The organism is Streptomyces sp. NPDC127177 (assembly GCF_042672475.1).
GTDB lineage: Bacteria > Actinomycetota > Actinomycetes > Streptomycetales > Streptomycetaceae > Streptomyces.
Window position 1 is genome coordinate 1 of record NZ_JBHXUW010000007.1, and the last position, 47,428, is coordinate 47,428.

A 47,428-nucleotide genomic window follows, 5' to 3' on the forward strand; every position below is an offset into this window, starting at 1 on the left:
ATGCGGGGGGGGCCACCGGATTCACCTCCGGTGCCCGCCCCCTCTTCCGTGTTCGTGCGTATCGGGGGAGCGGACCGGCCTGCTTACTGCCCGTCCAGCTCCTTCGCGGCCTCCGTCAGGTCCTTGGCGGTGTCGATGGCGCGCCAGTACGCCCCGTGCGGCAACGGATAACCCGCCAGGCTGCGTTCGCGCGCCAGCCTCGGGAACGTGGTCCGCTCGTGGTCGCCCCGGTCCGGCAGCATCGCCGTGAAAGCGGGCGAGAACACGTACACCCCGGCGTTGATCAGATACGGCGAGGGCGGCGACTCGATGAAGTCGGTGATGTGCCCGAACGCGTCGGTCTCCACCGCACCCCACGGAATCCGCGGACGGGCCAGGGCCAGCGTCGCGGTCGCATCGCGCTCCGCGTGGAACGCGGCCATCTCACGCAGGGAGAAGCGCGTCCAGATATCGCCGTTGGTGGCGTACCAGGGCTGCTCCGGATCGGGCAGCCGGGCCGCGGCGTACTTCAGCCCGCCACCGCGTCCCAGCGGCTCGGACTCCACCACGGTCGTGACGCGCAGCGGCAGCACGGCGGCGTCCAGCCACTCCTGCAGTACCTCGGCCAGATGCCCGCACGAGACCACGGCGTCGGTCACGCCCTCGGCGGCGAGCCAGGAAAGCTGATGGCCGATGATCGGAGTCCCGGTGCCCGGGATCTCGACCATCGGCTTGGGGCGGTCATCGGTGTACGGGCGCAGCCGTGACCCCTGGCCACCCGCCAGGATCACGGCCTGCGTCGGAAACGTATGCATGCCAGGCACGATATGCCGTGCCCGCACGGTACGGGGTCCGTCAGCTGAACTGCGCGACGCCCGAGGCGAACGACGTGTCACAGACCGGACGGGAGAAGCGGTGAGCCCGCGTCGGGCCGTACTGCTCGACCGCGGCCTTGCCGAGCGCCTTGGCGATCGAGATGCAGTGCCTCGCGAGCGAGGGGCGCCCCTCGACGGCACGCTGAAGGTCCGTCAACGCGACACCCGGGTCCTTCTCCTGGAGCTCCAGGAGGAGCTTGTCGCGCAGAACGTCCTGCGGGGTGCGCGCCTTGGCGCGCTTGGAGACGGTCTGGGCCGACGCGGTGAGCATCGTGGAGTCGGAGCTGCGGGACGCCCACGGCACGGCGGTGACCGCGAGGGTCCCGGACAGAACCATGACGACAGGCAGTACGAGAGCGAGAGTTCGGCCGATACGGCGCGCGGTGTGGGTCACGCAGTGAGCGTAGCGGGCAGTGATGATTTGGCGACATTACGTCACTCTCGCGGGGGATGGTTCGAGAGTGTTTTTCGAATCCCGTGTTGACGGCGGGGAGTGAAATGACCGTTGTGCCGGGGAATTTGGCATCCGTGTCCCAAACCCGACCCCGCCTCCGCCCGCCTCCGTCCGCCCTCTCCCGGACGCGCGTCGGCCCCGCACGGAGTACGTGCGGGGCCGACGTCGTACGGCTGGTGGTGCGGGATCAGTCGGTGAGACGCTCACCCGTCGAGGTCGCGAAGACGTGCAGCTCGTCCGGGCGGGGCACGACGTGCAGCTTGGTGCCCTTCTCCGGAACCGCGCGGCCGCCGACGCGGACGACGAGGTCCTTGTCCTGGGTGCCGACCTCGGCGGAGCCGTAGACGAAGCCGTCGGCGCCGAGCTCCTCGACGACGTTGACCGAGACGGCGAGGCCGGCCGGGGCGTCGGCGGAGTCCTTGGTGAGGGACTTCGCGGCGGCGCCGCCGTGCTCGACGATGTCGAAGTGCTCGGGGCGGATGCCGACCGTGACGGTCGTGTCGCCGCGGTCCGCGGCGGCGGTGAGCGCCTCACGGGAGACCGGGACGACGCTGTTGCCGAACTTCACGCCACCGTCGGTGATCGGGACCTCGACCAGGTTCATGGCGGGGGAGCCGATGAAGCCGGCCACGAAGAGGTTCGCCGGCTTGTCGTACATGTTGCGCGGCGAGTCGACCTGCTGGAGGAGGCCGTCCTTGAGGACCGCGACGCGGTCACCCATGGTCAGGGCCTCGACCTGGTCGTGCGTGACGTACACGGTCGTGATGCCCAGGCGGCGCTGGAGCGAGGCGATCTGCGTACGGGTGGAGACGCGGAGCTTGGCGTCGAGGTTCGACAGCGGCTCGTCCATGAGGAAGACCTGCGGCTCACGGACGATGGCGCGGCCCATCGCGACACGCTGGCGCTGACCACCGGAGAGCGCCTTCGGCTTGCGGTCGAGGTAGTCGGTGAGGTCCAGCATCTTGGCGGCCTCTTCGACCTTCGCCCGGATCTCGGTCTTGTTGATACCGGCGATCTTCAGCGCGAAGCCCATGTTGTCCGCGACGGACATGTGCGGGTAGAGCGCGTAGTTCTGGAACACCATGGCGATGTCCCGGTCCTTCGGCGGCAGGTGCGTGACGTCGCGGTCACCGATGCGGATGGCGCCGCCGTTGACGTCCTCGAGACCCGCGAGCATGCGCAGGGAGGTCGACTTGCCACAACCGGAGGGACCGACGAGGACGAGGAACTCGCCGTCCTCGATGTCGATCTCGAGCTGGTCAACCGCGGGCTTCGTGGAGCCGGGGTATACGCGGGACGCCTTGTCGAACGTGACACTGGCCATGCTGAATCTTCTCCTCCACCGGCAGGAACGTGCCGGACGATCCGAGTAGGGAGTGGTCTGGTCCACTTGAGTGAACCTTCCGTGACGCTACCTGGCCATTTCGAATCTGTCAGTAGTTCTCGGGCCACGAATTCCCCGGCGCGATCCTGGCGGCAGCCGGCGTGATCCTGGCGGCAGCCGGGGCGGTCCTGCCGGCAGCCGCGGCGGTCCTCAGTCCTGCGCTGTGGGGCGGACGACGATGTCGCCCACGTCGACGCCGTCCGGCTGCTCGACCGCGAAGGCGATCGCACGGGCCACCGCCTCCGGCGGGATCGCGATCTTCTCCATCCGGTCGGCGACCTGGGCCCTGACCGCGGGGTCGGACACGGAGTCCGAGAACTCCGTGCGGACGAAGCCGGGTGAGACGACGGTGACGCGGAGGCTGTCACCGGCCTCCTGACGCAGCCCCTCGGAGATGGTGCGGACGGCGTTCTTCGTGCCGGCGTACACCGCCTGGAGGGGGACGATGCGCAGTCCGGCGGTGGACACGGTGTTGACGAAGTGGCCGAAGCCCTGCTCCCGGAAGACCGGCAGCGCGGCGGCGATCCCGTACAGCACGCCCTTGAGGTTGACGTCGATCATCTCCTCCCACTCCTCGACGCGGAGATCGTCGAGAGGGGCGATCGGGCCGACCCCGGCATTGCTGATGAGCACGTCGAGCTTGCCGAACCGCTCGCGTGCGAGAGCGACGAGACCGGTCAGGTCCTCGCGCCTCTTCACGTCGGTGCTGATCCAGGCGGCTTCTCCGCCGGCCTCCTCGATGCGGGCGGCCAGGGCCTCCAGGCGCTCCGGTCGGCGCGCTCCCAGGACGAGCTTCGCGCCACGCGCGGCGAGCAGGAGTGCGGTCGCTTCGCCGATGCCGCTGCTGGCGCCGGTGATGGCCACGACCTTGCCTTCGATTCCTGAGGTGATCGATGTGGTCGACATGATCGACAGTCCTTCCGAAGTGGGGGAAGGGGCGGGCCGGGACCATTGGCCCGGTCATGCCCTACAGTGAAAGTGGAGGCGCCGCCACTTTCTCCACACTAAGTGGAGACGCCTCCACTTAGCAAGTGGAGAGCAGGGAGAGCCGTTGATGTCCCCAGCAGAACGCCCGCTGAGAGCCGACGCACAACGCAACCGCGACAAGATCCTTGCCGCGGCGGTACGCGTGTTCACGGAGGAGGGGCTGGACGCGCACTTCGAACGCATCGCCAGGGAGGCGGGCGTGGGAACCGGCACGCTCTACCGCAACTTCCCCACCCGGGAGACCCTGATCGAGGCGGCGTACCGCAACGAGGTGGCCCGCCTGTGCGACTCCGTGCCCACGCTCCTGGAGACGATGGAGCCCCGTGAGGCACTGCGCGCCTGGACGCGCGGCTTCATCGACTACGCCACCGCCAAACTCGGCATGGCCGAGGCGCTCCGGGCCGTGGTCGCCTCGGGCACCAACCCCTACGCCGACAGCCACCGGATGATCCAGGAGGCCCTCTCCTCCCTCATGGACGCCGGTACCGCGGCCGGTGCGATCCGGTCCGACATCAGCCCGACGGACATGTTCGCCGCCCTGGCCGGAATCGCCCTCACCTCGGCCACTCCCGACCAGCGCGACCAGGCCGAACGCCTTCTCGACCTCACCCTGGACGGGCTGCGGCCCGTACCCCGTGAGCAGGGGTGAAACGTCCTGGATCGGCGGGTGGGGCGCTGTGTAGAGTGAGGGCTCGCGCGCGTGGTCTCGGCGTGCGCGGCGCCTCCTTAGCTCAGCTGGCCAGAGCAACGCACTTGTAATGCGTAGGTCATCGGTTCGAATCCGATAGGGGGCTCGGTGAAACCCCAGGTCGCGTAATCCGTGACCTGGGGTTTTCTGTCGCTCGGGGCATGCGGGGTCGCGCGGCGGGGACGCCGTGGACGTCCGCGCGTGAGCGGATGGGTGTGTTCTGGTGGTCAGACTGACCCGGTGCGCACCGCTCTCCGGAGCCGCGCCGAGCCTGGAGCAGGCCGCGCCGGATCTCTGGCAGCCTGCGGAGGCAGACGTGTGGAGATCGGCGAAGAGGGGCTGGCGGTCTACGGCCAGCTCGTCACCAACGCAGCCGTGGCGGCTTCCCGAGGCGGCTCCTCCGCCGAGACCGCCCGTGCTCAGCCCCGCCCCGCCACCCGGTCCGCGAACTTCGCGACGGGGTCGGTGCCCGGTCGGGGCGAGGTGCGTTCGCGGCGGTCGGCCGTGCGGTAGGCGGCGTACATGCCGTGGACGCCGAGCCAGCGGAGGGGTTCCGGTTCCCAGCGGCGGACGCGGTGGTTCACCCAGGGCAGCGTGGTCAGTTCGGTCGGGCCGGACTGACCGGAGTCCTGTTGGATCAGGTCGCGCAGGGTGCGTGCGGCGAGGTTGGTGGTCGCGACGCCGGAGCCGACGTAGCCGCCCGCCCAGCCGAGGCCGGTGGAGCGGTCGAGGGTGACCGTCGCGCACCAGTCGCGGGGGACGCCGAGGACGCCGGACCAGGCGTGCGCGATGGGGGTGCCCGCGGTGGTGGGGAAGAGGCGGACGAGGAGGTCGCGCAGGGCCTCGACGGTGGCGGGCTGGGTGCGGCCGTCGTTGTCGGTGGCCGAGCCGTAGCGGTACGGGACGCCGCGGCCACCGAGTGCGATGCGGTCGTCGGCGGTCCGCTGGGCGTACATGTAGGCGTGGGCCATGTCGCCGAGGGTCTCGCGGCCGTTCCAGCCGATGGTGTCCCAGAGGGAGTCGGGGAGCGGTTCGGTGACGATCATGGAGGAGTTCATCGGGAGCCAGGTGCGCTTCTGGCCCTTGAGGCCCGCGGTGAAGCCCTCGGTGCAGCGCAGGATGTACGGGGCCCGGACGGTGCCGTAGGGGGTGACGGCGTGTTTGGGCTTGATCTCCGTGACGGGGGTCGACTCGTGGATGGTGACGCCGAGCGCTTCCACGGCGTCGGCGAGGCCCTTGACGAGTTTGGCGGGGTGCAGCCGGGCGCCGTGCGGGGTCCAGGTGGAGCCGACGGCCCCGGTGACGCGGACGCGTTCGGCGGTCTCGCGGGCTCCGTGCAGGGTGCGGTCGCTCTCGCCGAACGCGACCTCGACGGCGTGGAAGGCCTTGAGGCGGGCCAGTTGGGCCGGGGTGCAGGCGACTTCGAGGACGCCGCCGCGGTGGATGTCGGCGTCGATCTTCTCCTCGTCGGCGACGCGGATGACTTCGGAGACGGTGTCGTTCATGGCCTGTTGGAGGCGGACGGCGGCGTCGTGGCCGTGGAGTTTCGCGTAGCGGTCGCGGCCTGCGATGCCGTTGTAGAGCCAGCCGCCGTTGCGTCCGGAGGCGCCGTAGCCGCAGAACTTGGCTTCCAGCACGGTGATGTTGAGGAAGGGGACGGCCTTCTTGAGGTAGTACGCCGTCCACAGTCCGGTGTACCCGCCGCCGACGATGCAGACGTCGGCGCCGGTGTCGCCCGGCAGGGGTTCGCGGGGGGCGGGAGTGCCCTGGTCCGCGTACCAGAAGGATATGCCGCCGTTCGCGGTGCTGACGGTGCTCATGTTGTCCCTGCTTGTCCGTGTGGCCGGCTGCCGGTGTGTGGCTGTCTGCCGTGCGCCTGTGTGGCGGGACGTTACTGGGCGGGGGCGGGTTTCGTCTTGTGCCGGTCACGGGTCAGCGGGTAGCAGGCGAGGCCGATGAGTACGGAGGTGAAGTGGCCGACGTCGGTGAAGGTGGCGCTGGTGACGAGGGGGACGCCGTAGATGACGAGGACGGCGAAGAGGTAGACGTACCGCCAGGGGCGCGGAACGTAGTAGGTCAGGACGGCGACGACGCCCGCGAGCGCGTAACTGACACCGACGTCAAGGGTGTTGGCGGCGGCCTCGGGAGCGTGGCCGTGCCGGATCGCCCAGGCCAGGACGCCTTCGCTGACGAGGGTGGCGAGGACGTGGGCGGCGGCCACCACGGTGAGCCAGCGCAGGGTGCCCAGACGGCGTTCGGCGGGGGCGTGGAAGACGGTGTAGAGGACGGCGTACGGGAGCCATTCGCCGCTGTCGATCCAGAAGGCGCTGCTGATCAGCACGCGTACCGGGTTCTGGGAGAGCTCGTGGATGTTGGTGGAGCGCTGGCGGAGGAAGGACTCCTCGAAGCCCGGTGACATCTGGTGGACGATCACGGTGGTGACGAAGAGGGCCGTCAGCCAGAGGTAGGTGCCGGGTGCGCTGCGGATCCATGAGCCGGCGCCGCGGATCCACGTGACGGGCGAGGAGCGGGGCCGCGTGGGCGGGACGGGATGGCTCGGGGTCATAGCCGATTGACGCACGCTCCTACGATCGGGAGCGTGATTGACATTCCGGATGCGCTGATCGCTACTCAGTCCAAGTACAACGGTGCGGCCGGGCGGGCGTTTCTCGCCGCGTTGCCCGGGATGGCCGCGGAGCTGCTGGAGCGGTGGGGGCTGCGCCGGGACGGTGGGGCGCTGTACGGGGTGTGTGCGCTGGTTCTTCCGGTGGTGCGGGTGGCGGACGGCCGCCGGGCGGCGTTGAAGTTGCAGTCGGTGGACGAGGAGACGGAGGGGGAGCCGGTCGCGCTGCGGGTGTGGGGCGAGGCGTCGGCGGGTGCGGTGGAGTTGCTCGGCCATGACGCGGCGACGGGGGCGATGCTGCTGGAGCGCCTGGACGGGCGCCGTTCCCTGGCGGGGACGGCCGATGTGCGGGAAGCGGTGCGGATCATCGCGGAGTTGCTGGCAGGGCTGACGGCGGTGCGGGCTCCGCGGGCGTGCGGTTTCCGGGAGCTGGGCGAGGCGGTGCGGCGGATGCTGGCCGCCGCGCCGGGTGCGGCGGAGCTCCTGGTGGACGAGTCGGAGCGGCGGCTGCTGGCGGACTGTGCGGCGGCGGTGCGGGAGGTGGCGGGGGAGCCGGGGGACCGGCTGCTGCACTGGGATCTGCATTTCGGCAATGTGCTGGCCGGGCGGGGCGGTCCGGCGGACCGGGAGGAGCGGTGGGTGGCGATCGATCCGAAGCCGCTGGCCGGTGATCCGGGGTTCGAGCTGTTTCCGTCGTTGGTCAACCGGTTCGATGCGGCGGCGGTGGGGTGGCGGTTCGATCTGCTGACGGAGACGCTGGGCCTCGACCGGGCGCGGGCCCGTGCGTGGACGCTGGGGCGGGTGCTGCAGAACGCGTGCTGGGGCGCCGGGAGCGGTGAGCGGCGGCTGGTGCCCGAGCAGGCGGAGATCGCGCGGCGGTTGCTGGGCCGGGGGTAGTCGCCGGGCCGGGGGAGGAGGCGGCGGGTGGTGCGGTGTTGCTTACGCTGCCCTCATGATTCGTAACGCTACCGCCGCCGATGTTCCCGCCATTCACGCGATGATCCGTGAACTGGCCGATTACGAGAAGGCGCTGCACGAGGCGAACGCCACCGAGGAGCAGCTGCGCGAGGCGCTGTTCGGTGAGCGTCCTGCCGCGTTCGCGCACATCGCCGAGTCCGACGAGGACGGTGAGGTGGTGGGCTTCGCGTTGTGGTTCCTCAACTTCTCGACGTGGCGCGGGGTGCACGGCATCTATCTGGAGGACCTGTACGTGCGCCCGGAGCGGCGGGGCGGCGGGCACGGGAAGGCGCTGCTGAGCGAGCTGGCGCGGATCTGCGTGGAGCGTGGCTACGAGCGGCTGGAGTGGTCGGTGCTGAACTGGAACGCCCCGTCGATCGCGTTCTACGAGTCGCTGGGTGCGCGTCCGCAGGACGAGTGGACGGTGTACCGGCTGACGGACGGGGCGCTGGCGGGGCTGGGCGGGCGGCGTTAGCGGGATTGCCGTCATGGCCCGGCCGGGGCCGTCGCGCCGGGTCAGGGGATGAGGACCACCTTGCCGGTGGTGCCACGGGTTTCGAGGGCGCGGTGGGCGGTGGCCGCCTCGGCGAGCGGGTAGCGCTGGACGGCGGGGCGCAGCCTGCCCGCGGCGGCTTCGGCGAGTGCGCGCCTCTCCAGGGCGCGCAGGCCGCCGCCGCGCTGGATCATGGCGGGGCCGAGCACGTTCTGTGAGGTGATGGCGCGGGCGGCGAGTTCGTCCTCGGTGAAGGTGAGCGGGTGCCCGTCGTGGAGGCCCTGGCCGGACCAGCCGTAGACGATGTGCTGTCCGCCCTTGCCGAGGAGGTCGACGGCGGCGCGTGCGGTGGTGGAGCCGACGGAGTCGTAGGCGACGGTGGCGCGGCGGCCGAGGGCGTCGAGGTGGGTGCGGACGTGCCGGGGCCAGTCGGGGAGGGTGTAGTCGACGGAGAGGTCGGCTCCGTTGGCGCGGACGAGGGCGGTCTTGGCGGGGCCGCCGGCGAGGCCGATGACGGTGGCCCCGGCGTTCTTGGCGTACTGGACGAGCAGGGTGCCGATGCCGCCGGCGGCGGCGGTGACCAGCACGACGGATTCGGGGCCGAGCGGGGTGAATCCGAGGATGCCGAGTGCGGTGCGGCCGGTGCCGATCATGGCGACGGCCTCGGCGTCGTCGAGTCCGTCGGGCACGGCGTGCAGCTTGTCGGCCTCGGTGACGGTGAGTTCGGCGTAGCCGCCGGGGGCGTTGCCGATGTGGGCCACGACGTGCCGGCCGAGCCAGCCGGGGTCGGTGCCCTCGCCGAGTGATTCCACGGTGCCGGCGATCTCGCGGCCGGGGACGGTGGGCAGCGGGGTGGGGGCGGGGTAGGGCCCGGTCATGCCCTCGCGCAGGGCGGTGTCGAGGAGGTGTACGCCGGCGGCGCGGACGGCGATACGGACCTGGCCGGGCGCGGGTACGGGGTCGTCGGTGCGCTCGTAGGCGAGGTTCTCGGCGGGGCCGAAGGCGTGGAGGCGGATGGCGTGCATGGTGGGCTCCCCGGGGTGTGGTTCTCGGTGGCACCCACCCTCGGACCTCAGGTGCGCTTGAGGTCAAGCGGCGTTCCGGCGGGGGTGCGGTTTCGGGCGGAGGTGTGGTTTCGGGCGGCGGGCGGGCGGTGTCCGGTCCGGTTGCCGTCCCCGGTGGCCCCGAGCGCGAGGAGGGCCGCTTCGATGCCGCTGTTGAACGAGACCTCGCTGAGCAGGCCGGGGGCGGCGACCTGGTCGCCCGCGAGGTAGATGCCGTTGCCTCGGTCGATGGCGGGCCGGTCGCGCCAGGTGGAGCCGGGATGGTCGACGGCACCGGTGCGGCCGGTGGCGAGGGCTTCGCGGCGCCATACGGTGCGCTCGCGCCAGCCGGGGAAACCGAGGTCGAGGAGTTCCTCGGCGCGGGCGGTACCGGTGTCGCGGGGCTCGTCGGGGGCGATGGGGATCTGTCCCTGGAGGAGCTGCTCGCCTGCGGGGGCGAGGGTGCGGTCCTGGGCGGTGAACCGTTCGATCCAGCCGGGGGCGTCCAGGTCGGAGACGGCGAACGCGTCGCCCCGGCGGGTGCGCAGGGCGAGGTCGATGAGCGCGGTGCGGCCGGATGGCCAGGTCAGGCCCGGGTCGCCGAGGAGAGCGCGGGCGGAGTCGAGGGAGGTCGCGACGACGACCGGGCCGGTGCGGGCGAGGGCGTCGAGGGCCGCGGTGTCGACGCGGGCCGCCGTCTCGATGCGGACGCTGAGGTTCCAGGCGCGGGACGCCATCCGGTCGATGATCCCGTCCCAGCCGCCGACGGGGTAGCGCGCTTCGGGCGGCAGGGCGCCTGCCCGGTGCAGCCGTTCCTGGACGAAGGCGGCGGAGAGGCTGCCGGGGTCGTGGTGGAAGAGCGCGACGGCGGCGTAGTTGGCGGCGGCGCGGGCGCCCGCCTCGCCGATCTGCGCGGTGGCCCAGGTGCGGAAGTCGGTGTCGGCGGGGACCCGCGTGGCATCGCGGCGGCTGAGCCGGAGGAGGGCGAGGGGCGGGACGCGGTGCAGGGTGCCGCGGTGGCGGAAGCGGAGCCGGGTGGCTTCGGGCGGGGCGACGGTGGTGGTGGGTCCGAGGAGGTTGCGCCGGTCGAGCCAGGTCCAGTGCGGGCCGCGGCGGTAGAGGGCGTGGGGTCCCTCGTTTGTGCGGTACGGGCCTTCGGCGGTCCTGGCGCGTCCGCCGAGGGTGTGGTGGGCCTCGTGGACGGTCACCAGTGCGCCGGACTCCGCCGCCGTGATGGCCGCGGTGAACCCGGCGAGGCCGCCGCCGATGATGTGGATGCGCTGCATGGTCCCGGTCTCCTTCGCTGGAGGTGCCTAGCAGGTGCCTATGGGTACGTGACGTGCGGAGGGGGCCCGGATGTGACATCGGCGGCGGGGCGTTGTCAGTGGTGTGCGTCACGATGGGGGGATGGTGCGCAGCAGCGGTAGTGGTGGCGGCAGGGGCGGCAAGGACGGGATCGCGGCGGCGCGACGCCCGGAGGTGCGGCTGCCGCCCCTCGAGCCTTACGGGGGCGCCGGCCTGGAGCCGGACGGGGATTACGACGGGGTGCGGTTCGACGCCGTGGATCTGGCCGACGAGTCGGGTCCGGGAGCGCGGTTCATGGACTGCGCGCTGGACGGCTGCGCGCTGGACCGCACGGAGCTGGTCAGGGCCCGTTTCATCGATTCCGTGCTGACGGGGGTACGGGGTGTCGGCACGGATCTCGCGGGGGCGTCACTGCGGGACGTGGAGATCGTGGACGCGCGCCTCGGCGGGGTGCAGATGCACGGCGCTGTGCTGGAGCGGGTGCTCGTGCGGGGCGGGAAGATCGACTACCTGAATCTGCGGAAGGCCCGTCTGAAGGACGTGGTGTTCGAGGGCTGTGTGCTGTCCGAGCCGGATTTCGGGGGCGCGCAGCTGGACCGGGTGGAGTTCCGGGACTGCGTGCTGAAGCGGGCCGATTTCAGCGCGGTGCGGATGGAGTCGGTGGATCTGCGGACGGTCGCGGAGCTGGACATCGCCCGTGGGGTGGAGCGGCTGGCGGGCGCGGTGATCAGCCCGTCGCAGCTGATGGAGCTGGCTCCGGCGTTCGCGGCGCAGATCGGGGTGCGGGTGGAGGCGTGAGGAGCGTTCCGGCCGCTCAGAGGCGGGGGAAGCGGGCCTGGAGGTCCCAGACGGCGGGGTTGTCGGCGAGGCCTTCGTGCATGTCGGCGAGGTCGGCGATCAGATCGTGCAGGAAGTCGCGGGCCTCGCGGCGCAGCACGGAGTGGTTGAAGGTGAGCGGCGCCTCCTCCGCGGGCATCCAGTCGGCCTCGACGTCGACCCAGCCGAAGCGGCGCTCGAAGAGCATGCGGTCGGACGATTCGGTGAAGTCGAGTTCGGCGAACTGGCGGCGGTGCGAGCGGTTGCCGCGGGGGTCGCGGTCGATCTGCTCGACGATGTCGCACAGGGCCCAGGCGAAGTCGAGCACCGGCACCCATCCCCAGGCCGTGGATACTTCGCGGTCCTCCTTGGTGTCCGCGAGGTAGACGTCCCCGGAGAACAGATCGTGGCGCAGGGCGTGGACGTCCGCTCGGCGGTAGTCGGTCTGCGGGGGATCGGGGAAGCGTCGGGAGAGGGAGTAGCCGATGTCGAGCACGGTTCGATGGTGTCATGCCCGGCGTGTCGCTCCCGCACCACCGGATCTGTCGCTCCCGCACGACCGGATCATTGACGGACCGGCTCCGGCGGGCCGCAGCGGCCGGCAGACGCCCGGGGAGCGGTGCGGGAGGGTTCCTCAGGGCAGGAGCCGCTGCTCCTTGGCCACGGAGACGGCTCCTGCGCGGGTGTCGACGCCGAGCTTGTCGTAGATGCGGCCCAGGTGCGTCTTGACGGTGGCCTCGCTGATGAACAGGGCACGGGCGATGTCCCGGTTGCCCAGGCCCCGGGAGAGCTGGCCGAGGATGTCGCGTTCGCGGTCGGTGAGGGTGGGCAGCGGCTTGCGCATACGGGCCATGACGCGGCTGGCGACGGGCGGGGAGAGGGCGGTGCGGCCCTGGGCGGCCGAGCGGATCGCGGCGAAGAGCTCCTCCGGGCGTTCGGCCTTCAGCAGATAGCCGGTGGCGCCCGCCTCGATGGCGCGGGTGATGTCGGCGTCCGTGTCGTACGTGGTGAGGACCAGGACGTGGGCTCCGGCGCAGGCGCTCGCGATCCGGCGGGTGGCCTCCACCCCGTCGATGCCCTCGCCCAGCTGGAGGTCCATCAGGACGACGTCGGGGCTGAGCCTCGCGGTCAGGGCGACCGCCTCCTCACCGCTGCCTGCCTCGCCGACGACCTCGATGTCGGGTTCGCTGCCGAGGAGGGCGAGCAGCCCGGCGCGTACGACGGCGTGGTCGTCGCAGAGCAGGATGCGGACGGGGACGGGCGGGGGCGCGGCGGTCATACGGGGTCCCGGTGGGTGAGGGCGGCGGTGGGCCGGTCCCCGAGGGGGACGGCGGCGGTCACCACGGTCCCCTCGCCGGGGGCGGATTCGATGGTCAGGGTGCCGCCGAGCTGACGCAGTCGGGCGCGCATCGCGGGCAGCCCGTGACCGCGTACGCCGCCCGGTGTTCCGGTGCGGGCGGTGGGGGTGAAGCCGTGGCCGTTGTCGGCGATGTCGAGGACGGTCCGGTCGTCGAGGTGGGTGAGCGTCAGGGCGGCCTCGGTGGCGCCCGCGTGCTCGGTCACATTGGCCAGGGCGCCCTGGGCGATCCGCAGCAGCGCGGACTGCACCCGGTCGGGCAGCGCGGTGTGCGGTTCGCCCTCGATGTGGCAGCGGACGGTGATCCGGCCCTGGGTCTGCGCCGTCTCGCGGGCGGCGAGCGCGTGCAGCGCCGCGTCCAGGCCGCCGCCCTCGGCGAGGTCGGCGGGGGCCAGGTCGTGCACGAAGCGGCGGGCCTCGGCGAGGTTGCGTTCCGCGATGCCGGTGGCGGTACGGACGTGGCGTCGGGCGGTCGCCGGGTCGGTGTCCCAGGTGCGGTCGGCGGCCTGGAGCAGCATCTGCTGGCTGGACAGGCCCTGGGCGAGGGTGTCGTGGATCTCCATGGAGAGCCGTTGGCGTTCGGCGAGGGTGCCTTCGCGCCGTTCGGTGGCGGCGAGTTCGCGGCGGGTGCGGATCAGGTCGTCGATGAGTTCGTCCCGGGTGACGGCCTGGCGCTGCATCTGGACGAAGACGGCGGTCGCGACGGCCGCGACGGCGGGCGGGGCGAGCACCAGGTTCGGGTCGAAGCCGTCGGCCAGCCGCAGCTGTGCGGCGACGACGAACAGGGTGAGCAGCACGACCAGGGCGAGCGCGGCGCGCGGCGGCAGGATGCGCAGCCCGGTGTAGAAGAGCGGCACCGCGCACCACGCGAAGCTCGGCGCGAGGACGACCAGCACCATCCACACGGCGACCAGCACTCCCAGCCAGAGCAGGCTGCTCGGCGTCGGGCGGGAGCCGAGGACCGGGCCGAGTACGTACAGCGCGGCCAGCGCGAGGGACAGCCCGATGATCCACGGGGTGCGGGCCTCGCCGGGGTGGCGCAGCAGGAACCGGGTCAGCGAGGCACCGAGCAGCAGGAAGAAGGCGGCGTGCATGAGCACGGCGAGCGCCCGTGCGCCGGGGTCGCCCGCCTGACCGGCAACACCTGCCGACCGGCTTCGCCGCTCCACCGCCTGCCCCCTTCTGTGAACCGTGCCCCGCTCCACGGGACCACTGCTGACCTGCGCGGACATTCCATCGTCACCCCGAACGGGCGCCTCCGCATCAACCGATCGGCCGATGGGGCCGTCAGCCGTCCCGCACACGGCGTCCAGCCGGTACGACGACGGGAGGGCCCAGGGTCCGGCCGGAGGATTGATCTCAGAACGCAGGAACCACCCGATGCCACCGTTGAGGAGCCCACCATGAAGAAGATGTCGCTGCGCACCCGTGTCCTGACCGGTACCGTCGCCGCCGCCGCGCTCGGGGCCGGTACCTTCGGCGCCGTCTCCGCGAACGCCTCCGCCCCGGCCGCCGCGCCCGCGCCCGCCGCCGTCAAGGCCGACGCCGCGAACCGGAACCTCCAGCAGTCCACGCACCTCACCGTGGACGCCGCGTCGAAGGCCGCACGGGCGGCGCTGGACGCGGCGGAGAAGGAGCACCAGAAGGTCGCCGTCTCCGTCGTCGACCGCGACGGCAACACCGTCGTCACCCTGCGCGGCGACGGTGCGGGCCCGCAGGCGTACGAGTCGGCGGTGAAGAAGGCGTACACGGCCGTGTCCTGGAACGCCCCCACGTCCGAGCTGGCAGAGCGGCTCGAAGGGACCCCGAACCTGAAGGACATCCCCGGCACCCTCTTCCTCGCGGGCGGCGCCCCGGTGCAGGCCAAGGGCGCGCCGGTGGCGGGCATCGGAGTGGCCGGCGCCCCCAGCGGCGACCTCGACGAGAAGTTCGCCCGTGCGGGCGCCGCCGCCCTCGCGAAGTAACCGGCAGCGGTCGGCACGGCAACGGCCCCGAGTTCCCCCGCACTCCGACATTCCGCACATAGGATCATCGGCGTGGAGCAACGACCCGCGGTACTCGGCCCGGCGCCCGGCACGGTTCGCACGCCCCGGAGGGTGGCGAGGAGCACCGTCCTGCTCCTCGCCCTGGCGGTCCTCGCACCCGCCTGCAGCGCGTCGGCCGGTGGTGTGAGCGGCTCTCCGGGCGCCTCCGGTCTGCGAGATCCGTACTTCCCCAGGATCGGCAACGGCGGCTACGACGTCACGCACTACGATCTCGCGCTCGACGTCGACCCGGACGCCCACCGGCTGCGCGGCACCGCCACGATCACCGCGCGGGCCACCCAGGACCTCAGCTCGTTCAACCTCGATCTGGCCGGGCTGACGGTCACGTCGGCCGCGGTGGAGGGGCGTCCCGCCGCCGTGAACCGGGCGGGCGACGAACTGACGCTGCGTCCGGACATCAAGGTCCAGGACCGGCTGCGCCGGGGCCGGTCGTTCCGCACGGTCGTCCACTACTCGGGCTCCCCGAAGACCATCACCGATCCGGACGACTCCGAGGAGGGCTGGCTGCCGACCGCCGACGGTGTGGTGGCGCTGGGCGAACCGACCGGCTCCATGGCCTGGTTCCCGGGCAACAACCACCCGAGCGACAAGGCCTCCTACGATCTGTCGGTCACCGTCCCCCGGGGGCTCACGGCCGTCTCCAACGGCGAACCGGCCGGCTCGCCCACGACGGCCGGGGGGCGCACCACGTACCGCTGGCACACGCCCGAACCGATGGCGAGTTACCTCGCGACACTGGCCGTGGGCCGCTTCGAGACGAAGACGTCGAAGATGGCGGGCGGCATCACGGTGTTCACCGCCGTGGACCCGGATTCGGCGAAGGCGAGTGCGCGGACCGTGGCCCGGGTCCCCGAGGTGGTGGAGTGGGAGGCCGCGCACTTCGGTCCGTATCCGTTCTCCGCGACCGGCGCCATCGTCGAGCGCAAGGGGGACGCGGGGTACGCGCTGGAGACGCAGAACCGGCCGTTCTTCCCCGGGCCGCCGAGCATCGGACTGCTCGTCCACGAGATGGCGCACCAGTGGTTCGGTGACTCGGTCACGCCCGCGAGCTGGCGGGACATGTGGCTCAACGAGGGGCTGGCGACGTATGCGGAGTGGCTGTGGGAGGAGGAGAAGGAGGGCACACCGGCCCAGGACTCCTTCGACGACGCGTACGAGAACGAGGACAACTGGGCTTTCCCGCCGGCCGATCCGCCGGCGGCGGCGAACATCTCGGATCCGCCGGTGTACGGGCGCGGGGCGATGGTGATCCACAAGATCCGCGAGGCGGTGGACGACGACAAGCGGTTCTTCGCGCTGCTCGCGGGCTGGACGAAGGCCCACCGGCACTCCAACGCCACCACGGCGGACTTCACCGCCTATGTGGAGAAGGCGACCGGTCGGGATCTGACCGGGCTGTGGAAGAAGTGGTTGTACGGCAGGAGCCGGCCTGCCGCGGACGGCTGACCGGCTCCCGGGAGCAACGGATGGGGCGTTACTTCACGTTGACGCCGGTCCAGGCGGCGTCGACGGCCTTCAGCTCGGCGCTGTCCGCACCGTAGAGGTCGGTGGCGGCCTTCTCGGTCGCCGTGCGGGCGTCCGCGTAGTCGGTGGAGGAGGTCATGTACTCGGAGAGGGCCTTGTACCAGATCTGGACGGCCTTGTCCCGGCCGATGCCGGTGACGGTGGAGCCGTCGGAGGTCGGGGAGTCGTAGTCGACGCCGTTGATGGTCTTGGCGCCGCTGCCCTCGGCCAGCAGGTAGAAGAAGTGGTTGGCGACACCGGACGAGTAGTGCACGTCCTCGTTGCCGACGCTGCTGTCCCAGTAGTCGGCCGAGCCGCCGTCCTTGCTCGGCTCGTCCATGTAACGCAGCGGGGTGCCGTCGCCGTTGATGTCGATCTTCTCGCCGATGAGGTAGTCGCCGACGTCGGTGCTGTTGTCGGCGAAGAACTCGACCGCGGTGCCGAAGATGTCGCTGGTCGCCTCGTTGAGGCCGCCGGACTCGCCGACGTAGTCGAGGTTGGCGGTCGACGCGGTCAGCCCGTGGCTCATCTCGTGGCCGGCGACGTCGAGGCCGGTGAGGGCGCTCTTGTTGTCGGCGCCGTCGCCGTACGTCATGCAGAAGCAGCTGTCGTCCCAGAACGCGTTGACGTACGCGTCGCCGTAGTGGACGCGGGAGTAGGCGGCCTTGCCGTCGCCCGCGATGCCGTCGCGGCCGAGCACGTCCTTGTAGAAGTCCCAGGTCTTCGCGGCGCCGTAGTGGGCGTCGACCGCGGCGGTCTGGCGGTCGTTGCCGGTGCCGTCGCCCCACGTGTCGTCGTCGTCGGTGACCAGGTCACCGGTGCCGCTCTCGCCCTGGTTCAGGTCGTACGTCTTGTGGCCGCCGCGGTCGCCGTCGGTCAGGTCGAAGCCGGAGCCGGACTTGGTGGTGGACAGGTCGACCTTGCCGCTGTACTGGCTGTTGCCGACGCCGGCGGTCTCGATCTCCTCGTAGCTGTGCAGCACCTTGCCGGTGGTGGCGTCGGTGATGATCCGCTTGCGGCTCGGGGTGCCGTCCTTCTGCACCCCGGTCTTCACCGACTCCAGCGCGAGGACGGGCTCGTTGCCGCCCGCGTAGATCACCTTGCGGGCACCGGCCACGGTCTTGATCTTCGCCGTCGTGGAGGGCACGGATATCTTGGCGTCGGTCGCCTTGGTGACGCTCTTCAGCGTGCCGTTGCTCGCGGTGTGGGTGACCAGGTCGCCGCCGATGACGGGCAGCCCGTCGTAGGTGCGCTCGTAGCGGGTGTGGACCGTGCCCTTGGCGTCCTTGATCACGTCACGGGCGATCAGCTTCTCCTTGCCGCCGAGCTTGAGCGTGGCGGCGGCCGAGGAGGCGTCGGCCTGAGCCGACTTGATGGCGGTGGCGTGCTTCGAGGCGCTGCTGAAGGCCGGCGCGGCGGTGCTGGGAGAGGCGGAGGAACCGTCGTTCGGGGTACCCGGGCTGGCGTTCGCCGCACCGGTCTGCACTCCGACGACGACCATCGCGGCCACGGCGGCCAGTGCTGCGGCGCGACGGGTGTTCATGTGGGGGGTCATGGGTTCTCCGTTGCTCGTTCCGTGGGGGGTTACGAGCGGAGAGCGTGCCACCTAATGACCGACATTGACCGTGCACTAACAATTACCTCACATTTCCTTGACCAGTTCTTGTCCGACTGAGACGCGTTCATGTCCGTTATCCGGCGGACTTCCTTCGGAGTTCCATCGATTGGGCAACACCGCGTGGCGTGCGTCCCATTGGGCGGAATCAGTGGTATGCGGACACGCGGAAGCCCCCGGCCGCAGGACGATCGGCCGGGGGCTCCCGTGGGGCGGACGGAGCGTCAGAGAGTGACGCCGAAGTCCTGCGCGATGCCGCGCAGGCCGGAGGCGTAGCCCTGGCCCACGGCGCGGAACTTCCACTCGGCGCCGTTGCGGTACAGCTCGCCGAAGACCATGGCGGTCTCGGTGGCGGCGTCCTCGCTCAGGTCGTAGCGGGCGATCTCGGAGCCGCCGGCCTGGTTGAGGATGCGGATGTAGGCGTTCCGCACCTGGCCGAAGTTCTGGCTGCGGGTCTCGGCGTCGTAGATCGACACCGGGAAGACGATCTTGTCGATGTCCGCCGGCAGGCCCGCCAGGTTGACGTTGATCTGCTCGTCGTCGCCCTCGCCCTCACCCGTGACGTTGTCACCGGTGTGCACGATGGTCTGGTCCGGGGTCGCCTTGTTGTTGAAGAAGACGAAGTGACCGTCGGAGAAGACCTTCCCGGCGGCGTTGACCGCGATCGCCGAGGCGTCGAGGTCGAAGTCGGTGCCGGTGGTGGTCCGGACGTCCCAGCCGAGGCCGACCGTGACGGCGGTGAGGCCGGGGGCCTCCTTGGTGAGGGAGACGTTGCCGCCCTTGGACAGGCTTACTGCCATGGGAAGTCCCTTTCATCTGTCGTGTGCGGGCTTCGTGTCGTCACGAAGCTACCGTCACAGTCCATAACGCAGGCAGGGGACCGGGAGGTTCCATCCGGCTTTACTTTCTTTGCCGAACCGACGCCTTGCCGGGCGGGGCCGAGACCGCCGGCTGGGGATCGCGGCTAAGGGCCGCAGTCGAGGGCCGCGGCTGAGGGCCGCGGCTAAAGGAGATGACGAACAGGCGGTACTGCGGGGAACATGGGTGTCATGTCCGGGCCCTATTTCATCCGCGGTGCGGTCTCCCTGCCGGAGGCCGAGCTCATGTGGCGTTTCTCGCGGTCCTCGGGGCCCGGCGGGCAGCACGTCAACACCAGCGACTCCCAGGTGGAGCTGCGCTTCGACCTCGCGGCGACCGACTCGCTGCCCGAGGTGTGGAAGGAGCGCGCGCTGGAGCGGCTGGCCGGCCGGCTGGTCAACGGCGTGGTGTCGGTCCGGTCCTCCGAGCACCGCTCGCAGTGGCGCAACCGTGAGACGGCCGCGGTGCGGCTCACCGCGCTGCTCGCCGAAGCGACAGCGCCGCCCCCCAAGCCGCGCGTGAAGCGCAAGATCCCGCGCGGTATCAACGAGCGCAGGCTGCGCGAGAAGAAGCAGCGCGGCGACACCAAGCGGGGCCGCTCCGGCCGCGACTGGTGAGGACGCGGCGGCTTCCTGCGCCCGCCCGCCCCGCCGTCAGCCCAACTGCCGGTAACGCCCGCGGAAGTACGTCAGCGGGCCGCCGTCCTCGCCCGGCAGCTGCGCGCCCAGCACCCGTCCGATCACCAGCGTGTGGTCGCCCGCGGTGATCCGCTGCTCCGTCCGGCACTCCAGGGTGGCGAGCGCGCCCCCGACCAGCGGGGCCCGGGTGATCTCCCCGCGTACGCAGGGGATGTCCTCGAACAGCAGCCGGTCGCTGATCCGGCCCTTCATGGCGAACCTTCCGGCGATGTGCCGCTGGCTCTCCGCCAGTACCGAGACGGCCCACAGCGGCTGCTCCGCCAGCAGGTCGTCCATCCGTGAGTCGTTGCGCACGCTCACCATCACCAGGGGCGGGTCCAGCGACACCGACATGAAGGCGGTCGCGGTCATTCCCACGTCCTCGCCGCGCCCGTGCTCGTCGAGCGGCGGCTCCTGCGCGGTGATCAGCACCACACCGGCGGCCAGTCGGGCCAGGGCGCCACGGAACTCGTCGTTGCTCACCCCCTCAGCATGGGGGACGGGCTCGGAACGCGGGGCGGGGGGCTTCGTCTGCAACACACCGGGAACGCTAGCCGGGGCCGGCGCGCCGCCGCATCGGGCCAGGGGACCAGTCAGGTCCTAGGACCGGCGCCGCGGGACATCTGGGGCCTTTGCCATCTGTTGTGACTTGAGTCACAGAGCGCAGTATTTGTTGACCCTGTGTACCGGGTGCACAGCTCACTGTGATTCAGTGGCCGTGACACTGCAGTAAGTACGTCAAGTACGCCGATATGAAACCTGGAGTGCTGTCGACGTCTCGGGGAGTGCGAGCGATGGAGGCCGAGTCGGAGCCGTACGTCCGTCTTGCGACGATGCGGCAGCTGCACCAGGCCGTGGCCGATCTCAACACGGCACGGAGCCTGGCCGACACGCTGCAGACCGTGGCCGACGGGATCGTCGCCGGTCTCGGTTACGAGCTGGCCTGCGTCAACCTCGTCCGTCCCGACGGTGATCTCGTGGTCGCCGCCTTCGCCGGGAACAGCGCCGCCGAGGCCCTGATCACCGGCCGCGTCGGCTCGCGCGACTCCTGGGAGCGCCGGCTCGCCATGGGCGAGATATGGGACGAGCTCCGCTTCATACCGCACACGGACGGCTGGATCCTCCTCGACGACGACGTCCCGCAGTGGCACACCGAGGGGCCCGAGCCCCGCTTCGAGGACGAGTGGCACCCGCAGGACCGGCTCTACGCCCCCATGTACGCCTCCGGCAGCGGTCAGGACCTCCTCGGCGTCATATCCGTCGACCGCCCCCGCAACGGCCGCCGCCCCGGCGCCTGGGGCCGCGAGGCGCTCCAGATGTACGCGTCCCAGGCGGCCATCGCGATCAGTAACGCCCGCCTCCGGGCGAACATGCAGCGCGCCCTGGTCCGTCTGGAACGGGAGCAGCAGGCGCTGCGGGCCAGCGAGGAATCCTTCCGCCAGGCCTTCGAGTACGCCCCCAGCGGCATGGCCATCGCGGAGATGGGCGGCGACCAGCACGGCCGGCTCCTGCGCACCAACGACGCCCTGTGCCGGCTGCTCGGCCGCCCCGCCTCGGTGCTGCGCCGTTACTCCTTCGCCGATCTGGTCCACCCCGAGGACATCGGCACCCTGCTCCGCACGTCGGCCGAGGGCGGCCGCGCCGAGCTGCGGCTGGGCCGCCGGGACGGCACCTACCTCTGGGTCTCGCTGCGCAACTCCGTCGTCGCGGACACGGCGGACGGGCCGCGCTTCCTGCTCACGCACGTCGAGGACATAGAGGAGCGCAAGCGCCACGAGCTGAACCTCGCGCACCGGGCCTCGCACGACGCCCTCACCGGCCTGCCCAACAGCGCCGAGCTGCGCTCAAGGCTCAGCGCCCGGCTCTGCGAGCGCCCGCACGCGACCGCGTCCACGGACGTGCAGGCGCTGGACGCTGCGTACGGCGACGTGGACGAGGCCCGCGCGCACGGCTTCCCCGCCGACGGCTTCGACGCGGGGGCGGGCGTCGGCCCGTACGACCACCATGTGCATTCCGTCGCACCCGACACCGGGAAGGACGACGGGTCGAAGGGCCTCGCGGTCCTCTTCTGCGACCTGGACGGCTTCAAGTCGATCAACGACCGCTTCGGTCACCACACCGGGGACGCCGTCCTCATCGAGGTCGCCCGCCGGCTCACCACGTGTGTCCGTGACGGGGACACCGTCGCCCGGCTCGGGGGTGACGAATTCGTCGTCCTCGCGGACGGGCTGGGGTCCGCAGACGCCGCGGACCTGGCCGTACGTCTGCGTAACGCCATCATTCCGCCCATTCGGGTCGATGGCCGGGCGGTGCGGGTCGGGGCGAGTTTCGGCATCGGGTGGGCCGCCTGCGGCATGACCGCCGAAGAGGTTCTGCGCTCCGCCGACCAGCGGATGTACGTCGAGAAGCGGTCCCGGTCGAAGGTTCACCGCAGGGCCGGCTGACGTTCACCGGGGTGTCCGGCGCCTACCCCGTCCCGGCCCCCGCCGCCACCTGCGGCAATTCTTGGAGTGGTCCGTTCGGGGTAGGCTCGGCCGGTCGGCGACGGCTGACGGTATACGGCTGACGGCCGGCGACATGGTGAGGAGTGACCAAGGGATGGCCGGGAACAACGGCGCGAGCACGCCCGAGGACGACGATCCGTTCGGCTACCTCTACGAGGACGGACAGGCGGCCGGCGCACAGCCGCCGCGCGGACAGGGTGGCTACGGCTACCCGGGCCCAGCCGCGCAGCCCGGTGTGCCCCGTACCTCCTACAACCAGGTGCGGACCGTCGGCGAGCGCCAGTACGGACAGCAGGTCCCGCCGCAGCAGGGCTACGGATACCCCCAGGGGCAGTACGGACAGCCTCAGGGCCAGTACGGGCAGCCGAACGCGCAGTATGCGGCCCCGGAGACGTACCCCGGCGCCCAGACCGCGCAGGTCCCGCACCAGGGCGGCCGCGGCAACGGCGGCGGCCCCGGCAAGGGCGGCCCCAACACCAAGGGCCTGCTGATCGGCGCGGTCGCGGTCGTCGCGGTCGTACTCATCGGCATCGGCGCCGCGCTGATGACGGGCGACGACGACAAGGGCGACAAGAAGGACGAGGCGTCATCCTCCTCCGGTACGGACGGCCAGGCCGACGAGTCGCCGAAGCCGGACGACTCCCCGAGCGCATCGGCCGACGTCGAGCTCCCGAAGCAGGACGCGGCGTCGCTGAAGCTCGGCGGCGGGGCGGTCACCGACAAGTCCGTCGACGGCGCACAGGGCCCCGGTGGCGTGTACATCAACGGCTTCAACGCCGTGGGCTCCTCGGTGACCTGGGAAGCGAACGTGGAGGAGGCCGGCAGCTACAAGCTCAACGTGCGCTACGCCATCCCGGCCAAGGACGCGGACGCCACCCTGACGGTGAACGACAAGGCGAACAACTCCCCCCTCGGTCTGAAGAACTTCATCCACAGCGATGACCCCGACTGGGCGAAGAACTGGCAGACCACGTGGGCGCCGGTGACGCTCCAGCAGGGCAAGAACACCATCAAGCTGTCCTGCGAGACCGGCAACAAGTGCGATGCCATCCTTGACTGGCTGGAAATCACGAAGCCGTAGCAGTCCCTCGGCAGGCCCCCGGCAGCCCCTCGGGGCCGCCGGCGGGCGCCCGCCGGCGGGCGCCCGCCTCAGCCCATCAGCGCCAGGAACCCCGCCACCGTCGCCGCCATGGCCTCGCGGCCCGGGGCGATGTACTTGCGCGGGTCGACGCCCGTGGTGTTCTCGGCCAGGTGGGCCCGGACGGCTCCGGTGAACGCGGTGTTCAGGGCCGTACCCACGTTGATCTTGACCATCCCCGAGGAGGCGACGGCCTGGCGGATCTCGTCGTCCGGGACGCCGCTGGAGCCGTGCAGCACCAGCGGGACGGGGACGGCTTCGCGCAGCCGGCCGATCAGGGCGTGGTCCAGGGCGGCGGTGCGCTCGGTCATGGCGTGCGATGAGCCCACCGCGACGGCCAGCGCGTCGACGCCGGTCGCGGCGACGTACGCGGCGGCCTCGGCCGGGTCGGTGCGGACGCCGGGGGCGTGGGCGTCGAGCGGGGCCTCGCCCTCCTTGCCGCCGACCTTGCCGAGTTCGGCCTCGATCCAGATGGCGCGCTCGTGGCCCCAGGCGACGGCCTCGGCGGTGGCCCGGACGTTGTCCTCGTAGCTCAGCTTGGACGCGTCGAACATCACCGAGCCGAAGCCCTCGTCGGACGCCCGGTGCAGCAGGTCGACGGACTCGACGTGGTCGAGGTGGAGGGCGAGCGGCGCGGAGGAGGCGCGGGCCACTGCCGCGGCCGCGGCCGCGATGGCGGAGAGCCGGCCGCCGTGGAACTTCACGGCGTTCTCGGAGATCTGGAGGATGGCGGGGGCGCCGGCACGCTCGGCACCGGTCGCGATGGCCTCGGCGTGTTCCAGCGTGATGACGTTGAAGGCGGCGATTCCGCGTCCCTCGGCCTGGGCGGCGGAGACGAGTTCACCGGTGCTGACGAGCGGCATGCTGACCTCTGGTGTTTTCCCCGGGCCCGGCGGAGGGGCCCGGTGCGGTGTGCGGCGCTCAGACCGCGCCTGGTGCGTGTTCCTCGATGGCGACGCGCGGCAGCAGCTCCTCGTAGGCCGCGCGGTCGAAGTCTCCGGCGGTGGGGGCCAGCACGGTCGCCGTCGACAGTGCCACCGCCCGACGCAGCCGGTCCGGCCAGCTCAGGCCCTCGACGAGACCGGACAGCAGCCCGGCGACCGCCGAGTCGCCCGCCCCGGTCGGGTTGCCCTTCACGGGGGCGGGCGGGGACGCCTGCCAGCCGCCGTCCGGGGTGGCTGCCAGCATGCCGGCCGGGCCCAGTGAGGCGATCACCGTGTGCGCGCCGCGGCGGCGGGCGTCGCGGGTGGCCCGCAGGGGTTCGCGGCCGCCGGTGAGCTGGGCGAGCTCGTCGGCGTTGGGCTTGATGAGGTCGGGGCGGGCGGCGATGCCGCGGCGCAGCGGTTCGCCGCTGGTGTCCAGGAGCACCGGGACGCCCGCCGCGCGGGCCGGCCGGATCAGTTCGGCGTAGGCGCCGACGTGGATGCCGGGCGGCAGGCTGCCGCACAGGGCGACGGCGTCGGCGCCGGTGAGCAGTTCCTCGTACGCCTGGCGGAAGGCGGTCCACTCGGCGGCCGTGACGTGCGGTCCGGGTTCGTTGAACTGGGTGGTGTCGCCGGTGGCCCGGTCGGCCACGGCCAGGGTGCGGCGGGTGTCGCCGGCCACCGGGACGAGTGCGTCGGTGAGGGTCGCGGAGCCCGTCGGCAGCGCCGCGAGCAGTTCGCGCAGCACCGCTCCGGTGGCGCCTCCGGCGAAGCCGGTGACGACGGTGTCGTGGCCGAGGGCGGTGGCCACCCGGGCCACGTTGACGCCCTTGCCGCCGGGGCGCTCGGAGAGCTCGGTGACGCGGTGGCTGGTGTGCGGGACGAGGGCCGGGACGCGGTACGTGAGGTCGAGTGCCGTGTTCAGTGTGACCGTGAGGATCACCGCGGCTGCCTCCTGACTCGTGATCCGTGCCGAGCGCGGATCCCTTGCCAGAACGCGCGTTCCCTGCTGTTTTCCCGGACGATCATGCCAAAGAGACGGCGGTCGGCCCAGACCTCCGGACCAACCGCCGTCTCTTCGTTACGTATCCGCACGTATCCGCCACACCGTCCTCGACCTGCGGCCTTCAGACCGCGGCGGCCGCCGGCCGGATGATCCACTCGCCCTTGCGCATGACGCCCTTGAGCGTGAAGTCGGCGTCCAGGACCACCAGGTCGGCGTCCTTGCCCGGTTCCAGCGAGCCGACCCGGTCGTACACGCCGAGCAGCCGGGCCGGGTTGGCGGAGATGGACTGCACCACGTCGCCGACCGGGATCCGGTCGATGGTCACGGCCCGGTGGAAGGCGGTGTCCAGGGTGAGCGTGGAGCCGGCGATGGAGCCGCCCTCGACGAGCCGGGCGACGCCTTCCTTGACCTCGACGGCGAGCGGGCCCAGCTGGTACTGGCCGTCGCCGAAGCCGGCCGCGTCCATGGCGTCGGTGATCAGGGCGACGCGGTGGGCGCCCGCGTGGTGGTAGGCCAGCTCCAGGGCGGCCGGGTGCAGATGGGTGCCGTCGTTGATCAGCTCGACGGTGATCCGCTCGTCCTCCAGGAGGGCGGCGATCGGTCCCGGTGCGCGGTGGCCGAGGCCCGGCATCGCGTTGTAGAGGTGCGTGGCGACGGTGGCGCCCGCGTCGATCGCCTCGACGGTCTGCTCGTACGTGGCGTCGGTGTGCCCGATCGCGGCGATCACGCCGTGCTCGGCGAGCAGCTGGACCGACTCGATGCCGCCGGGCAGTTCGGTGGCGAGCGTGAACATCTTCGCGGTGCCGCGTGCGGCGTCCATCAGCTTGCGGACCTCGGCCGGGTCCGGGTGGCGCAGCAGGGCCTCGCTGTGCGCGCCCTTGCGGCACGGCGAGATGAAGGGGCCCTCGAAGTGGATGCCGGCCAGATCACCCTGTTCGACCAGCTCGGAGAGGATGCCGGCCCGTCCGGCGAGGAAGTCCATCTCACCGGTGACCGTGGAGGCGACCAGGGTGGTGGTGCCGTGTTCGCGGTGGGTGCGGACACCGTGCAGTACGTCCTCGACGGTGCCGGAGGTGAAGGAGGCGCCGCCCCCGCCGTGGTTGTGCATGTCCACGAAGCCCGGAACGATCCAGTGGCCCGACAGGTCGATGGCCGGGACGCCCTCCGCCGTACTGCCGGCGATGCGGGTGCCCTCGACGATCACCCGGCCGTCCTCGACGGTGCCGGTGGGGAGTACCACCCGGGCACCTGCGAGAACGGTGCTGTCTGCGCGTCCGGCCATCAGGCGGATACCTCCGTGGAGAGAAGATCCCAGGCGAGCAGCCCTGCGCCCAGGCATCCGGCGGTGTCCCCGAGGGCCGCCGGGACGATGTGGGGCAGCTTCTGGAACGTGACGCGTTCCTCGACGGCCGCACGGAGTGGTGTGAACAAGGTTTCCCCCGCCTCGGCGAGACCGCCACCGATGATGACGACGCGCGGGTCCAGCAGGGTGAGCGCGGTGACCAGCCCCGCGGCGAGGGCGTCGACGGCGTCGCGCCAGACCGCGACGGCCGCGGGGTCGCCGGATTCGACGGCCTTGGCGCAGTCCGCCGCGTCGGCCTCCGGGTCGCCGGAGGCGGCGGCCCAGGCCCGGCTGACGGCGGACGCGGAGGCCAGCGTCTCCAGACAGCCGCGCTGGCCGCAGTTGCAGTCCGGGCCGTCCGGCCGGATCACGATGTGGCCGATCTCGCCCGCGTAGCCGTGGGCGCCCGCCTCGATGCCCCCCGCGATGCCGATGGCACCGGCGATCCCGGTGCCCAGCGGTACGAAGAAGAAGCGGTCGGCGCCCTTGCCCGCACCGATCCGGCCCTCGGCGAGTCCGCCGGTCCTGACGTCGTGGCCGAGGGCGACGGGTACGCCGCCGAGCCGTTCGCCGAGCAGCTGCCGCATGGGTACGTCACGCCAGCCGAGGTTCACGGCGTTGACGGCGATCCCGTTCTCGGCGTCGACGATGCCGGGCACGGCGACGCCGGCCGCGAGGGCGCTCTCACCGAAATGCTCCTCGCCGTACGTACGCAGATCCGCCGCGAAACCGAGGACCGACTCCACGACGGCGTCGGGTCCCCGCTCTCTGCCGGTCGCGCGCCGCGCCTCGTACAGCAGGGAGCCGTCGGCCCCGACCAGTGCGGCCTTCATTCCGGTGCCGCCCACATCGAGGGCGATGACGTGTTTCACGGGAAACAGTTTCGCCCGACGGACCCCAAAAGGTCTAGTCCACTATCGTGTTTGTTGCGCATCCATACAAAATCGGCCCGCAACGGGGTGGCGATCCGCCGACGACGCGCCCCGCGAACCCTCAGCCCGGCAGGATCACGCTGCGGGAGAGATTGCGCGGGTGGTCCGGGTCGTACCCCTTCGACTCCGCGAGCACCACCGCGAGCCGCTGGGCCCGGATCAGGTCGGCCATCGGGTCCGCGGAGCCATGGGCCACGAGCGTGCCGCCGACCCCCGCGACCTCGCCCGCCAGTCCCTCCGGCAGTGCGCCGAACACCCATGCCACCCGGTTCGGGCCGGTGATCGCGATCGGGCCGTGGCGGTACTCCATCGCGGGGTACGACTCGGTCCAGGCGCCCGCCGCCTCACGCATCTTCAGCCCGGCCTCCTGCGCGAGGCCGTAGGTCCAGCCGCGCCCCAGGAACGTCCACTGCTCGGCCGAGACCACCGCCTCGTCCAGCGGCTCGGTCACCGCCAGCTCCGCGTCGACGGCGGCCTCGGCGACCGTCTTCACGCCCGCCGGGAGCGGACCGGCGGCCTCGAGACCGGCCCGCAGGAAGGCGAGCGCGGTGGTGGCGAACCGGGTCTGCACGACCGACTCCTCGTCGGCCCAGTCCAGTACGGCCACCGTGTCGGCGGCGTCCATGACGGGCGTCGCCGGGTCGGCGGTCAGCGCGACCGTGGGGGTCCTTCCGCGCAGTTCTCCGAGCAGGGCGAGCACCTCGCTCGTGGTGCCGGAGCGGGTGATCGCCACGACCCGGTCGTAGGACCGGCCGGAGGGGAACTCCGAGGAGGCGTACGCGTCCGTCTCGCCCTGCCCCGCCGCCTCGCGCAGGGCCGCGTAGGCGATGGCCATGAACCAGGAGGTGCCGCAGCCGGTGACGGCGACCCGCTCACCCGGACGCGGCAGCCCGTCGGCCACCGCGCCCGCCTCGGCGGCACGCCGCCAGCAGCTGGGCTGGGTGGCGATTTCTGATGCGGTACGGGACATGCTGAACGGCTCCTTGCGGCAAAGGTCTGGACCAATAAGGGGCAAGGGCCTTGTGCCGGGCCCAGGTTGACCGAGACCTACTTAGCAGTCACTCCGCGTCCCGTGCAATGCTGCTGTGTTGCCGAAGCGATATCGAGGTGGTGTAGACCTCGTCCGAAGCGGTGGGGGAAAATCGCAGCTCATCCGGAGTGCCCCACGATGACGTGGGTGTCGCGGATGACGTAATCGATGAGAACGGACTGGGCTGTGCAGCGGCGCTATTTGGGACTGACGGCGGCTGTCGCCGCTCTGGGGATGACGGCAACGTTGTCGGGGTGCGGCGGCGACGGCGGCTCGGGCGACGTCACGCTGAAGCTGGTCGCGGCCGACTACGGCACCGGCGAGGCGAACAAGTCGGACAAGTACTGGGACGGGATCGCCAAGGGGTTCGAGGCGTCCCACCCCGGTATCAAGGTCGATGTGTCCGTCCTGCCCTGGACGGACATCGACCGCGAGGTCGCCGAGATGGTGAAGGCCGGAAAGGCCCCCGACATCGCGCAGATCGGTGCGTACGCGGACTACGCCAAGGCCGGAAAGCTCTACTCCGCCGACCAGATGCTCAGCATCCGCACCCAGGCGAACTTCCTGCCGGTCCTCGCTGACGCGGGCCGGGTCAGCCAGGTCCAGTACGGGCTGCCGTTCGTGGCCAGCACCCGGCTGCTCTTCTACAACAAGAAGCTCTTCAGCCAGGCGGGCCTCGACGCCCCGCAGACCTGGAGCGACATCGCCAGTGACGCCGCCGCGCTCAAGCAGCACGGTGTGAAGGTCCCGTTCGCGCTGCCGCTCGGTCAGGAGGAGTCCCAGGCGGAGACCCTGATGTGGCTCCTCAGTGGTGGCGGTGGCTACACCGACGACGTCGGCTCGTACAACATCGACTCGGCCGAGAACATCAAGACGTTCAACTGGCTGAAGACCAACCTCGTCGACAAGAAACTGGTCGGCCCCGTCGCCCCCGGCAAGCTCAACCGGGCGAAGGCCTTCGCGGACTTCACCAGCGGCGACGTCGGCATGCTCAACGGTCACCCGACGCTGATGCAGGAGGCCGAGAAGAAGGGCGTGGACGTCGGCATGGTGCCGCTGCCCGGCATCTCCGGGCCGACCGACGGCTCGATGGGCGTCGCCGACTGGATCATGGGGTTCAAGCAGAACGACCACCGGACCCAGATCGGCAAGTTCTTCGACTACATGTTCAGCGACAAGAACGTCATCGACTTCGCCGACACGTACGACCTGCTGCCGGTCACCGACAGCGCGTCGGCCTCGATGGAGACCGACCCCAAGTACAAGTCGCTGCGCAAGTTCCTGTCCGCGCTGCCGAACGCGGAGTTCTACCCGGTCGCCAAGACGTCCTGGGCCCAGACCAGCGAGTCCATCAAGAAGAACATCGGCGAGGCGGTCGAGCCGGGGGCGAATCCCGAGAGCGTGCTCGAGCGGATATCGCAGGACGCGACGACGGCGGAGAGCGCGGAGTAGCGGTCCGCCGCCCGCGCAATATATTGGCTGATATGACCGCCCCGCCTCCTACTCCTCCGAACGGCTCCGACGGCTCCGACGGCTCCGAGCCCGAGCCCGAGCCCGAGCCGGCGCCCGCGCCTTCCGCAGGGCTTTCCGACCGGGACCGGGCCGTCCTGGCGGTCGAGCGGCAGTCGTGGGCGGGGCCGGGGGCGAAGGAGCGGGCGATCAGGGAGGGTCTCGGGATCTCGCCGACGCGCTTCTACCAGTTGCTGAACGCGCTGCTGGACGACCGGCGTGCGCTGGAGGCCGACCCGGTCACGGTGAACCGCCTCCGCCGCGTACGCGCCGCGAGACGCGACCGCCGCTGACCCCGGGGGCTCCGCCCCCGCACCCCCGCGCCTCAATCGCCGGCGGGGCATTTCAAGCCCCTCCGGCGATTGAGGAGCGGGGTTCGGGGCGGAGCCCCGGTCGGGCCCCGCGTACCGCCCCCCGCGTACCGCCCACCGGCTATAGGCTCGGACGCATGGGCAGCCACCCGCACACCGCACCCCTGCCGGCCCCGACGACCCCCGCCGGACAGGACGGCCTCGCGGCCATCCTCGCCCGCCCCGACCGTGCCGTCATCGCACTCGATTTCGACGGCACACTCGCCGACATCGTCCCGGACCCGGAACAGGCCCGCGCCCACGCCGGCACCGTCGAAGCACTGGCCGCGCTCGCGCCGAAGGTCGCCTCCATCGCAGTGATCACCGGCCGCCCGGCCGGCGTCGCGGTCCGCTACGGCGGCTTCGCCGGGGTCGCGGGCCTGGACCACCTCGTCGTCCTCGGCCACTACGGCGCCGAGCGCTGGGACGCCGTCACCGGCACCGTCCGCGCCCCCGCCCCGCACCCAGGCGTCGCCGCCGTGCGGGCCGAACTCCCCGGTGTGCTCGACAGGTTCGACTCCTGGCGCGGTACGTGGATAGAGGAGAAGGGGCAGGCGCTCGCCGTCCACACCCGCCGCGCCGAGGACCCGCAGGCGGCCTTCGAGGCCCTGCGCGGCCCCCTCGGCGAGCTCGCCACCCGGCACGGTCTCATCGTCGAACCGGGCCGGCTGGTTCTGGAGCTGCGCCCGGCCGGCATGGACAAAGGCGTGGCGCTCACCGAGTACGTGCGCGAGACGGGCGCCGGGTCCGTGCTCTACGCGGGCGACGACCTCGGCGACCTCGCCGCGTACGCCGCCGTGGAGAAGCTCCGCACCGAGGGCCCCGAAGGCACCCCCGGCCTGCTGATCTGCAGCGGACGAGCGGAGGTGCCCGAACTGGCCGAGCGCGCCGACCTGTTGGTGCCGGGGCCGGGAGCCGTCGTGGAGTTCCTGTCAGCCCTGGCGCAGCGCCTCTAGCTGGTCCAGGAACCACTGCTGCGGCGGCAGCGCGGTCGCCGCAGCGGCCAGCCGCTCCGTGCGTGCCGCCCGTTCGTCGTCCGGCATCGTCAGCGCCTCGTGCAGCGCGTCGGCGGTGGCGGACACGTCGTACGGGTTCACCGTGATCGCGTCGTCGCCCAGCTCCTCGTACGCCCCCGCCTCCCGCGACAGGACCAGCGCGCAGCCGTCGTCGGACACGACCGGGACCTCCTTGGCGACCAGGTTCATCCCGTCCCGGATGGGGTTGACGAGTGCCACGTCGGCCAGCCGGTACGCCGCCAGCGAGCGGGCGAAGTCGTCCTTGACGTGGAGCACCACCGGGGTCCAGTCCGCCGTGCCGTGCACCGCGTTGATGTCGTCGGCGACGCGCTGCACCTCGGCCGTGTACTCCCGGTACACCGCGAGGTCCTGCCGTGAGGGGTAGGCGAACGCGATGTGGACGACGCGCCCGCGCCACTCGGGCCGCCCGTCGAGCAGGGCGCGGTAGGCGAGCATCCCGCGGACGATGTTCTTGGACAGCTCGGTGCGGTCCACCCGCACGATCGTCCGCCGGCCGGGGCCCACCTGCTCCCGCAGGGCCGCCATGCGCTCGTCGACGTCCGCCTCGTGCGCGCGGCGGGTCAGGAAGTCCGCGTCGGCGCCGAGCCCGTGCACACCGATGCGGGTGCGGCCGGTGCCGCCGAGGATCTCCGTGCAGCAGCCGATGAACGCGTCCGCCCACCGGCGGGTCAGGAAGGCCGCCCGGTCGGCGCCGAGGATGCCGTGCAGCAGTTGCTCGGCGATGTCGTCGGGGAGCATCCGGAAGTAGTCGACGGGCGCCCACGGGGTGTGCGAGAAGTGGCCGATCCGCAGATCGGGCCGGAGTTCGCGGAGCATGCCGGGCACCAGCGCCAGGTGGTAGTCCTGCACCAGGACCGCCGCACCCTCGCCCGCCTCCTCGGCGAGCGCTTCGGCGAAGGCCCGGTTGTAGGTCTCGAAGGAGGCCCACTGACGGCGGAACTCCGCGTCGAAGACGGGCTCCACGGGGGTCTGGTAGAGCAGGTGGTGGACGAACCAGAGCACCGAGTTGGCGATGCCGTTGTACGCGTCGGCGTGCACCTCCGCGTCGATGTCGAGCATCCGCACGCCCGGTTCGCCGACCCCGCGCCGCACCGCCTCGCGGTCGCCGTCTCCCAGGGCGGCGCAGACCCACACCTTGTCGTCGACCGCGCTGAGCCCGGAGACGAGCCCGCCACCGCCCCGTTTCGCGTCGAGCGAGCCGTCCTCACCCAGCGTGTACGAGACCGGACCGCGGTTGGACGCGACGAGTACCTGGGCGGTGGCGGACTGAGGGGCGTGCTCGGAGACCATGTTGCGGAATCTAGCCCGATCACGAACCGCCCAAACGTGCGTACGGCCGCGCTCCGTCTCAGGCCGCGCGGCGCGAGACGTACTCGGCGATCTCGCGCATGGGCGGCCGCTCCTCGGTGTCCACCGGGTAGGTGTGCGGGACGAAACCGTGCTCGCCGCGCTCGAACTGGGTGAGCGCGGGGCGGACCAGATGCCCCCGGGAGAGCCGCAGCTGGGCGGTCCGGTAGATGGCCGCCGCCATCCGGCCGAGCGCCTGGCCGTCCTGGTGGCGGTGTTTGCGCACCCCGACGTCGACCTGGCCGAGCGCGTCCAGGCCGACCGTGTGCAGGGCGTCGACGAGCAGCCCCAGCTCCACTCCGTAGCCGACCGGGAACGGCAGCCGTTCCAGCAGTGAGCGGCGCACGGCGTACTCGCCGCCCAGCGGCTGGACGAAGCCCGCCAGCTGCGGCCAGTGCAGATTGAGCAGCGGACGTGCCACCAGTTCGGTGACCCGGCCGCCCTGGCCCGCGGTGTCCCCGAGGGGACGGTCGTACATCGCCTTGACGAACTGGACCGAGGGGTCGGTCAGCAGCGGGCCGACGATCCCGGAGACGAAGTCGGCCGAGAAGTCCTTGAGGTCCGCGTCGATGAAGCAGACGATGTCCCCGCCGGTCACCAGGAGTGAGCGCCACAGCACCTCGCCCTTGCCGGGGACGGCCGGGACGCGGGGCAGGATCGCGTCCCGGTGGATCACCCGGGCCCCCGCGCGGCGCGCGACCTCGGCGGTGGCGTCCGTGGAGCCGGAGTCGATCACCACGAGTTCGTCGACCAGCCGGACCTTCTCCATCAGCTCACGCCGGATCGTCGCGACGATGTCGCCGACCGTCGCCGCCTCGTTGAGTGCGGGCAGCACGACGCTCACGCTCCCGTTCCCGCTCTGGGGGTCACTCCTGGTGGCCAGGAGCCGGTCCAGCGGACGGTCGGCGACCGACCAGGAACGCCTGGTCAGCCAGCGTTCGACCTCTTCCAGCACGGTCGATACTCCCTGTATGTGATCCATCTCGCGGTTCGGACGGCTATCTCAACAGTCCGGTGCTTCGGTTACAGTCTTGAACAACGCAGATGGCCGTCGCATGCCGGGGTCCGTCCGCCGATAAACGCCTGGATCGATGGTCCAGTGCCACAGCGCTCATCCAGAGGGACAGAGGGAACGGCCCGTTGAAGTCCCGGCAACCCTCCCGCCGACCGCGAGGTCAGGTGGGGAAGGTGCCAATTCCGTCTTGTGGCGAAATGCGTCACGAGGAAGATGAGGAGAAAGGGCCTCGCCATCATGGCTGTTCAGACTGTTGCAGCACACACCGATGCTTCTGTGGACCTCGGTCCCGCCGCGGCACTTTCCTGCCGCGAGTGCGGAGAGCGTTTCGAGCTCGGCCCCCTCTTCGCCTGCGCGACCTGTTTCGGGCCGCTCGAAGTGGCGTACGACCTGCCGAGCGGCTCCCCGGACGAGCTGAGGAAGCGCATCGAGGCCGGACCCAACAACATCTGGCGCTACGCGCCGCTGCTGCCGGTCCCCTCCGATGTCGCGGACAAGCCCAACATCAACCCCGGCTTCACCAAGCTGGTCAAGGCCGACAACCTCGCCCGTGAGCTGGGCGTCACCGGCGGTCTGTACGTCAAGGACGACTCCGGCAACCCGACGCACTCCTTCAAGGACCGCGTCGTCGCGATCGCCGTCGAGGCCGCCCGCGCCTTCGGTTTCACCACGCTCTCCTGCTCCTCCACCGGCAACCTGGCCGGAGCGGTCGGCGCCGCCGCCGCCCGTGCCGGACTGCGGTCCTGCGTGTTCATCCCGCACGACCTGGAGCAGGGCAAGGTCGTCATGGCCGCGGTGTACGGCGGTGAGCTGGTCGGCATCGAGGGCAACTACGACGACGTCAACCGCTTCTGCTCGGAGCTCATCGGCGACCCGCTCGGCGAGGGCTGGGGCTTCGTCAACGTCAACCTGCGCCCGTACTACGGCGAGGGTTCCAAGACGCTCGCGTACGAGATCTGCGAGCAGCTCGGCTGGCGGCTGCCCGACCAGATCGTCATCCCGATCGCGTCCGGCTCGCAGCTCACGAAGATCGACAAGGGCCTCCAGGAGCTGATCAAGCTCGGCCTGGTCGAGGACAAGCCGTACCGGATCTTCGGCGCCCAGGCCGAGGGCTGCTCGCCGGTCTCCACCGCCTTCAAGGCCGGCCACGACGTCGTGCGCCCGCAGAAGCCGGACACCATCGCCAAGTCCCTGGCGATCGGCAACCCGGCCGACGGCCCGTACGTGCTGGACATCGCCCGCCGCACCGGTGGCGCCGTCGAGGACGTCAACGACGAGCAGGTCGTCGACGCGATCAAGCTGCTGGCGCGCACCGAGGGCATCTTCGCCGAGACCGCGGGCGGGGTGACGGTCGGTGTGACGAAGAAGCTGATCGAGGCCGGTCTGCTGGACCCGTCGCTCACCACCGTCGTCCTGAACACCGGTGACGGCCTCAAGACGCTGGACGCGGTGGCCGCCACCTCGCAGGCGACGGCGACGATCCGTCCGAGCCTGGACGCCTTCCGCGCCGCCGGCCTCGGCACCAGCTGACCCACCGAGCCGACCCACCCGAGACTCCAGGAAGGGCACCCACCATGAGCGTCAAGGTCCGTATCCCCACCATCCTCCGCACCTACACGGGAGGCCAGGCCGAGGTCCCGGCCGAGGGCGCGACCCTCTCCCAGGTCATCGAGTCCCTGGAGAAGGACCACCCGGGGATCGCCGCCCGCGTCCTGGACGACCAGGGCAAGCTGCGCCGCTTCGTGAACGTGTACGTCAACGACGACGACGTGCGCTTCGAGGGCGGCCTGGAAGCGGTCACCCCGGACGGCGCCGGCATCTCGATCATCCCGGCCGTCGCGGGCGGCTGACCGCATCCGCGTCACCGTGATTGCCCCCTCCGCTTCACAAGCGGAGGGGGCAATTCTGCATGGTTGAGCGCGGTAGAGTGTGGGAAGTCCCCTCCGCTGCCCGTGCCAACCGCATATGAGAATGCGCCTGGCCACGACAAGATGCAGCCAAAGTACCTGATCCTCTTGCGCCATAAGTCGCCTTTGCCTGGCCCGACTTGCCCAGGATCCTCACGAATTCCTCATATTCGGGCGCTCCGTGCTGCCTGGAATTCTCGTCCGATTGACCTGTTGCAGAGGGCAGTTGGGCAGATACATTCGGCCGCGGTCGACGCGTTCCGGCGCACGCACCCTCGCCTGTCGGAGGGTGAGTTCTGACCCAGGGCCCGCGAAGTGCGGTCCTGTGCAAGGGCCAGTAATAGGGGAGTTAGGCATGGCTCAGGGCACCGTCAAGTGGTTCAACGCGGAGAAGGGGTACGGCTTCATCGCGGTCGACGGTGGTGCGGATGTTTTCGTCCACTACAGCGCGATCCAGATGGACGGATACCGCACCCTCGAAGAGGGTCAGCGAGTTGAATTCGAAATCTCGCAGGGCCAGAAGGGGCCGCAGGCGGACATGGTCAAGCTCGCCGTCGGCTGAGCTCGGCGCGGTCGGCCAACGACACTACTCACGCACGTGAGGCCCGTACCTCCCACCGGGGTACGGGCCTCACGTGCGTCTGTGCGCCCCTGCCCGACGTGCCTTCGGCGCTTGCACTCAAGGGGGTCGAGTGCTAATCATTGGCGTTAGCACTCTCCAGGTGAGAGTGACAGAAACTTGGACCGGGCCGGTGAGGCCCGCAGGTCCGTCGGGGCAAGGAACCGGCGGGCGGCAGGCCGTCCGTCGCGGGCGCCACTCGGTCCGGAGAAATCCACCCCTGTCCGGGAGGACCACTTCATATGGCCAAGATCATCGCGTTCGACGAGGAGGCCCGGCGCGGTCTTGAGCGCGGCATGAACCAGCTCGCCGACGCCGTCAAGGTCACCCTCGGCCCCAAGGGCCGCAACGTCGTCCTTGAGAAGAAGTGGGGCGCCCCCACGATCACCAACGATGGTGTTTCCATCGCCAAGGAGATCGAGCTGGAGGACCCGTACGAGAAGATCGGTGCGGAGCTGGTCAAGGAGGTCGCCAAGAAGACGGACGACGTCGCCGGCGACGGTACGACCACCGCCACCGTTCTCGCTCAGGCGCTCGTCCGCGAGGGCCTGCGCAACGTGGCCGCGGGTGCGAACCCGATGGCTCTCAAGCGGGGCATCGAGAAGGCCGTCGAGGCCGTCTCCGCCGCCCTCCTGGAGCAGGCCAAGGACGTGGAGACCAAGGAGCAGATCGCTTCGACGGCCTCCATCTCCGCCGCCGACACCCAGATCGGCGAGCTCATCGCCGAGGCCATGGACAAGGTCGGCAAGGAAGGCGTCATCACCGTCGAGGAGTCCCAGACCTTCGGTCTGGAGCTGGAGCTCACCGAGGGTATGCGCTTCGACAAGGGCTACATCTCGGCGTACTTCGCCACGGACATGGAGCGCATGGAGTCGTCCCTCGACGACCCGTACATCCTGATCGTGAACTCGAAGATCAGCAACGTGAAGGACCTCCTTCCGCTGCTCGAGAAGGTCATGCAGTCCGGCAAGCCGCTGCTGATCATCGCCGAGGACGTCGAGGGCGAGGCCCTGTCGACCCTGGTCGTCAACAAGATCCGTGGCACCTTCAAGTCCGTCGCCGTCAAGGCGCCCGGCTTCGGTGACCGCCGCAAGGCCATGCTCGGCGACATCGCCATCCTCACCGGTGGCACCGTCATCTCCGAGGAGGTCGGCCTCAAGCTGGAGAACGCCGGTCTCGACCTGCTCGGCCGCGCCCGCAAGGTCGTCATCACCAAGGACGAGACGACGATCGTCGACGGCGCCGGTGACAGCGACCAGGTTCAGGGTCGCGTCAACCAGATCCGTGCCGAGATCGAGAACTCCGACTCGGACTACGACCGCGAGAAGCTCCAGGAGCGCCTCGCGAAGCTGGCCGGCGGCGTGGCCGTCATCAAGGCCGGTGCCGCGACCGAGGTCGAGCTCAAGGAGCGCAAGCACCGCATCGAGGACGCGGTGCGCAACGCCAAGGCCGCCGTCGAGGAGGGCATCGTCGCCGGTGGTGGCGTGGCTCTGCTCCAGGCCTCGGCCGTCTTCGAGAAGCTCGAGCTCTCGGGTGACGAGGCGACCGGCGCCAACGCCGTCAAGCTGGCGCTGGAGGCCCCGCTCAAGCAGATCGCCGTCAACGGTGGTCTCGAGGGTGGCGTCGTCACGGAGAAGGTGCGCAACCTGCCGATCGGTCACGGCCTCAACGCCGCGACCGGCGAGTACGTCGACATGATCGCCGAGGGCATCATCGACCCGGCGAAGGTCACGCGCTCCGCCCTGCAGAACGCCGCGTCCATCGCCGCGCTCTTCCTCACCACCGAGGCCGTCATCGCCGACAAGCCGGAGAAGGCCGCTGCCGCGGGCGCTCCGGGCGGCATGCCGGGCGGTGACATGGACTTCTGATCCTCCACGGATCAGCAGTTCCTGCACAGCTGTGAACGGCACCGGCCCCCGGGGAGCGATCCCCGGGGGCCGGTGCCGTATGCGTGGGGGCGTCTACGGCGTGAACACCATCTCCGGGAAGCGGGCCGATGGCCCGTCCAGCAGGTGGTCGTCGTGTCCGCGCAGCCACCGTCCGAAGAACGACGCCACGTAGGCCCGGCTCGCGGCCGCCGCCCGGTCCGGCCGCACGGTCCCGACCGCCGCCGCCAGGCCTCCGTCCGGCTCCGCGCCCTGCCGGGCCAACCGCGGCAGCAGCACCTGCGCGTCGGTGTACGAGGCGTGGCGTGAGCCGCTCAGCGTGACGTTCGCCTTCCAGCCGTGGGTGTGGTGCCAGAACGCCGCCCACGAGGGCTGCTGCCGGTAGTCGCCCGATCCCTGGGCGTCCGTGCCCATCAGCAGCAGCGGCCGGTCCAGCCCCTCCAGCGCGACCGTGCCCAGCCGGCTGCCGTCCGGCAACTCGCCGCCCACGTAGTCCATCTGCCCGTCCATGTTGATGCCCGCCCGGACCCGCCGGTCGTCGTGCATGGTCTGCGCCGCGGTGAACCCGCCCGCGGAGTGGCCGAACATTCCGGTCCGCCGAAGATCCAGTACGTCCCCGAAGCGCGTCCGGTTCAGTGCCGCGAGCCGGTCCAGTACGAACCGGGTGTCGGCGACCCGCACCGCCATCACCTTCCGCAGCACGGCGCTGATCGCGTCCGGGTCGGTGTACGGCGCGCCCTCGAAGATCCGCATCGTGGCGAGGCGTCCGTCGGGGAACTCCACCTCGGTCGCCTCGTAGGTGTGGTCGATCGTGACGACCGCGTACCCGTGGCTCGCCAGATCGTCCACCAGGGCGGTGTTCCAGGTGCGCGGGTCACCGAGCCCGCCGGAGTACAGCACGACGGGCAGCCGGCCGGCCGCCGGGGCGACGGGTGCGCCGCGGCGGGCGTGGCTGAGCGTGGCGGCCCAGTCCACGCTTCCCGGGGCCATCCCCAGGTTCAGGACACCGGCCCCCTCCGCGCCGCCGAAGTGGGCCGCGGCCCTGGCCGTCATCTGGGGCTCCCGGAGCCCGGACCCGCCGGGAGCGGCCGGGTAGCGGACGCTCACCATGAGTTCGCGGCGGGCGGAGGTGCCCGGCAGCCACGGCTCGGCCCGCGCCGGGTCGACGAGGTGCAGGACGGTCGAACCGACGTCGAACGGGCCGGTGGGCCGGGGCAGTCGGGCGGTCGGCAGGGCGGCGGTGCGCGCCCGGCGGCCTCCGGACGCGGCGGACGGCACCGCGGCGGTGGCGAGCAGTGCCGATGCGGCCAGGCCGGTGACGAGGACCTTCCGGCGGTTGTGGTCACGAGTACGCGGACACGGGACTGCGGACACCTGGGGCTCCCTGTTCGGGCGGCACGGCACGCGGTGTGCGGCGGAGGCGTGACCTGTGCGGCGGGTGTGTGCGAACGCCTTCACCATGCCGCGCGGGCCCCGCCCGGCGCGTGATACCCGAGTGCTCATTCGGCGATGTGGTGTCTGGCACCCAGGTATGAGACCCGCCTTCCCGGGGCTGTCGTCGCCTCGGCACGTGCTGAGACAATCCCCTCGCGCGGGTGCCCACGGGGGGCTCCGGCAAGGACGGGGGCGCGAACGGCCCCGAGTCGGTCACCGCGACCCGCGACGCGCGACCCGCGACCCGCGCACCGCTCATCGGCCGCTGGATAGCGCACTCGTCCCAGGTGATCGGCTACGCCATGGTCCCGCTGCTGGTCGGTGCGGGCGCGGCGGCCCGGGGCTGCTACCGGGTGCGCGCCTCGTGCCGGATCCAGACGTTCGGCTCGACGTAGACGGCCCGGTCGTGCGCGAGGTCGCACCGCACGGGCACGAGCGCGCCCGGCACCTCGATGTCGCCGTCCCGGTCGAACGGCACGCCCGTCCAGTCGCGCCACTGCGCCAGGGACCCGCTGACCGTCATCGAGGCGGGGGCGACCTTCTCGACGGTGCCGCCGTTCCTGACGTGCACCCGCAGCCACGGATCCTGCGGCAGCCCGTCCGCACGCAGCCGTCCCAGGTACTCGCTCATCGGTACGCGCGGGTGCAGATGCTTGTCCGTCGGGCGGACCGGGGCGTACAGCGCGTCATGGCCCTGACCGGCGACCGCGTCCCGCAGCGCCTCCAGCATCCGGTACGACAGACCGCGTCCCAAGTACGCCTTGTCCACGGTGATTTCGAGCGCGCTCGCCGCCGTCGGGGCGATTCCGTGGCGCCGGTCGTGGAACGCCCAGGCCAGCACCCGGTCCCACCCCTGGTCGGGCGTCGCTTCCCGCCCGTCCCGTGCGGCGTCGAACGGCACGCCGAGCCCGCGCGCCACCACCCGCCCACCGTCGGTCGCCACCACGCAGTGGGCGGGGAACTCCGCCACGACCTGACCCAGCAGCGCGGCGGCGACCAGGTCGTGCGAGGTGAACACCGGCCAGGTCTCGGCGATCTCGTAGACCCGGGGGATCAAGGAGGGACGCTCGGCGAGCGGTGTGATGCGGATGCTGTCGGAGTCGATGGTCGTCACGGTCCGGCACTGTTCCACAGCCCGCCCGCCCGCGACCAGGCGTTTTCTCTCACCAGGGCAGCGGCCCCTCGGCGTCGAAGTAGCCGCCGGTCGGGCCGTCGGGGCCCACCTGCGCCATCCGGACGATGATCTCGGCGCCCTGCTCGACGGTCTGGACACCGGTGTTCCCGTTCAGATCGGTCCGGGTGAAGCCCGGCTCCACCGCGTTGATCCGCATCTCCGGGAACGCCTTCGCGTACTGCACGGTGATCATGTTGACCGCGGTCTTCGACGCCGGGTAGGCGACGCCGGGGTAGGCGTACCCGGGGGTGCCCGGCCGGCTCGCTCCGGTCAGCGAGGCCAGCCCGCTGCTCAGATTCACCACGACCGGGGACGCGGAGCGCCGCAGCAGCGGCAGGAACGCGTGCGTGACGCGGACCGTCCCGAAGACGTTCGTCTCGAACGTCCCCCGCATCAGGTCGGCGGTCACGTCCGCCGGCCCGATCACGGTGTTGCCGTCGCCGCGCTCCTCGATGCCGGCGCTGTTGATCAGTACGTCGAGCCCGCCGTCCGCCTCGATGGCCGCAGCCGCTGCCCGCACGGACGCCTCGTCCGTGACGTCGAGCCGCACGGTCCGGGCGCCGAGCTGCTCGGCGGCCCGTTGTCCGCGCCCGGCGTCCCTGCTGCCGATCCAGACGGTGTGGCCCGCGGCGACGAGCCTTCGGGCGGTCTCGAAGCCGAGACCCTTGTTCGCTCCGGTGATCAGTGTTGCTGTCATGCCTCCACGATGCGGCGCGACCGTGCCCGCTGCCAGGCGTCCAGTCTTCCTGGGACCGCCGGTACCAGGAAGATCCGGGCCGGGCGGTGCACAGTGGAGCCATGGCGACCACGGAGTTCGGGCATACGGTGCGGCGCTGGCGGGACCGCGTCTCCCCGGAGGCGGCCGGTCTGCCCGTGGGCGGCCACCGGCGCGCGGCCGGGCTGCGCCGCGAGGAACTGGCCCTGCTCGCTGGGATCTCCGTCGACTACGTCACCCGGCTGGAACAGGGCCGCGCGACCAACCCCTCCGAGCAGGTCGTCGAGGCGCTGGGCCGGGCCCTGCGGGTGTCCGCGGCCGAGCGCGAGCACCTGTTCCACGTCGCCGGGCTCATGCCGCCGGGCCAGGGCACCGTCCCCGCCTACATCACGCCGAGCGTCCAGCGGATGCTGGACCGGCTGACCGGGACGCCCGTGGCGGTATCGGACGCGACGTGGACGCTGCTGCTGGCCAACCCCATGTACGCGGCGCTGATGGGCAACCACCAGGGCAACGAACGCAACGCGGTCTGGCGCCACTTCCTCGGTTCGGGCAGCCGCGTCCGCCACACGGAGGAGTCCCTGCGGGCCCTGGAGGCCGCACAGGTCTCCGGCCTGCGTGCGACGGCGAGCCGCTACCCGGCGGACCAGCGGCTGCGCCGACTGGTCGCGGAGCTGCGAGCGAACAGCGAACGGTTCGCCGAACTGTGGGACTCCGGCACCGTCGGCCGGCACGAGGCGTCCCGCAAGACGATCGACCATCCGCAGGTGGGCGCCCTGACGCTGGACTGCGACGTGCTCAGCGTCGCGGGCAGCGATCTGCGCATCATGATCTACACGGCCGAGCCCGGCACCGAGGACGCGGAGCGGCTCGCGCTCCTCGCGGTGATCGGCACCCAGACGCTCGTCGAATAGCGGGGGCCGGCGGCGCCTTCTCGGGCGCAGTACCGATTCGAATGGTCGAAGATCCGAGCGTCGCGAGCGGCGAAGTCCTCACGGTAGGCCTTGAGCCTCAGGACGACCGCCGTTCCGGTCGGTGCGGCTCAGTCATCGGCGATGTCCGGCTTCGCGGCGCGGAGCGTGTTGCCCGGAATCACCACGACGCGTTCGTCACCGCGCACCGAGGCACCCTCGGGCAGTCGCTGCCGCAGGACGTCGGTGAGGTCCCGGCCGATGACCGCGATGTCTCCGTTGTCCAGCTCCCAGAGATCTGGACAACCGTCCTTCTCCGAGGTGTTTCCGAGCTCCTGCGGTGACTTTCCCAAACGGCGCACGAACTCGGCGGACGGATCGGCTTCCCAGGCGTGAGCCACGCTGCTGTAACCCCCTCATGCATGTCCTGACGGCGATCTCGCACATGCCGTGGGCCGTGCCGCGCCTGGACAGACCAACAGGTTTCCTGGAGCCGACGATACGTCAGGAGACCATGGTCCACAGTGGTAATCGGTGGGTCGGACAATGGCGATCCCCCAGGGTCTCGGCCTTCCTGCCCCAGGTCTGGAGCGCCTGCGCGAATGCCGGATCCTGCTGGGCGCGGAGAGCGATCACTTCAGCCAGTGCTTGCGCCCGCTGGTCCGGCCGATCCGCTACCGGTTCATCCGCTCCGCCCGAGGCACCAGCCCCGCCCGCACCGCGCTCATCCGCGCCCGCACCCCCTGCACGGGCACGGCGCCTGCGGGGCCGGTCGGGGCGGGCCCCGGGTTGCCCCGGCAGGCGCCGCACACCCCGCCCGGCATCGCCTCCGCGCTGCCGGGCGCCCGGCACTCACCGCACTCCAGGGTCCGAAGGACGACGACACCGGGGGCCGGGGGAGTCACGCGAGCGGGCGGCAGTTTGTCGAGCAGCCGCCTGCGGACGAGTGCGGCGGCGTGGTGGATCCGTACCGGCAGCCCTTCGGTCAGGGCGTGCATGACCTCGGCCTCGGTGGCGCCCCGCTCGAACCACTCGCTGACCTGCGGCTCCAGCGCGACACAGTCCAAGTGGGACAGCGACAACGTGGGCGCGGTACGTCCTAGGGCGGCCAGCAGGATGAACGAGCGCGAACGGGTGGGGCGTTGGGGCACCTGGGGTACGTCACCCCGGCAGAACGCCGCCCACCACTCGTCGTCGCGCGACGTACGGGAGAAGAACGTCCGGGTCACCCAGATCAGTGCGTTCTCGGTTGCGACGCACTCACTGCCCCGGCGCAGATGCCCGGCCTCCTGGAGCCGGTTCAGCGTGGTCCGCAGCGCGCACTGCCCGTACGGAAGCGCCTTGGCCAGGGTCTTCACGGAGATGTCGGCGCCGTCGCACAGGCCGTCGATGTAGGAGGCGATGGCGGCGTCGCGGGGGAGCAGGTGCACGAAATCACGGCTGCCGCGCGGGCGTTGGTCCGGGGCCGAACGCTTGCCGTACCCGGGATTGGCCATCGGGTGGTCAAGCGTGGCAAGGGGCACGTGCTGGGGAATGGGGGCAGCACTAAGCTGACTGACAGCCATCAGATCGATTCCTAAGTCTTGCGATCGAAGTGGTCAGGCCCCTGCTCGGTGTTTCCGCACCGGCGGGGGCCGTCGTGTCTCGGCTGACGCTAGAGCGTGACTACCCTCCGTTGCAAGTCGGTCGCGAAAAGTCAACCCGCCAGGCAGGGAGGGTGGGTGGGAATCCAATCCCTCCACCCATTCCGCTGAAAGAGGGCTCGGATCTCGGGGCTTGAGCCCCGAGGCGCCCTCGCGCGGCAACTGGCAGGTGGTAGTGAGCGATTGGCGTCACCAGGGCAGCGGTTCGGGTCGCCGGTACCACCACCAGCCCAGGTTCCCGCTCGGTGGCTGTGGGCCCGGGAGCAGCGCGATCAGCGAGCCCTGCGGGTCCTCCGTGGTGAGGCGGGCATAGGTGCTGTCCAGCTGCTGAAGTCCCTGCCGGAGGGTGGCCACGGCGGCAGGGGGGAGCGTGTCGGGGATGGTGGTCAGCCCGTCTCGCGCGGCCAGCCGCCACTTGTACAAGTCCGGGGGGCACCAACCTGAACCGGCCCACCCCGATGCCATGTGGGCGACGAGCTTTTCCCACGCCCCCAGGCAGTCCGAGATTTTCCACTCCGGGCCTAGCTGGGACAGGAAATATGCGGGCATTTCCTCGCGGAAGCTCGCGCATGATGACGCTGTTCTTGGCGCTGGGCTCTCCGGTCCCTGAAGCCCCGGGATGAGCTGAGGCGCGTACTCCCGGATGGCCTCCGCCCGCGCCTCCGCCTCGGCGGCCTCCGCGAAGTGTTCCGGGTGCTTGGACGTCTTCAGCGCCGCGCAGTTCCGTACGAAGAATCCGTCCGCGCCCAGCACCTCGTCGAACTTCTCCGCCTGATCCATCTGCATCCGCCGCACCCCGGACTCCAACTGCCCGATGAACGAGCCGCTGACGAAGAGCCGGCGCCCAGTTCGGTCTGGGAGAGGCCCGCGTTCTCTCTTCGGTGGCGGAGTTCGGCGCCGAGAAGGGTGCGCGGAGAGGAGGAGGGGTCGAGCTTACTGGGACCTGGCATGACAACTCCCTGTGGCACACGTGCGGTTGTTGGAACTGCACCTCTTCCAGGCTGACGAGAGATTGACCACGCTGGGTATGCATTGTCGCTACTCAGAGTGGAAGGAATGGATCATGACGACTACGGAGCGGCGCAGGGCGGCGGCGGGCAGAGTGCGGGAGGCCGAGGAGGTGGTGACGCGGTTGCGGGAAGGGTTCGCGGGGGTCGGGATCGTGCTGCCCTCGCTGCGGATCGACCCGGTCTCGTTCGCCAGGGACGAGCCTGCCGCGCTCGTCGACCTGGGCCGCTGCAACCTCGACACGGCATTGCGGCTGACGCGGGTGCTGGAAGGGGAGAGGCCCGGTCATGACGGCTGACACCGGCGGGCTGGAGACGTGTACGCCGGAGCCCGGCTCGTTCGCGGTCGATGCGCGGGACGGGCGCGTGGGCCGGGTGATGGGGCGGGTCGGTCCGTATGTCCAGTTGCGGCCGCCGGGCGGTGGCGCCGAGTGGGACTGTCCGCCCGAGTCGGTCCGGCCGGCGTCGCCGGGGCTCGTGCTGCGGGCCCGGGTGACCGAGGTCAACCGGGAGGGGCAGCTGCCGCGCTGAGAGGTGTTGTCGGTGCCGGACGGGACGGTGAAGTATGGGACTTCCGTTCCGGACGAGCAGGACGTGGTGCCACTCATGCCGGTCGTACTCGTGCTTCTGCTCTCCGGCACGTGGCTGCTTTCCGGGGCACTTGTCACCGGGACCGAACCGCTGACCGTGGCCGTGGGGCGTACCGCTGTGTGCTGTGCGGTGCTGACCGCGGTCGCCGCGTCCACCGCGAACGGGCGGTCCGGTCTGCGGCAGGCCGTGGCGCGGCCGGGAACCGTCTGGCTGTTGGGGCTGCTCGGCTTCGCCGGGTACGCGGCCGGCACGCTCCTGGCCATCCCGCGCATCGGCACATCGCTGACCAACCTCGTCGTCGCGTTGATGCCGTGCGCCTCCGTGGCGGTCGGGGCGTTGTTCTTCGGCGAGCGGTCCGGGGCCCGGAAGGCGGCGGGTGCGGTCCTGGCCTGTGCGGCGGCTGCCGGGTACGCGGCGCTGGGTGCGGATGCGGGGGACCTGGACGTGGCGGGGGTGCTGCTCGTGGCCGCCGCGACGGTGGCCTTCGCGGTGTACGGGTTCCTGTACCGGGCGCGGCTGTCCGGGCTGCCGCCGCTCGCCGTGCTGCCGGTGCTGCTCGCGGCAGCCACCTGTCTCCTGCTCCCGATGTCCCTGCCCGCGCTGATCGCCCACCCGCCGACTCCGGTCGCGACCGGCGGGATCGTGCTGCTGGGCGCGGCGGTGTACGCGCCCGCCTACCTCGTGCAGCACCGGCTCATCCTGTCGCGCGGCCCGGTCTTCACCGCCGCCGTGCAACTGGCCGTGCCCTTCACGGTCCGCCTCGGGGACTGGGCGCTGGACACCGCACCGGCGCCATCGGCCTCCGAACTCCTGCTCCTGGCGGTGTGCTGCGCGGGGATCGCGCTCGTCACCGTCCAGCCGGGCCGGCGGTCCGTCGAGCCGGTCGCCTCCGAACGGTGAATGGTGAAGGGCGGCACCCCTCTGCCGGGTGCCGCCCTTCCGTCGCGAGACCGGCCTTACGGGGCCGGGACCTCCCGGACGATCGTTGAGGTCCAGGGGCAGAAGTACCGGCCGGGCAGGAAGGCGCCGCCGACCTCGTCGAGGTGGTCCTCGACGTACGGCACCGTCGCGTCGCAGACCTCGATGCCGAAGTTGAAGAACCTGACGGTCTCCGGGTCGAAGTGGAAGCTCCACCGGGGGTTGTAAACGGCAGGGCGCGTGTTGATCCGACCGACGATGTGCGGCTCGTCCGAGGTGGCCCCGCTCACCAGGTCGCGTGCATGGCTGATCTGGCCCTCGTTGACCAGCTTCACGATGAACGTGTTTTGCGTGACGTCGGTCATCTCGAAGTACGCGGGCGTGACGGCGGCGCGCTGGGCACCCTCGCTGCTCACCGTGGCCTGGGCGGGCTGGGCCACGGTGAACGCGAGCATCGCCAAGGCCGCGAGGCTCGCGGCCTTGGTGAAGAGGTGTCGCATGAAAATCTCCAGGGATGCAGGGCGGAACATGATGATCATGGCCGCTCGTCACGCAATGTAATGTATCGACTACATAAAGTGGAAATGACGCACTCCGGGCGAGATGTCCAGATGGGGATCGACCGGTTCGACGCGCGTGGGGCGATGAGCACGCTGTTCACCGAGTCGAACGAGGACGGCACGTACAAGCGTTACGAGGCGGTGCCGTTCGGTAAGCCGCTCACGCTGCCCGCGTCCTTCGACGTCGCGCCGGCCACGGACGCCTTCCCGGTCCGAGGCGGGACGCACGGAAGCGGCGGCACCAGAAGGGTGTAGACGCTTACGTGCGGAA

General features: G+C 71.1%; 49 protein-coding genes, 1 tRNA gene, 1 pseudogene and 1 riboswitch. Of the genes and pseudogenes, 23 read left to right on the forward strand and 28 right to left on the reverse strand.

The annotated features are described in order from the left end of the window. Nucleotides 1–83: 83 nt before the first annotated feature. From ACFVJX_RS06990 to ACFVJX_RS07005, 4 genes are all read right to left on the reverse strand, one after another. Nucleotides 84–794 (reverse strand): NDP-sugar synthase, encoded by a 711-nt coding sequence (locus ACFVJX_RS06990; RefSeq protein ID WP_384134635.1) that lies wholly within the window; start codon nt 792–794, stop codon nt 84–86. Nucleotides 795–834: 40 nt separating this feature from the next. Continuing rightward, complete coding sequence (locus tag ACFVJX_RS06995; RefSeq protein WP_384134638.1) at nt 835–1,248, reverse strand: hypothetical protein; 414 nt, start codon at nt 1,246–1,248, stop codon at nt 835–837. A gap of 247 nt (nt 1,249–1,495) precedes the next feature. Continuing rightward, nucleotides 1,496–2,632, reverse strand: a complete 1,137-nt coding sequence (locus ACFVJX_RS07000) for an ABC transporter ATP-binding protein (RefSeq protein ID WP_384134642.1) — start codon at nt 2,630–2,632, stop codon at nt 1,496–1,498. A gap of 210 nt (nt 2,633–2,842) precedes the next feature. Continuing rightward, nucleotides 2,843–3,598, reverse strand: coding sequence for an SDR family oxidoreductase (locus ACFVJX_RS07005; protein ID WP_384134645.1), 756 nt, complete (start codon nt 3,596–3,598; stop codon nt 2,843–2,845). A gap of 148 nt (nt 3,599–3,746) precedes the next feature. Between ACFVJX_RS07005 and ACFVJX_RS07010 the strand changes: the two genes are divergently transcribed. Both ACFVJX_RS07010 and ACFVJX_RS07015 read left to right on the forward strand, forming a co-directional pair. After that, nucleotides 3,747–4,328, forward strand: a complete 582-nt coding sequence (locus ACFVJX_RS07010; RefSeq protein WP_384134648.1) for a TetR/AcrR family transcriptional regulator — start codon at nt 3,747–3,749, stop codon at nt 4,326–4,328. Between the two features lie 71 nt (nt 4,329–4,399). Beyond that, a tRNA-Thr gene (locus ACFVJX_RS07015) sits at nt 4,400–4,473 on the forward strand. A gap of 313 nt (nt 4,474–4,786) precedes the next feature. Here ACFVJX_RS07015 and ACFVJX_RS07020 read toward each other — a convergent pair. Beyond that, nucleotides 4,787–6,187: an NAD(P)/FAD-dependent oxidoreductase gene (locus tag ACFVJX_RS07020; protein WP_384134651.1), complete on the reverse strand. Its 1,401-nt coding sequence runs from the start codon at nt 6,185–6,187 to the stop codon at nt 4,787–4,789. A 71-nt stretch (nt 6,188–6,258) separates the two neighbouring features. Beyond that, on the reverse strand, nt 6,259–6,933 hold the full coding sequence (locus ACFVJX_RS07025) for a rhomboid-like protein (protein WP_384134654.1): 675 nt from the start codon (nt 6,931–6,933) through the stop codon (nt 6,259–6,261). Between ACFVJX_RS07025 and ACFVJX_RS07030 the strand changes: the two genes are divergently transcribed. Continuing rightward, the gene (locus tag ACFVJX_RS07030; protein WP_384134656.1) at nt 6,919–7,887 is read left to right on the forward strand and encodes an aminoglycoside phosphotransferase family protein; all 969 of its coding nucleotides are present in this window, start codon (nt 6,919–6,921) and stop codon (nt 7,885–7,887) included. The genes ACFVJX_RS07025 and ACFVJX_RS07030 overlap by 15 nt on opposite strands. A 55-nt stretch (nt 7,888–7,942) precedes the next feature. Beyond that, a complete protein-coding gene (locus ACFVJX_RS07035; protein WP_384134659.1) occupies nt 7,943–8,422 on the forward strand; it encodes a GNAT family N-acetyltransferase in 480 nt (159 codons plus the stop codon). 41 nt (nt 8,423–8,463) lie between these two features. Here the strand turns inward: ACFVJX_RS07035 and ACFVJX_RS07040 are convergent, their stop codons facing one another. Further along, on the reverse strand, nt 8,464–9,465 hold the full coding sequence (locus tag ACFVJX_RS07040) for a zinc-binding dehydrogenase (protein ID WP_384134662.1): 1,002 nt from the start codon (nt 9,463–9,465) through the stop codon (nt 8,464–8,466). Between the two features lie 47 nt (nt 9,466–9,512). Continuing rightward, the gene (locus tag ACFVJX_RS07045) at nt 9,513–10,769 is read right to left on the reverse strand and encodes an NAD(P)-binding protein (protein ID WP_384134665.1); all 1,257 of its coding nucleotides are present in this window, start codon (nt 10,767–10,769) and stop codon (nt 9,513–9,515) included. Nucleotides 10,770–10,890: 121 nt separating this feature from the next. Here ACFVJX_RS07045 and ACFVJX_RS07050 point away from each other — a divergent pair, with 121 nt between their 5' ends. After that, nucleotides 10,891–11,586, forward strand: a complete 696-nt coding sequence (locus ACFVJX_RS07050; RefSeq protein ID WP_384134668.1) for a pentapeptide repeat-containing protein — start codon at nt 10,891–10,893, stop codon at nt 11,584–11,586. A gap of 16 nt (nt 11,587–11,602) precedes the next feature. On the opposite strand, the gene ACFVJX_RS07055 is transcribed toward ACFVJX_RS07050, so the two are convergent. The 3 genes from ACFVJX_RS07055 to ACFVJX_RS07065 form a co-directional block, all read right to left on the reverse strand. Beyond that, on the reverse strand, nt 11,603–12,100 hold the full coding sequence (locus ACFVJX_RS07055; RefSeq protein ID WP_384134671.1) for a hypothetical protein: 498 nt from the start codon (nt 12,098–12,100) through the stop codon (nt 11,603–11,605). Between the two features lie 138 nt (nt 12,101–12,238). Further along, nucleotides 12,239–12,883 (reverse strand): response regulator, encoded by a 645-nt coding sequence (locus ACFVJX_RS07060; protein ID WP_384134674.1) that lies wholly within the window; start codon nt 12,881–12,883, stop codon nt 12,239–12,241. Then, nucleotides 12,880–14,130 carry a sensor histidine kinase gene (locus ACFVJX_RS07065; protein WP_384134677.1) on the reverse strand — a complete coding sequence of 417 codons (1,251 nt, stop codon included), beginning with the start codon at nt 14,128–14,130 and terminating at the stop codon, nt 12,880–12,882. The genes ACFVJX_RS07060 and ACFVJX_RS07065 overlap by 4 nt, the downstream gene beginning before the upstream one ends. A 234-nt stretch (nt 14,131–14,364) precedes the next feature. Between ACFVJX_RS07065 and ACFVJX_RS07070 the strand changes: the two genes are divergently transcribed. After that, the gene (locus ACFVJX_RS07070) at nt 14,365–14,925 is read left to right on the forward strand and encodes a heme-binding protein (RefSeq protein WP_384134680.1); all 561 of its coding nucleotides are present in this window, start codon (nt 14,365–14,367) and stop codon (nt 14,923–14,925) included. 72 nt (nt 14,926–14,997) lie between these two features. Next, the gene (locus ACFVJX_RS07075) at nt 14,998–16,452 is read left to right on the forward strand and encodes a M1 family metallopeptidase (RefSeq protein WP_384134683.1); all 1,455 of its coding nucleotides are present in this window, start codon (nt 14,998–15,000) and stop codon (nt 16,450–16,452) included. A gap of 28 nt (nt 16,453–16,480) precedes the next feature. Here the strand turns inward: ACFVJX_RS07075 and ACFVJX_RS07080 are convergent, their stop codons facing one another. Together ACFVJX_RS07080 and ACFVJX_RS07085 are read right to left on the reverse strand one after the other, a co-directional pair. Beyond that, complete coding sequence (locus ACFVJX_RS07080) at nt 16,481–18,064, reverse strand: M4 family metallopeptidase (protein ID WP_384134686.1); 1,584 nt, start codon at nt 18,062–18,064, stop codon at nt 16,481–16,483. A gap of 284 nt (nt 18,065–18,348) precedes the next feature. Further along, nucleotides 18,349–18,924 (reverse strand): TerD family protein, encoded by a 576-nt coding sequence (locus ACFVJX_RS07085; protein ID WP_384134689.1) that lies wholly within the window; start codon nt 18,922–18,924, stop codon nt 18,349–18,351. Between the two features lie 240 nt (nt 18,925–19,164). On the opposite strand from ACFVJX_RS07085, the gene arfB reads away from it, so the two are divergent. Further along, entirely contained in the window at nt 19,165–19,599 is a 435-nt protein-coding gene (gene arfB, locus ACFVJX_RS07090; RefSeq protein ID WP_384134692.1) for an alternative ribosome rescue aminoacyl-tRNA hydrolase ArfB, read from the forward strand. Nucleotides 19,600–19,635: 36 nt separating this feature from the next. Here arfB and ACFVJX_RS07095 read toward each other — a convergent pair whose 3' ends face one another. Then, nucleotides 19,636–20,142 (reverse strand): flavin reductase family protein, encoded by a 507-nt coding sequence (locus ACFVJX_RS07095; protein ID WP_384134695.1) that lies wholly within the window; start codon nt 20,140–20,142, stop codon nt 19,636–19,638. A 311-nt stretch (nt 20,143–20,453) separates the two neighbouring features. Between ACFVJX_RS07095 and cdgB the strand changes: the two genes are divergently transcribed. Further along, nucleotides 20,454–22,103: a diguanylate cyclase CdgB gene (gene cdgB, locus ACFVJX_RS07100; RefSeq protein ID WP_384134698.1), complete on the forward strand. Its 1,650-nt coding sequence runs from the start codon at nt 20,454–20,456 to the stop codon at nt 22,101–22,103. A gap of 154 nt (nt 22,104–22,257) precedes the next feature. Continuing rightward, nucleotides 22,258–23,244: a CBM35 domain-containing protein gene (locus ACFVJX_RS07105; RefSeq protein WP_384134701.1), complete on the forward strand. Its 987-nt coding sequence runs from the start codon at nt 22,258–22,260 to the stop codon at nt 23,242–23,244. Between the two features lie 68 nt (nt 23,245–23,312). On the opposite strand, the gene ACFVJX_RS07110 is transcribed toward ACFVJX_RS07105, so the two are convergent. From ACFVJX_RS07110 to ACFVJX_RS07130, 5 genes are all read right to left on the reverse strand, one after another. Further along, entirely contained in the window at nt 23,313–24,164 is an 852-nt protein-coding gene (locus ACFVJX_RS07110) for a ketose-bisphosphate aldolase (protein ID WP_384134704.1), read from the reverse strand. Nucleotides 24,165–24,222: 58 nt separating this feature from the next. Then, the gene (locus ACFVJX_RS07115) at nt 24,223–25,167 is read right to left on the reverse strand and encodes a 1-phosphofructokinase family hexose kinase (protein ID WP_384134707.1); all 945 of its coding nucleotides are present in this window, start codon (nt 25,165–25,167) and stop codon (nt 24,223–24,225) included. Between the two features lie 184 nt (nt 25,168–25,351). After that, a complete protein-coding gene (nagA, locus tag ACFVJX_RS07120; protein WP_384134710.1) occupies nt 25,352–26,512 on the reverse strand; it encodes an N-acetylglucosamine-6-phosphate deacetylase in 1,161 nt (386 codons plus the stop codon). Then, nucleotides 26,512–27,444 carry an ROK family protein gene (locus ACFVJX_RS07125; protein ID WP_384134713.1) on the reverse strand — a complete coding sequence of 311 codons (933 nt, stop codon included), beginning with the start codon at nt 27,442–27,444 and terminating at the stop codon, nt 26,512–26,514. The genes nagA and ACFVJX_RS07125 overlap by 1 nt, the downstream gene beginning before the upstream one ends. Before the next feature lie 121 nt (nt 27,445–27,565). Next, complete coding sequence (locus ACFVJX_RS07130) at nt 27,566–28,474, reverse strand: SIS domain-containing protein (RefSeq protein WP_384134717.1); 909 nt, start codon at nt 28,472–28,474, stop codon at nt 27,566–27,568. A 294-nt stretch (nt 28,475–28,768) separates the two neighbouring features. Here ACFVJX_RS07130 and ACFVJX_RS07135 point away from each other — a divergent pair, with 294 nt between their 5' ends. The 3 genes from ACFVJX_RS07135 to otsB all read left to right on the forward strand — a co-directional run bounded on the left by ACFVJX_RS07135 (nt 28,769) and on the right by otsB (nt 31,349). Next, the gene (locus ACFVJX_RS07135) at nt 28,769–29,986 is read left to right on the forward strand and encodes an extracellular solute-binding protein (RefSeq protein ID WP_384134720.1); all 1,218 of its coding nucleotides are present in this window, start codon (nt 28,769–28,771) and stop codon (nt 29,984–29,986) included. Between the two features lie 32 nt (nt 29,987–30,018). Then, on the forward strand, nt 30,019–30,336 hold the full coding sequence (locus ACFVJX_RS07140) for a DUF3263 domain-containing protein (protein ID WP_384134723.1): 318 nt from the start codon (nt 30,019–30,021) through the stop codon (nt 30,334–30,336). Nucleotides 30,337–30,491: 155 nt separating this feature from the next. Continuing rightward, entirely contained in the window at nt 30,492–31,349 is an 858-nt protein-coding gene (gene otsB / locus ACFVJX_RS07145; protein WP_384134726.1) for a trehalose-phosphatase, read from the forward strand. On the opposite strand, the gene ACFVJX_RS07150 is transcribed toward otsB, so the two are convergent. Both ACFVJX_RS07150 and ACFVJX_RS07155 read right to left on the reverse strand, forming a co-directional pair. Next, nucleotides 31,326–32,720 (reverse strand): trehalose-6-phosphate synthase, encoded by a 1,395-nt coding sequence (locus ACFVJX_RS07150; RefSeq protein WP_384134729.1) that lies wholly within the window; start codon nt 32,718–32,720, stop codon nt 31,326–31,328. The two genes, otsB and ACFVJX_RS07150, sit on opposite strands and share 24 nt — an antisense overlap. Before the next feature lie 58 nt (nt 32,721–32,778). Next, nucleotides 32,779–33,732, reverse strand: a complete 954-nt coding sequence (locus ACFVJX_RS07155) for a glucosyl-3-phosphoglycerate synthase (protein ID WP_384134741.1) — start codon at nt 33,730–33,732, stop codon at nt 32,779–32,781. Between the two features lie 153 nt (nt 33,733–33,885). Beyond that, a riboswitch (SAM riboswitch) is annotated at nt 33,886–34,012 on the forward strand. A 17-nt stretch (nt 34,013–34,029) separates the two neighbouring features. On the opposite strand from ACFVJX_RS07155, the gene thrC reads away from it, so the two are divergent. From thrC to groL, 4 genes are all read left to right on the forward strand, one after another. Continuing rightward, nucleotides 34,030–35,322: a threonine synthase gene (gene thrC / locus ACFVJX_RS07160; RefSeq protein WP_384134732.1), complete on the forward strand. Its 1,293-nt coding sequence runs from the start codon at nt 34,030–34,032 to the stop codon at nt 35,320–35,322. 44 nt (nt 35,323–35,366) lie between these two features. Then, entirely contained in the window at nt 35,367–35,642 is a 276-nt protein-coding gene (locus tag ACFVJX_RS07165; RefSeq protein WP_384134735.1) for a MoaD/ThiS family protein, read from the forward strand. 412 nt (nt 35,643–36,054) lie between these two features. After that, complete coding sequence (locus ACFVJX_RS07170; protein WP_003967346.1) at nt 36,055–36,261, forward strand: cold-shock protein; 207 nt, start codon at nt 36,055–36,057, stop codon at nt 36,259–36,261. Nucleotides 36,262–36,560: 299 nt separating this feature from the next. Beyond that, the gene (groL, locus tag ACFVJX_RS07175; RefSeq protein ID WP_384134738.1) at nt 36,561–38,186 is read left to right on the forward strand and encodes a chaperonin GroEL; all 1,626 of its coding nucleotides are present in this window, start codon (nt 36,561–36,563) and stop codon (nt 38,184–38,186) included. Between the two features lie 93 nt (nt 38,187–38,279). On the opposite strand, the gene ACFVJX_RS07180 is transcribed toward groL, so the two are convergent. Continuing rightward, nucleotides 38,280–39,578 carry an alpha/beta hydrolase family protein gene (locus tag ACFVJX_RS07180; protein ID WP_384136728.1) on the reverse strand — a complete coding sequence of 433 codons (1,299 nt, stop codon included), beginning with the start codon at nt 39,576–39,578 and terminating at the stop codon, nt 38,280–38,282. A 221-nt stretch (nt 39,579–39,799) separates the two neighbouring features. On the opposite strand from ACFVJX_RS07180, the gene ACFVJX_RS07185 reads away from it, so the two are divergent. After that, on the forward strand, nt 39,800–40,033 hold the full coding sequence (locus ACFVJX_RS07185; RefSeq protein WP_384136726.1) for a hypothetical protein: 234 nt from the start codon (nt 39,800–39,802) through the stop codon (nt 40,031–40,033). Here ACFVJX_RS07185 and ACFVJX_RS07190 read toward each other — a convergent pair. Together ACFVJX_RS07190 and ACFVJX_RS07195 are read right to left on the reverse strand one after the other, a co-directional pair. Next, complete coding sequence (locus tag ACFVJX_RS07190; RefSeq protein WP_384136724.1) at nt 39,985–40,752, reverse strand: N-acetyltransferase; 768 nt, start codon at nt 40,750–40,752, stop codon at nt 39,985–39,987. The two genes, ACFVJX_RS07185 and ACFVJX_RS07190, sit on opposite strands and share 49 nt — an antisense overlap. Nucleotides 40,753–40,801: 49 nt before the next feature. Beyond that, nucleotides 40,802–41,509 carry an SDR family NAD(P)-dependent oxidoreductase gene (locus ACFVJX_RS07195; RefSeq protein ID WP_384136722.1) on the reverse strand — a complete coding sequence of 236 codons (708 nt, stop codon included), beginning with the start codon at nt 41,507–41,509 and terminating at the stop codon, nt 40,802–40,804. A 101-nt stretch (nt 41,510–41,610) separates the two neighbouring features. Between ACFVJX_RS07195 and ACFVJX_RS07200 the strand changes: the two genes are divergently transcribed. After that, entirely contained in the window at nt 41,611–42,441 is an 831-nt protein-coding gene (locus tag ACFVJX_RS07200) for a helix-turn-helix transcriptional regulator (protein WP_384136720.1), read from the forward strand. Nucleotides 42,442–42,569: 128 nt separating this feature from the next. On the opposite strand, the gene ACFVJX_RS07205 is transcribed toward ACFVJX_RS07200, so the two are convergent. The 3 genes and pseudogenes from ACFVJX_RS07205 to ACFVJX_RS07215 all read right to left on the reverse strand — a co-directional run. Continuing rightward, complete coding sequence (locus ACFVJX_RS07205; protein WP_384136718.1) at nt 42,570–42,839, reverse strand: hypothetical protein; 270 nt, start codon at nt 42,837–42,839, stop codon at nt 42,570–42,572. A 273-nt stretch (nt 42,840–43,112) separates the two neighbouring features. Next, the gene (locus tag ACFVJX_RS07210; protein WP_384136717.1) at nt 43,113–43,934 is read right to left on the reverse strand and encodes a hypothetical protein; all 822 of its coding nucleotides are present in this window, start codon (nt 43,932–43,934) and stop codon (nt 43,113–43,115) included. 735 nt (nt 43,935–44,669) lie between these two features. Then, nucleotides 44,670–45,031, reverse strand: a pseudogene (locus ACFVJX_RS07215) (helix-turn-helix domain-containing protein); the annotation flags it as partial. A gap of 113 nt (nt 45,032–45,144) precedes the next feature. Here ACFVJX_RS07215 and ACFVJX_RS07220 point away from each other — a divergent pair. From ACFVJX_RS07220 to ACFVJX_RS07230, 3 genes are all read left to right on the forward strand, one after another. Then, nucleotides 45,145–45,387: a hypothetical protein gene (locus tag ACFVJX_RS07220; protein WP_384136715.1), complete on the forward strand. Its 243-nt coding sequence runs from the start codon at nt 45,145–45,147 to the stop codon at nt 45,385–45,387. Further along, nucleotides 45,377–45,619, forward strand: a complete 243-nt coding sequence (locus ACFVJX_RS07225) for a hypothetical protein (protein ID WP_384136713.1) — start codon at nt 45,377–45,379, stop codon at nt 45,617–45,619. The genes ACFVJX_RS07220 and ACFVJX_RS07225 overlap by 11 nt, the downstream gene beginning before the upstream one ends. A 75-nt stretch (nt 45,620–45,694) precedes the next feature. Next, the gene (locus tag ACFVJX_RS07230; RefSeq protein WP_384136711.1) at nt 45,695–46,579 is read left to right on the forward strand and encodes an EamA family transporter; all 885 of its coding nucleotides are present in this window, start codon (nt 45,695–45,697) and stop codon (nt 46,577–46,579) included. 56 nt (nt 46,580–46,635) lie between these two features. Here the strand turns inward: ACFVJX_RS07230 and ACFVJX_RS07235 are convergent, their stop codons facing one another. Next, a complete protein-coding gene (locus tag ACFVJX_RS07235) occupies nt 46,636–47,097 on the reverse strand; it encodes a calmodulin-binding protein (protein ID WP_384136710.1) in 462 nt (153 codons plus the stop codon). A gap of 84 nt (nt 47,098–47,181) precedes the next feature. Here ACFVJX_RS07235 and ACFVJX_RS07240 point away from each other — a divergent pair, with 84 nt between their 5' ends. Then, nucleotides 47,182–47,412, forward strand: a complete 231-nt coding sequence (locus tag ACFVJX_RS07240; protein WP_385744003.1) for a hypothetical protein — start codon at nt 47,182–47,184, stop codon at nt 47,410–47,412. The last annotated feature ends 16 nt before the right edge of the window (nt 47,413–47,428 follow it).

Excerpts from the sequence above, each read along its gene's own strand:
- ACFVJX_RS06990 (WP_384134635.1), bottom strand. The coding sequence starts at position 794 with ATGCATACGTTTCCGACGCAGGCCGTGATCCTGGCGGGTGGCCAGGGG.
- ACFVJX_RS07000 (WP_384134642.1), bottom strand. The coding sequence starts at position 2,632 with ATGGCCAGTGTCACGTTCGACAAGGCGTCCCGCGTATACCCCGGCTCC.
- ACFVJX_RS07005 (WP_384134645.1), bottom strand. The coding sequence starts at position 3,598 with ATGTCGACCACATCGATCACCTCAGGAATCGAAGGCAAGGTCGTGGCC.
- ACFVJX_RS07010 (WP_384134648.1), top strand. The coding sequence starts at position 3,747 with ATGTCCCCAGCAGAACGCCCGCTGAGAGCCGACGCACAACGCAACCGC.
- ACFVJX_RS07020 (WP_384134651.1), bottom strand. The coding sequence starts at position 6,187 with ATGAGCACCGTCAGCACCGCGAACGGCGGCATATCCTTCTGGTACGCG.
- ACFVJX_RS07030 (WP_384134656.1), top strand. The coding sequence starts at position 6,919 with ATGGCTCGGGGTCATAGCCGATTGACGCACGCTCCTACGATCGGGAGC.
- ACFVJX_RS07025 (WP_384134654.1), bottom strand. The coding sequence starts at position 6,933 with ATGACCCCGAGCCATCCCGTCCCGCCCACGCGGCCCCGCTCCTCGCCC.
- ACFVJX_RS07035 (WP_384134659.1), top strand. The coding sequence starts at position 7,943 with ATGATTCGTAACGCTACCGCCGCCGATGTTCCCGCCATTCACGCGATG.
- ACFVJX_RS07040 (WP_384134662.1), bottom strand. The coding sequence starts at position 9,465 with ATGCACGCCATCCGCCTCCACGCCTTCGGCCCCGCCGAGAACCTCGCC.
- ACFVJX_RS07045 (WP_384134665.1), bottom strand. The coding sequence starts at position 10,769 with ATGCAGCGCATCCACATCATCGGCGGCGGCCTCGCCGGGTTCACCGCG.
- ACFVJX_RS07050 (WP_384134668.1), top strand. The coding sequence starts at position 10,891 with ATGGTGCGCAGCAGCGGTAGTGGTGGCGGCAGGGGCGGCAAGGACGGG.
- ACFVJX_RS07060 (WP_384134674.1), bottom strand. The coding sequence starts at position 12,883 with ATGACCGCCGCGCCCCCGCCCGTCCCCGTCCGCATCCTGCTCTGCGAC.
- ACFVJX_RS07070 (WP_384134680.1), top strand. The coding sequence starts at position 14,365 with ATGAAGAAGATGTCGCTGCGCACCCGTGTCCTGACCGGTACCGTCGCC.
- ACFVJX_RS07080 (WP_384134686.1), bottom strand. The coding sequence starts at position 18,064 with ATGACCCCCCACATGAACACCCGTCGCGCCGCAGCACTGGCCGCCGTG.
- ACFVJX_RS07085 (WP_384134689.1), bottom strand. The coding sequence starts at position 18,924 with ATGGCAGTAAGCCTGTCCAAGGGCGGCAACGTCTCCCTCACCAAGGAG.
- arfB (WP_384134692.1), top strand. The coding sequence starts at position 19,165 with ATGGGTGTCATGTCCGGGCCCTATTTCATCCGCGGTGCGGTCTCCCTG.
- cdgB (WP_384134698.1), top strand. The coding sequence starts at position 20,454 with ATGGAGGCCGAGTCGGAGCCGTACGTCCGTCTTGCGACGATGCGGCAG.
- ACFVJX_RS07105 (WP_384134701.1), top strand. The coding sequence starts at position 22,258 with ATGGCCGGGAACAACGGCGCGAGCACGCCCGAGGACGACGATCCGTTC.
- ACFVJX_RS07110 (WP_384134704.1), bottom strand. The coding sequence starts at position 24,164 with ATGCCGCTCGTCAGCACCGGTGAACTCGTCTCCGCCGCCCAGGCCGAG.
- nagA (WP_384134710.1), bottom strand. The coding sequence starts at position 26,512 with ATGGCCGGACGCGCAGACAGCACCGTTCTCGCAGGTGCCCGGGTGGTA.
- ACFVJX_RS07130 (WP_384134717.1), bottom strand. The coding sequence starts at position 28,474 with ATGTCCCGTACCGCATCAGAAATCGCCACCCAGCCCAGCTGCTGGCGG.
- ACFVJX_RS07135 (WP_384134720.1), top strand. The coding sequence starts at position 28,769 with ATGACGGCAACGTTGTCGGGGTGCGGCGGCGACGGCGGCTCGGGCGAC.
- ACFVJX_RS07140 (WP_384134723.1), top strand. The coding sequence starts at position 30,019 with ATGACCGCCCCGCCTCCTACTCCTCCGAACGGCTCCGACGGCTCCGAC.
- otsB (WP_384134726.1), top strand. The coding sequence starts at position 30,492 with ATGGGCAGCCACCCGCACACCGCACCCCTGCCGGCCCCGACGACCCCC.
- ACFVJX_RS07150 (WP_384134729.1), bottom strand. The coding sequence starts at position 32,720 with ATGGTCTCCGAGCACGCCCCTCAGTCCGCCACCGCCCAGGTACTCGTC.
- thrC (WP_384134732.1), top strand. The coding sequence starts at position 34,030 with ATGGCTGTTCAGACTGTTGCAGCACACACCGATGCTTCTGTGGACCTC.
- ACFVJX_RS07165 (WP_384134735.1), top strand. The coding sequence starts at position 35,367 with ATGAGCGTCAAGGTCCGTATCCCCACCATCCTCCGCACCTACACGGGA.
- ACFVJX_RS07170 (WP_003967346.1), top strand. The coding sequence starts at position 36,055 with ATGGCTCAGGGCACCGTCAAGTGGTTCAACGCGGAGAAGGGGTACGGC.
- groL (WP_384134738.1), top strand. The coding sequence starts at position 36,561 with ATGGCCAAGATCATCGCGTTCGACGAGGAGGCCCGGCGCGGTCTTGAG.
- ACFVJX_RS07195 (WP_384136722.1), bottom strand. The coding sequence starts at position 41,509 with ATGACAGCAACACTGATCACCGGAGCGAACAAGGGTCTCGGCTTCGAG.
- ACFVJX_RS07200 (WP_384136720.1), top strand. The coding sequence starts at position 41,611 with ATGGCGACCACGGAGTTCGGGCATACGGTGCGGCGCTGGCGGGACCGC.
- ACFVJX_RS07210 (WP_384136717.1), bottom strand. The coding sequence starts at position 43,934 with ATGGCCAATCCCGGGTACGGCAAGCGTTCGGCCCCGGACCAACGCCCG.
- ACFVJX_RS07220 (WP_384136715.1), top strand. The coding sequence starts at position 45,145 with ATGACGACTACGGAGCGGCGCAGGGCGGCGGCGGGCAGAGTGCGGGAG.
- ACFVJX_RS07225 (WP_384136713.1), top strand. The coding sequence starts at position 45,377 with ATGACGGCTGACACCGGCGGGCTGGAGACGTGTACGCCGGAGCCCGGC.
- ACFVJX_RS07230 (WP_384136711.1), top strand. The coding sequence starts at position 45,695 with ATGCCGGTCGTACTCGTGCTTCTGCTCTCCGGCACGTGGCTGCTTTCC.
- ACFVJX_RS07235 (WP_384136710.1), bottom strand. The coding sequence starts at position 47,097 with ATGCGACACCTCTTCACCAAGGCCGCGAGCCTCGCGGCCTTGGCGATG.
- ACFVJX_RS07240 (WP_385744003.1), top strand. The coding sequence starts at position 47,182 with ATGACGCACTCCGGGCGAGATGTCCAGATGGGGATCGACCGGTTCGAC.